Origin of the sequence: Pantoea sp. UBA5035 (genome assembly GCF_002415245.1) — a bacterium.
GTDB lineage: Bacteria > Pseudomonadota > Gammaproteobacteria > Enterobacterales > Enterobacteriaceae > Pantoea > Pantoea septica.
Window position 1 is genome coordinate 1 of record NZ_DICD01000002.1, and the last position, 55,948, is coordinate 55,948.

At 56.2% G+C, this 55,948-nt stretch carries 52 protein-coding genes, 6 tRNA genes and 1 other RNA gene (1 of these 59 cut by a window edge); 29 read left to right on the forward strand and 30 right to left on the reverse strand.

All coding sequences use genetic code 11. The features are described from left to right. Window positions 1–43 precede the first annotated feature (43 nt). Window positions 44–454 carry a tRNA-binding protein gene (locus B3229_RS00500; protein WP_286867701.1) on the forward strand — a complete coding sequence of 137 codons (411 nt, stop codon included), beginning with the start codon at window positions 44–46 and terminating at the stop codon, window positions 452–454. 73 nt (window positions 455–527) lie between these two features. Further along, on the forward strand, window positions 528–1,211 hold the full coding sequence (gene ypfH, locus B3229_RS00505) for an esterase (RefSeq protein ID WP_033753793.1): 684 nt from the start codon (window positions 528–530) through the stop codon (window positions 1,209–1,211). A gap of 57 nt (window positions 1,212–1,268) precedes the next feature. Here ypfH and B3229_RS00510 read toward each other — a convergent pair whose 3' ends face one another. The 3 genes from B3229_RS00510 to B3229_RS00520 are packed head-to-tail and all read right to left on the reverse strand — an operon-like array spanning window position 1,269 to window position 2,978. Continuing rightward, complete coding sequence (locus tag B3229_RS00510) at window positions 1,269–1,457, reverse strand: YpfN family protein (protein ID WP_033753791.1); 189 nt, start codon at window positions 1,455–1,457, stop codon at window positions 1,269–1,271. 23 nt (window positions 1,458–1,480) lie between these two features. After that, window positions 1,481–2,608, reverse strand: a complete 1,128-nt coding sequence (dapE, locus tag B3229_RS00515; protein WP_286867707.1) for a succinyl-diaminopimelate desuccinylase — start codon at window positions 2,606–2,608, stop codon at window positions 1,481–1,483. A 1-nt stretch (window position 2,609) separates the two neighbouring features. Beyond that, window positions 2,610–2,978 carry an ArsC family reductase gene (locus B3229_RS00520; protein ID WP_048783899.1) on the reverse strand — a complete coding sequence of 123 codons (369 nt, stop codon included), beginning with the start codon at window positions 2,976–2,978 and terminating at the stop codon, window positions 2,610–2,612. A 381-nt stretch (window positions 2,979–3,359) separates the two neighbouring features. Between B3229_RS00520 and ypfM the strand changes: the two genes are divergently transcribed. After that, window positions 3,360–3,422 carry a protein YpfM gene (gene ypfM / locus B3229_RS21250; RefSeq protein ID WP_143806259.1) on the forward strand — a complete coding sequence of 21 codons (63 nt, stop codon included), beginning with the start codon at window positions 3,360–3,362 and terminating at the stop codon, window positions 3,420–3,422. Window positions 3,423–3,519: 97 nt separating this feature from the next. Here ypfM and acrD read toward each other — a convergent pair whose 3' ends face one another. From acrD to narQ, 3 genes are all read right to left on the reverse strand, one after another. Next, complete coding sequence (gene acrD / locus B3229_RS00525) at window positions 3,520–6,636, reverse strand: multidrug efflux RND transporter permease AcrD (protein ID WP_286867711.1); 3,117 nt, start codon at window positions 6,634–6,636, stop codon at window positions 3,520–3,522. A 170-nt stretch (window positions 6,637–6,806) separates the two neighbouring features. Continuing rightward, window positions 6,807–7,439, reverse strand: a complete 633-nt coding sequence (locus B3229_RS00530) for a response regulator (protein ID WP_286867714.1) — start codon at window positions 7,437–7,439, stop codon at window positions 6,807–6,809. Window positions 7,440–7,515: 76 nt separating this feature from the next. Further along, window positions 7,516–9,204, reverse strand: coding sequence for a nitrate/nitrite two-component system sensor histidine kinase NarQ (narQ, locus tag B3229_RS00535; RefSeq protein WP_286867717.1), 1,689 nt, complete (start codon window positions 9,202–9,204; stop codon window positions 7,516–7,518). Between the two features lie 255 nt (window positions 9,205–9,459). Between narQ and B3229_RS00540 the strand changes: the two genes are divergently transcribed. The 4 genes from B3229_RS00540 (at window position 9,460) to B3229_RS00555 (ending at window position 13,510) form a co-directional block, all read left to right on the forward strand. Continuing rightward, window positions 9,460–9,732: a YdgH/BhsA/McbA-like domain containing protein gene (locus tag B3229_RS00540; protein ID WP_033753779.1), complete on the forward strand. Its 273-nt coding sequence runs from the start codon at window positions 9,460–9,462 to the stop codon at window positions 9,730–9,732. 274 nt (window positions 9,733–10,006) lie between these two features. Beyond that, window positions 10,007–11,500, forward strand: a complete 1,494-nt coding sequence (gene ansP / locus B3229_RS00545) for an L-asparagine permease (protein ID WP_048783886.1) — start codon at window positions 10,007–10,009, stop codon at window positions 11,498–11,500. A gap of 126 nt (window positions 11,501–11,626) precedes the next feature. After that, a complete protein-coding gene (nudK, locus tag B3229_RS00550; RefSeq protein WP_048783884.1) occupies window positions 11,627–12,205 on the forward strand; it encodes a GDP-mannose pyrophosphatase NudK in 579 nt (192 codons plus the stop codon). A gap of 243 nt (window positions 12,206–12,448) precedes the next feature. After that, window positions 12,449–13,510: a DUF1176 domain-containing protein gene (locus tag B3229_RS00555; RefSeq protein ID WP_048783882.1), complete on the forward strand. Its 1,062-nt coding sequence runs from the start codon at window positions 12,449–12,451 to the stop codon at window positions 13,508–13,510. On the opposite strand, the gene ampH is transcribed toward B3229_RS00555, so the two are convergent. The 3 genes from ampH to tal form a co-directional block, all read right to left on the reverse strand. Beyond that, window positions 13,507–14,676, reverse strand: a complete 1,170-nt coding sequence (gene ampH, locus B3229_RS00560; protein WP_096073599.1) for a D-alanyl-D-alanine-carboxypeptidase/endopeptidase AmpH — start codon at window positions 14,674–14,676, stop codon at window positions 13,507–13,509. The genes B3229_RS00555 and ampH overlap by 4 nt on opposite strands. Window positions 14,677–14,822: 146 nt before the next feature. After that, the gene (tkt, locus tag B3229_RS00565; RefSeq protein WP_286867724.1) at window positions 14,823–16,823 is read right to left on the reverse strand and encodes a transketolase; all 2,001 of its coding nucleotides are present in this window, start codon (window positions 16,821–16,823) and stop codon (window positions 14,823–14,825) included. A 67-nt stretch (window positions 16,824–16,890) separates the two neighbouring features. Beyond that, window positions 16,891–17,841: a transaldolase gene (gene tal, locus B3229_RS00570; RefSeq protein ID WP_033753764.1), complete on the reverse strand. Its 951-nt coding sequence runs from the start codon at window positions 17,839–17,841 to the stop codon at window positions 16,891–16,893. A 372-nt stretch (window positions 17,842–18,213) separates the two neighbouring features. On the opposite strand from tal, the gene maeB reads away from it, so the two are divergent. After that, window positions 18,214–20,493 carry an NADP-dependent oxaloacetate-decarboxylating malate dehydrogenase gene (maeB, locus tag B3229_RS00575; protein ID WP_048783875.1) on the forward strand — a complete coding sequence of 760 codons (2,280 nt, stop codon included), beginning with the start codon at window positions 18,214–18,216 and terminating at the stop codon, window positions 20,491–20,493. On the opposite strand, the gene hemF is transcribed toward maeB, so the two are convergent. Beyond that, window positions 20,488–21,390: an oxygen-dependent coproporphyrinogen oxidase gene (gene hemF / locus B3229_RS00580; protein ID WP_286867727.1), complete on the reverse strand. Its 903-nt coding sequence runs from the start codon at window positions 21,388–21,390 to the stop codon at window positions 20,488–20,490. The genes maeB and hemF overlap by 6 nt on opposite strands. Window positions 21,391–21,422: 32 nt before the next feature. After that, a complete protein-coding gene (amiA, locus tag B3229_RS00585) occupies window positions 21,423–22,289 on the reverse strand; it encodes an N-acetylmuramoyl-L-alanine amidase AmiA (protein WP_277269185.1) in 867 nt (288 codons plus the stop codon). Window positions 22,290–22,499: 210 nt separating this feature from the next. On the opposite strand from amiA, the gene B3229_RS00590 reads away from it, so the two are divergent. From B3229_RS00590 to B3229_RS00635, 10 genes are all read left to right on the forward strand, one after another. Next, window positions 22,500–22,925 (forward strand): GNAT family acetyltransferase, encoded by a 426-nt coding sequence (locus B3229_RS00590; protein WP_033753728.1) that lies wholly within the window; start codon window positions 22,500–22,502, stop codon window positions 22,923–22,925. Next, a complete protein-coding gene (locus B3229_RS00595) occupies window positions 22,921–23,382 on the forward strand; it encodes a DUF2919 domain-containing protein (RefSeq protein ID WP_286867808.1) in 462 nt (153 codons plus the stop codon). Before B3229_RS00590 ends, B3229_RS00595 begins: the two co-directional genes overlap by 5 nt. 64 nt (window positions 23,383–23,446) lie before the next feature. Beyond that, window positions 23,447–24,064: an RpoE-regulated lipoprotein gene (locus tag B3229_RS00600; protein WP_286867731.1), complete on the forward strand. Its 618-nt coding sequence runs from the start codon at window positions 23,447–23,449 to the stop codon at window positions 24,062–24,064. Window positions 24,065–24,242: 178 nt separating this feature from the next. Next, the gene (locus B3229_RS00605; protein WP_286867733.1) at window positions 24,243–25,259 is read left to right on the forward strand and encodes a sulfate ABC transporter substrate-binding protein; all 1,017 of its coding nucleotides are present in this window, start codon (window positions 24,243–24,245) and stop codon (window positions 25,257–25,259) included. Continuing rightward, entirely contained in the window at window positions 25,259–26,095 is an 837-nt protein-coding gene (cysT, locus tag B3229_RS00610; protein WP_048786134.1) for a sulfate/thiosulfate ABC transporter permease CysT, read from the forward strand. Before B3229_RS00605 ends, cysT begins: the two co-directional genes overlap by 1 nt. After that, a complete protein-coding gene (gene cysW / locus B3229_RS00615; protein ID WP_286867735.1) occupies window positions 26,095–26,970 on the forward strand; it encodes a sulfate/thiosulfate ABC transporter permease CysW in 876 nt (291 codons plus the stop codon). Before cysT ends, cysW begins: the two co-directional genes overlap by 1 nt. Then, a complete protein-coding gene (gene cysA / locus B3229_RS00620) occupies window positions 26,960–28,048 on the forward strand; it encodes a sulfate/thiosulfate ABC transporter ATP-binding protein CysA (RefSeq protein ID WP_286867736.1) in 1,089 nt (362 codons plus the stop codon). Before cysW ends, cysA begins: the two co-directional genes overlap by 11 nt. A 75-nt stretch (window positions 28,049–28,123) precedes the next feature. Then, the gene (gene cysM / locus B3229_RS00625; RefSeq protein ID WP_048786140.1) at window positions 28,124–29,005 is read left to right on the forward strand and encodes a cysteine synthase CysM; all 882 of its coding nucleotides are present in this window, start codon (window positions 28,124–28,126) and stop codon (window positions 29,003–29,005) included. Between the two features lie 167 nt (window positions 29,006–29,172). Beyond that, entirely contained in the window at window positions 29,173–29,853 is a 681-nt protein-coding gene (locus B3229_RS00630; protein WP_048786142.1) for a response regulator transcription factor, read from the forward strand. Then, entirely contained in the window at window positions 29,850–31,217 is a 1,368-nt protein-coding gene (locus tag B3229_RS00635) for an ATP-binding protein (protein ID WP_286867738.1), read from the forward strand. Before B3229_RS00630 ends, B3229_RS00635 begins: the two co-directional genes overlap by 4 nt. Window positions 31,218–31,302: 85 nt before the next feature. Here B3229_RS00635 and crr read toward each other — a convergent pair whose 3' ends face one another. From crr to cysZ, 5 genes are all read right to left on the reverse strand, one after another. Further along, window positions 31,303–31,806, reverse strand: a complete 504-nt coding sequence (gene crr, locus B3229_RS00640; protein ID WP_033753703.1) for a PTS glucose transporter subunit IIA — start codon at window positions 31,804–31,806, stop codon at window positions 31,303–31,305. Between the two features lie 42 nt (window positions 31,807–31,848). Continuing rightward, window positions 31,849–33,576, reverse strand: a complete 1,728-nt coding sequence (gene ptsI, locus B3229_RS00645; protein WP_286867743.1) for a phosphoenolpyruvate-protein phosphotransferase PtsI — start codon at window positions 33,574–33,576, stop codon at window positions 31,849–31,851. 159 nt (window positions 33,577–33,735) lie between these two features. Next, a complete protein-coding gene (ptsH, locus tag B3229_RS00650) occupies window positions 33,736–33,993 on the reverse strand; it encodes a phosphocarrier protein Hpr (protein WP_007889063.1) in 258 nt (85 codons plus the stop codon). A 387-nt stretch (window positions 33,994–34,380) separates the two neighbouring features. Beyond that, on the reverse strand, window positions 34,381–35,352 hold the full coding sequence (cysK, locus tag B3229_RS00655) for a cysteine synthase A (RefSeq protein WP_033791739.1): 972 nt from the start codon (window positions 35,350–35,352) through the stop codon (window positions 34,381–34,383). Between the two features lie 142 nt (window positions 35,353–35,494). After that, window positions 35,495–36,262 (reverse strand): sulfate transporter CysZ, encoded by a 768-nt coding sequence (gene cysZ, locus B3229_RS00660; protein ID WP_286867755.1) that lies wholly within the window; start codon window positions 36,260–36,262, stop codon window positions 35,495–35,497. A gap of 218 nt (window positions 36,263–36,480) precedes the next feature. Between cysZ and zipA the strand changes: the two genes are divergently transcribed. The 3 genes from zipA (at window position 36,481) to B3229_RS00675 (ending at window position 39,823) form a co-directional block, all read left to right on the forward strand. Then, complete coding sequence (gene zipA / locus B3229_RS00665; RefSeq protein WP_286867757.1) at window positions 36,481–37,518, forward strand: cell division protein ZipA; 1,038 nt, start codon at window positions 36,481–36,483, stop codon at window positions 37,516–37,518. Window positions 37,519–37,584: 66 nt separating this feature from the next. Beyond that, entirely contained in the window at window positions 37,585–39,603 is a 2,019-nt protein-coding gene (gene ligA / locus B3229_RS00670; RefSeq protein ID WP_286867758.1) for an NAD-dependent DNA ligase LigA, read from the forward strand. A gap of 1 nt (window position 39,604) precedes the next feature. Beyond that, window positions 39,605–39,823, forward strand: coding sequence for a DUF3820 family protein (locus B3229_RS00675; protein WP_048786154.1), 219 nt, complete (start codon window positions 39,605–39,607; stop codon window positions 39,821–39,823). A 26-nt stretch (window positions 39,824–39,849) separates the two neighbouring features. On the opposite strand, the gene B3229_RS00680 is transcribed toward B3229_RS00675, so the two are convergent. Continuing rightward, a complete protein-coding gene (locus tag B3229_RS00680; protein ID WP_286867759.1) occupies window positions 39,850–40,860 on the reverse strand; it encodes a bile acid:sodium symporter family protein in 1,011 nt (336 codons plus the stop codon). Between the two features lie 95 nt (window positions 40,861–40,955). On the opposite strand from B3229_RS00680, the gene B3229_RS00685 reads away from it, so the two are divergent. Beyond that, the gene (locus B3229_RS00685) at window positions 40,956–41,876 is read left to right on the forward strand and encodes a LysR family transcriptional regulator (RefSeq protein WP_286867760.1); all 921 of its coding nucleotides are present in this window, start codon (window positions 40,956–40,958) and stop codon (window positions 41,874–41,876) included. Here the strand turns inward: B3229_RS00685 and B3229_RS00690 are convergent. From B3229_RS00690 to B3229_RS00730, 9 genes are all read right to left on the reverse strand, one after another. Beyond that, entirely contained in the window at window positions 41,873–42,217 is a 345-nt protein-coding gene (locus tag B3229_RS00690) for a FlxA-like family protein (RefSeq protein ID WP_286867762.1), read from the reverse strand. The two genes, B3229_RS00685 and B3229_RS00690, sit on opposite strands and share 4 nt — an antisense overlap. 199 nt (window positions 42,218–42,416) lie before the next feature. After that, complete coding sequence (locus B3229_RS00695) at window positions 42,417–42,998, reverse strand: hypothetical protein (RefSeq protein ID WP_286867763.1); 582 nt, start codon at window positions 42,996–42,998, stop codon at window positions 42,417–42,419. Beyond that, window positions 42,995–43,357: a tlde1 domain-containing protein gene (locus B3229_RS00700; RefSeq protein WP_286867764.1), complete on the reverse strand. Its 363-nt coding sequence runs from the start codon at window positions 43,355–43,357 to the stop codon at window positions 42,995–42,997. Before B3229_RS00700 ends, B3229_RS00695 begins: the two co-directional genes overlap by 4 nt. Next, window positions 43,357–43,845, reverse strand: a complete 489-nt coding sequence (gene tssD, locus B3229_RS00705; protein ID WP_286867765.1) for a type VI secretion system tube protein TssD — start codon at window positions 43,843–43,845, stop codon at window positions 43,357–43,359. The genes B3229_RS00700 and tssD overlap by 1 nt, the downstream gene beginning before the upstream one ends. Window positions 43,846–44,003: 158 nt before the next feature. After that, window positions 44,004–44,138: non-coding RNA, RtT sRNA (locus B3229_RS00710), on the reverse strand. Window positions 44,139–44,181: 43 nt separating this feature from the next. Next, window positions 44,182–44,257, reverse strand: a tRNA-Lys gene (locus B3229_RS00715). Between the two features lie 4 nt (window positions 44,258–44,261). Next, window positions 44,262–44,337 (reverse strand) — tRNA-Val (locus tag B3229_RS00720). A gap of 42 nt (window positions 44,338–44,379) precedes the next feature. After that, window positions 44,380–44,455: transfer RNA gene (locus B3229_RS00725), tRNA-Val, on the reverse strand. 38 nt (window positions 44,456–44,493) lie between these two features. Next, window positions 44,494–44,569: transfer RNA gene (locus tag B3229_RS00730), tRNA-Val, on the reverse strand. A 271-nt stretch (window positions 44,570–44,840) separates the two neighbouring features. Here B3229_RS00730 and gltX point away from each other — a divergent pair. Further along, entirely contained in the window at window positions 44,841–46,256 is a 1,416-nt protein-coding gene (gene gltX / locus B3229_RS00735) for a glutamate--tRNA ligase (RefSeq protein ID WP_286867766.1), read from the forward strand. A gap of 37 nt (window positions 46,257–46,293) precedes the next feature. Here gltX and B3229_RS00740 read toward each other — a convergent pair whose 3' ends face one another. Then, window positions 46,294–46,647, reverse strand: a complete 354-nt coding sequence (locus B3229_RS00740; RefSeq protein ID WP_033791729.1) for a YfeC-like transcriptional regulator — start codon at window positions 46,645–46,647, stop codon at window positions 46,294–46,296. A gap of 109 nt (window positions 46,648–46,756) precedes the next feature. Continuing rightward, window positions 46,757–47,545, reverse strand: a complete 789-nt coding sequence (locus B3229_RS00745) for a formate/nitrite transporter family protein (RefSeq protein ID WP_286867767.1) — start codon at window positions 47,543–47,545, stop codon at window positions 46,757–46,759. Between the two features lie 352 nt (window positions 47,546–47,897). Here B3229_RS00745 and B3229_RS00750 point away from each other — a divergent pair. Together B3229_RS00750 and B3229_RS00755 are read left to right on the forward strand one after the other, a co-directional pair. Further along, window positions 47,898–47,973 (forward strand) — tRNA-Ala (locus B3229_RS00750). Window positions 47,974–48,018: 45 nt separating this feature from the next. Then, window positions 48,019–48,094: transfer RNA gene (locus B3229_RS00755), tRNA-Ala, on the forward strand. A 470-nt stretch (window positions 48,095–48,564) separates the two neighbouring features. On the opposite strand, the gene B3229_RS00760 is transcribed toward B3229_RS00755, so the two are convergent. Beyond that, window positions 48,565–49,398, reverse strand: a complete 834-nt coding sequence (locus tag B3229_RS00760; protein WP_286867768.1) for an HNH endonuclease signature motif containing protein — start codon at window positions 49,396–49,398, stop codon at window positions 48,565–48,567. A gap of 1,002 nt (window positions 49,399–50,400) precedes the next feature. Between B3229_RS00760 and B3229_RS00765 the strand changes: the two genes are divergently transcribed. Further along, entirely contained in the window at window positions 50,401–51,036 is a 636-nt protein-coding gene (locus B3229_RS00765; protein ID WP_286867769.1) for a hypothetical protein, read from the forward strand. A 65-nt stretch (window positions 51,037–51,101) separates the two neighbouring features. Then, window positions 51,102–51,428: a GrlR family regulatory protein gene (locus B3229_RS00770; protein ID WP_286867770.1), complete on the forward strand. Its 327-nt coding sequence runs from the start codon at window positions 51,102–51,104 to the stop codon at window positions 51,426–51,428. A gap of 26 nt (window positions 51,429–51,454) precedes the next feature. On the opposite strand, the gene B3229_RS00775 is transcribed toward B3229_RS00770, so the two are convergent. Beyond that, window positions 51,455–52,156, reverse strand: a complete 702-nt coding sequence (locus B3229_RS00775) for a hypothetical protein (RefSeq protein ID WP_286867772.1) — start codon at window positions 52,154–52,156, stop codon at window positions 51,455–51,457. A gap of 2,974 nt (window positions 52,157–55,130) precedes the next feature. Between B3229_RS00775 and B3229_RS00780 the strand changes: the two genes are divergently transcribed. Further along, window positions 55,131–55,286 (forward strand): hypothetical protein, encoded by a 156-nt coding sequence (locus B3229_RS00780; RefSeq protein WP_286867774.1) that lies wholly within the window; start codon window positions 55,131–55,133, stop codon window positions 55,284–55,286. Beyond that, window positions 55,264–55,948 carry the 5' portion of a hypothetical protein gene (locus tag B3229_RS00785; protein WP_286867776.1) on the forward strand. The gene runs 47 nt beyond the window's last position, so only the first 685 of its 732 coding nucleotides appear in the window; it begins with the start codon at window positions 55,264–55,266; its stop codon lies off the right edge, out of view. Before B3229_RS00780 ends, B3229_RS00785 begins: the two co-directional genes overlap by 23 nt.

Below are 55,948 nucleotides of genomic sequence, written 5' to 3' on the forward strand. Positions count from 1 at the left end.
TTGGGGCACCCGGCGCGAAGGGGGCGGCGGCTGCTAGGCGGCGATGGCGATTCTGGCGCTGACGCCCGCAGGAAGGGCGTTACAGCAGCGCGCCGCGACGCGGCTGGCGCGCGACTGGCCGCAGCTGCGCCTGCAGGTTGCCGAGTCGATCGCGCTGCCGGAGGCGCCGCTGACGTTTACTGATGAAGATGCCTGGCTGGCGGCGGGGTTCGCCTGGGCGCAGCGGCCGCTGGAGGCGAGCCTGCCGGTTTTATCTCGCCTCGCCGCCTGCGCCGCCGTGCCGCCGCTGCTGCAGGCCGCGCTGCAGCCCGAGGCGGAGCCCGGCGCGCTGGCGCGGCAGGCCGGATTGACCGGGCGCAAAGCGCTGATCGCCCGACTGCGCCTTGAGACCGGCGCAGTCCTGATAGCGCTGGATGCGTCGCGGGCCGAACAGCTGCGTCGGCAAGTAGAATAAATCCACAAACTTGTTCAAATTTTCCCAATAGCGCTCTGCGCAGGGCAGCGTATAGTGATTAAAGGAGGTCACTATGACACTGCAATACGTTATTGTTCAGCAGCCGAGCGCGGAAGCGCAACAGCTGTTCCTGCTCTATCACGGCGTCGGCGACAATCCCCACTCTATGGCGCAGCTGGGCGGCTGGTTCGCGCGCGAGTTCCCGCAGGCGCAGGTAGTGGCGGTAGGCGCGCCGTCGCCGGGCCACTACTGGTTCAGCGAAACCGCGCAGCACGATCAGAGCGAGCAGCAGCGAGTTAACGCCGTGCTGCCGCAGTTCGTCGACTCGGTGCGGCACTGGCAAGAGCAAAGCGGCGTGCGTGCCGACGCGACCGCGCTGGTGGGCTTTTCGCAGGGCAGCACCATGGTGCTGGAGGGCGTGAAGGCGCAGCCGGATCTGGCGGGCCGGGTCGTGGCGTTCAGCGGCCGCTATGCGACGCTGCCGGAGCACGCCTCGACGCGCACTACCATCCATCTGATCCACGGCGAGTATGACGAACAGATACCGATGCAGCACGCCGAACAGGCGGCGCAGCGGCTGACCGCATTGGGCGGGGACGTGACGCTCGATATCGTTGAAGATCTGCCGCACGCGGTCGATGACCGCAGCATGGCGCTGGCGCTGAAGCATCTGCACTATACCGTGCCGAAGCGCTATTTCGATGAGGCGCTGAGCGGTGCGAAACCCGGCGACGACGACGTGATTATGATGATGTAAAAACGCCCTCGCGCAGGCGAGGGCGTTGCAGGACGGTGACGCGACGAAAAGAGCCGGTTACTTCTTCTTCGGCCAGTTGTCGTCATCGTCCCATTTATCGTTAAAGTCGCGATGCGGCGGCAGGTCGGGCTTGTTCGCCATATATTTTTTATGATCGATGCGCTTCAGATCCTTGTAAACGTTCATCAACACGCCGACCAGCAACAGGATCACAAGGATCCACCAGTAATCTTTAATAAATTCCATTTGCCTGCTCCTCTCGATCGCGATCAGGCGACCAGCTGTTCCATAATGCGCTGATACATGCGGCTCAGCGTCTGCAGATCGGCTGCCTTCACGCACTCATTGATTTTGTGAATGGTGGCATTCACCGGGCCAAGCTCCACCACCTGCGCGCCCATCCGCGCGATAAAGCGCCCGTCTGAGGTGCCGCCGGTGGTCAATAGCTGCGGCTTAATTTCATTATAGTGCGATACCGCCCTGATAACGGCGTCGACCAGCTTGCCGCGCGAGGTCAGGAAGGGCTGGCCGGACACGTTCCACTCCAGCGTATAGCGCAGCTGATAGCTGTCGAGCAGCGCCGCCACGCGATCTTTAATCATTTGATCGGTGAGTTCGGTGCTGAAGCGGAAATTAAACTGCACGAAGCATTCACCCGGGATGACGTTATTGCTGCCGGTGCCCGCCTGCACGTTAGCGATCTGCATGCTGGTCGGCGGGAAAAAGGCATTGCCGCTGTCCCACTCGGTGGCGACCAGCGCATTGAGCGCCGGCATCGCGCGATGCACCGGATTATCCGCCAGATGCGGATAGGCGACATGACCCTGCACGCCGTGGATGGTCAGGTTCGCGGTCATCGAGCCGCGACGCCCGTTTTTCACCACGTCGCCCACCACTTCGGTGCTGGACGGCTCGCCCACCAGGCAGTAATCCACGCGCTCATGGCGCGCCATCAGACGCTCTACCACTTTTACCGTGCCGTTTTTAGCGCTCGCCTCTTCGTCAGAGGTGATCAAAAACGCCAGGCGGCCTCTATGGCTGGGGTGGGCGGCGACGAAGCGCTCTGCCGCCACCACCATCGCCGCCAGCGAACCTTTCATGTCCGCCGCGCCGCGGCCAAACAGCATGCCGTCGCGAATCGTGGGCTCGAAAGGGGGATTGATCCAGCGGCTGGCGTCGCCCGGCGGCACCACGTCGGTATGGCCCGCGAACGCCAGGGTTTCGCCCTGACCGCGCGTCGCCCAGAAGTTGAGCGTATCGTCGATAAGCATCGGCTCGACCTGAAAGCCAATCGCCTCCAGACGCGCAATCAGCAGCGCCTGGCAGCCCGCATCATCCGGGCTGAGCGAAGGGCGGCGGATAAGCTGCTGCGCCAGTTCGATTACAGGACAGAACATATTATGACTTCTCCTGGATAAACGCCTGGTAAGCGGCTTCGCTGAAGCCGACAAGCTGCGCGCCGTCTGGCGCGCGCAGTACGGGCCGCTTGATGACGGCGGGGTGCGCCAGCATTAGCGCTTTAGCGCTCTCAGCATCGATAACGGCGTCGCGTTCGGCATCCGTCAGCTTGCGCCAGGTGGTACCGCGGGTGTTAAGCAGCGTCTGATAGCCGGACCGATCGATAAGCTGCGACAGCAGCGTATCGCTCAGCCCGCTGGCGCGGTAGTCATGGAATTCAACGTTGATGTCGGCGGCTTCTAAATAGCGGCGCGCTTTTTTTATGGTGTCGCAATTTTTTATGCCGTACATCACCCACTGCGCTGTCATCAGGATTCCTCGTCTGAAAATGAGGCGGTCAGTTTAACACAGAGAGCCGGGGCGCTAAGCGGTGTGAAAAGAAAAGCGGAGAAATAACTGGAATAAAATCATTAGGATTTGTCTTAGTAACCGCTTTCATTTAAGGGGTTATTGTCACGCGGTTTATCATGAGTCTGTTAAGAATTATCTTAGTGTGCATCCAGACTGGCTGGTCCGAATATTTTTCCTGTTTCTTTCACGTTTATAGCAGGTTGCTGAAATGTGCGTCAGCTAGCAGAACGAAAAACTACAGTAATTAATCGACTCTGCCGATAGTGAAAAGTGGTGTAACCGTATTCACATGGCGAAAATTTATGCGTAAAATCGTCAGCACAATAAGAGAGGGTTTATATGATTGACGCTGAAATGGGGAACTGGAAAGAATTCATCGCGGCGATGTTACGCAACAAGTAACGCGCGGCGGAAAAGGCAGGAAACGTCCCCCTTGCTCTGATTCCGACCACACATAGCAATAAGGCAGCCACTTCGGTGGCTGCCTTTACTTTTTCACTCAGTCGTGCGGCTTCGCCTTTAGCGGGAAGCGTCGGCGCACCAGCACGAAGAACAGCGGCACAAAAAAGATCGCCAGCAGCGTGGCGGAGATCATGCCGCCCATCACGCCGGTGCCGACCGCGTGCTGGCTGCCGGAACCGGCGCCCGCGCTGATGGCCATCGGCAGCACGCCGAAGATAAAGGCCAGCGAGGTCATCAGGATTGGGCGCAGACGCTGACGCGACGCGGAGAGCGTCGCCCCGACCAGTTCGCCGCCTTTGCTGTTGATCTCGTTGGCGAACTCCACAATCAGTATGGCGTTCTTCGCCGACAGGCCCACCACCGTCAGCAGCCCCACCTGGAAGTAGACATCGTTCTCCAGCCCGCGCAGCCAGGTAGCGATCAGCGCGCCAACTACGCCGAGCGGCACCACCAGCATCACCGAGAAGGGAATCGACCAGCTCTCATAGAGCGCCGCCAGGCAGAGAAATACCACCAGCAGCGAAATCGCGTAGAGCGCCGGCGCCTGCGAGCCAGACAGCCGCTCCTGATAAGAGGCGCCGGTCCACTGGAAGCCGACGCCGAGCGGCAGCTGCGCGACCAGGCGCTCCATGGCGTCCATCGCCGCGCCGCTGCTGACGCCCTGCGCCGCCTCGCCCACGATCTCGATCGACGAGTAGCCGTTATAGCGTTCCAGGCGCGGCGAGCCGGTCTCCCAGCGGCTGGTGGCGAAGGCGGAGAAGGGCACCATGCCGCCGCTGCTGTTGCGCACGTACCACTTATTGATGTCGTCCGGCAGCATGCGGAAGGCCGGCGCGGCCTGCACGTAGACTTTTTTCACGCGTCCGCGGTCAAGGAAGTCGTTAACGTAGGTCGATCCCCACGCGGTGGTGAGGGTGTCGTTGATCGTGTCGATCGAGACGCCCAGCGCCTGCGCTTTGCGCTGATCGACATCGATCTGCAGCTGCGGGCTGTCGTCCAGGCCATTGTGGCGCACGCGCGACAGCGCCGGATCCGCTGCCGCCATCTCCAGCAGTTTATCGCGCATCGCCATCAGCGAGGCGTGGCCGACACCGGCGTGATCCTGCAGCTCCAGATCAAAACCAGAGGAGCTGCCCATGCCGGTAATCGCTGGCGGGCTGCTGGCGATAACGCGGCCCTCTTTGATGTCGCGGAAGGCTTTGGTGGCGCGTTCGATAATGGCGAAAGAGGTGCGATCCGCGCCGGGGCGCGCCTCCCAGTCTTTCAGACGCACGAACAGGCGCGCCACGTTCTGACCGTTGCCGCCCGGCCCCGAGCCGATAGTGGAGAACACCGACAGCACATTCTCTTTCTCCTGGGTCATATAGTAGCGCTCGACCTTCGCCACCACGGCGGAGGTTTGCTGCAGCGTCGCGCCCGGCGGCAGCTGCACCTGGGTCAGAAAGACGCCGCGATCCTCAAGCGGCAGAAACGAGGTGGGCAGACGGATAAACAGAAACGCCATCAGGCCGATAATCGCGAGGTAGAGCAGCAACCAGCGTCCGCCTGTGCGCAGAATGCGCGCGACGCCGCGCTCGTAGCGGTCGGCGTTGCGGTTGAAGTGGCGGTTAAACCAGCCGAAAAAGCCGCGGCGGCCGTGATGTTCTCCCTGCGCCAGCGGCTTCAGCAGCGTGGCGCACAGGGCGGGCGTCAGGATCATCGCCACCAGCACCGACAGCACCATCGCCGAGACGATGGTAATGGAGAACTGACGGTAGATCGCGCCGACCGTGCCGCCGAAAAAAGCCATCGGCACGAAAACCGCCGACAGCACCAGCGCGATCCCCACCAGCGCGCCCTGAATTTGCCCCATCGACTTACGCGTCGCCGCGCGCGGCGAGAGGCCTTCTTCGCTCATAATTCGCTCGACGTTCTCCACCACCACGATGGCGTCGTCTACCAGCAGGCCGATAGCAAGCACCATGGCGAACATGGTGAGGGTATTGATGCTGAAGCCGCAGGCGTAGAGCACGGAAAAGGTGCCCAGCAGCACCACCGGCACGGCGATAGTGGGGATTAGCGTGGCGCGAAAATTCTGCATAAACAGATACATCACGCCAAACACCAGCACAATCGCTTCCAGCAGGGTTTTCACTACGTCGGTAATCGAGGCTTTGACGAAGGGTGTGGTTTCATAGGCGATTTTGGCTTCCAGCCCGTGCGGAAAAAAGTGCGACAGCTCTTCCACGCGCTGACGCACCAGCTTATCGGTGTTCATCTCGTTAGCGCCGGAGGCGAGCTTGATGCCCAGGCCCGACGCCGGCTGGCCGTTATAGCGGCTCAGATAATCATATTTCTCCGCGCCCAGCGCCACCTGCGCCACGTCGCTCAGCGTCACTACCGAGCCGTCGGGATTGGTCTTCAGGGTAATGGCCTTGAACTGTTCCGGCGTCTGCAGCAGCGACTGCGCGTTGACCGTGGCGTTGAGCGCCTGCTTGTCCACCGAAGGCAGGCCGCCGACCTGACCGACGGCAACCTGCGCGTTTTGCGCCTCGATGGCGCTTACCACGTCGTCGGTGGTCAGCGAGTAGGCGATAAGCCTGGCGGGATCGAGCCAGATACGCATCGCATACTGCGAGCCGTAGGCGTCAACCTGGCCGACGCCGTCGATGCGGCTCAGCGGATCCTGAATATTGCTGGCGACATAGTCTGCAATATCCTGTTTATCCATGCTGCCGTCGGTGGAGACGAAAGCGATCATCAGGATATTGCTGTCGCCGGTTTTGTTGACCGTCACGCCCTGCGACTGCACCGCCTGCGGCAGCTTGCGCAGCGCCGACTGCAGCTGGTTTTGCACCTGCTGGCGCGCTTCGTCGGGATTGGTGCCGGCCGAGAAGGTGAGGGTGATCTGCGCCTGACCGGTATTGCTACTGTTGGACGACATATACATCAGATTGTCGATACCGGTCATATTCTGCTCGATAACCTGAGTGACGGTGTTTTCCAGCGTTTCGGCCGAGGCGCCCGGATAGTTGGCGGTGATGCGCACGTTCGGCGGCGCCAGGTCGGGATATTGCTCAATGGGCAGGGAAATAATCGCCAGCGTGCCGCACAGGCTGATTAAAATCGCCAGCACCCAGGCAAAAACGGGACGGTCGATGAAAAAATTCGACATCGAATCGACACTCCTCAGCAGCGTTTCGCTTTTATTATCTGAATGCGGCCCGCGCGTTGCGCGGGTCGTGCGGGCAGGGAAAAGTCACTCTTTCGCCGAAACTTACTCTACGTGCTGCAAATTAGGAAATCGTGGAGAAATTGTGGAGAAAGTGTAAAACCCCCGTCAGGTCAGCTATGGCGGTTTTCCAGCCACATGACGGTTGCGGCGACGCGCGAGCGCACGTCGAGTTTTTTCAGCAGATTACGGATATGCACTTTTACCGTCTCTTCCGAGATATGCAGCGCGGCGGCGATCTCTTTATTCGACAGGCCGCGCGCCACCTCCTGCAGCACGTCCCGTTCGCGCTCGGTGAGCTGGCGAAACGGACTGGCGCTGTGCTGGCGCGTAGCAAGATAATCGCGCACCGCCTCGCTGAATATTTTTTCGCCGCTTGCCGCCTGCAGGATCTGGCCGGGCAGCAGTTCCGGATCGCTGTCTTTGAGCAGATAGCCGTCCGCGCCGGCGTCGACCATCGCGTCGATATCGCTGCGTGCATCCGACACGGTAAAGATTAAAATGCGCGAACTGATCCCTTCATGGCGCAGCGCCTTCAGCGTATCGAGGCCCGACATGCCTTTCATATTGAGATCGAGCAGAATGATATCCGGCGCGAGGCGGCGCGCCTCGGCCAGCGCTTCGGTGCCGTTGTTCGCTTCGGCAATAACGTCCAGCCGAGGCTCCAGCGCCAGCAGCTGGCGAATACCGCGGCGCATTAGCGGATGGTCGTCCACAATCATGACCGTCAGCGTAGGTTGTTGCATATTGACTCCCGGCGAAAACGCGAAAAAGCGCGTCTGAAAAGGTTAAAAAGGGACGTTGTGCGTCAACGCGATACTATTACGTCAGCGGCGTGGCGGGCCGCGGCGGAAAACGCAGCGCGACCTGCGTGCCGCGCGCCTGCGCCTGAATCTCCAGCTCGCCCGCTAGTCGTGCGGCGCGCTCCGACATAGTGGTCAGGCCGTAGTGGCCCTGCGGCTCCTCGGTGCTGGCGATGCCGATGCCATCGTCCGTCACCGTAAGTAAATGCTCACCTTTCGCATTGCGCTCATAGCGTACGCTGATGGTTGCGGCGTCGGCGTGGCGAATGGCGTTCAACACCGCCTCGCGGGCGATCTGCAGCAGATGAACCTGCTGCTGCGCATCCAGCGTTTCCAGCCCGGGCTGAAAGCTAAAGCTAATTTTAGCCGTAACCTGCTCCTGCAACGAAGCAATCATCGCCTGCATCGCCGCCACCAGATCGGCCTGCTCTATAGTCAGGCGGAAGGTCGCCAGCAGTTCGCGCAGCTGGCGATAAGCGTCGGAAAGCGTGCGGTCGACGTCGGCGATAATGCTCTGCGCCTCCGCGCTGGAGGGGCCGAGCGTACGGCGCAGTAGCGTAAACTGAATGCGCATAAAAGAGAGCGCCTGCGCCAGCGAATCGTGCAGCTCGCGGGCGATAGTGGCGCGCTCTTCGATCAACAGCATCTGCTGAACCTGCTTTTGCGTCTGCCAGATCCAGACGGCGCGCGACAGCATATTGCCCAGGCTCTGCATTAGCGCCTGACGCGGCCGCGGCTGATCGCTTTGCCAGCGCAGCGCGCCGGCCTGTTCGTCGTCCTGCTGCAGCGTGACGCCATGCCAGCTTAGCGCCGCGTCGCTTTCCCCGACGCTGAAGCGGACATGCTCGCTCTCCAGCACCAGCGCGCGCAGGTTTTCGCGCTCGCGCACCTGCGTCATCACGCTTTCAAACAGCGCTGCATTGAGCGGTCGGGCGGTCAGCATCTGCGAGCTTTCATACAGCAGCGACAGCGTGCGGTTCGCTTCCTGTAAATCGCGCGTCTTCTCTTCTACCGCGCTGGCCAGCGCCTGATGGTGTGAATGCAGGCGCGCCGCCATGGCGCTAAAGGTCTGCGCCAGCACCCGCAGTTCATTATTCTGCTCCACCACCAGCGGCGGAAAGGCGAAGTTGCCGCTTTCAACGTAGCGGCTGGCGGTGACCAGCGCATTGAGCGGACGCACCACCTGGCGACGGCTAAAGCGAATCGTGCCCAGCGCCAGCGCCACAATCAATACCACGCCCAGCAGGCTACTGGCCGCCACCAGCTCCATTTTTCTTTCGCTGTAGCGCTGTAGTCCCATGACAAAGCGATCGATCTCGCCGACGTAATTCGCCACCTGCTGTTGATAGAGCGCTGCCTCGCCGCGCTGCAGCTGCTGTTGCAGCGCGGGCCAGGCGGTACGCAGATGGCGATAGCGGTTGACGACCTCCTGCGGCACCCAGGGACGATCAAGGTCGCGCAACGCAGGTTTATTGAGCGTCTCTTCATATTCCAGCAGATGCTGCCGAAGCTGCTGCGGCGCGCTGGCGCTGTCCCATGCCAGCCGGTAACTCTGCATGCGCAGCGAACCCGCAAGGTTGATCGCCTCGGCGTCGCGCAGGCTGCTGGAGAGGGTCATCAGCGCCAGCCCGGTCGTCAGCAGCGCCAGCAGCACGATGGCGCTCAGCGCCTGGGCGATACTGCGGGTTACGGAACGTTTAACAATCACGGCAATATCCCTGTTTTTGGTGCGGGCATTATAAAGGAGAGGGCAGCAAGCTGCCAGGGCCATACAAAGTATCGACACGTCGGGTTACAGTCTGCACAAAAAATAAACTCTGCTGACATAACCCAGGAGAGCGTACGGCGCGGCGTTTAAAAAGCAGACAGGTTTACATCGGCCAGATGTAGGTTTTCATTACGGCGCTAATAATTCTAAGCACAATTAAACACGTCACCTGCAACCCCCTTGAAGGAGCATGCTATGAAAAAAGGTATTGTGATTCTGGCCGGCGCCCTGTTGGCAACCGCTTCGTTTACGACGCTGGCGGCCACGCCGGTCGATCAGGACCAGGCGCAGGGTCTGCAAAGCATCGGCAGCGTTTCCGTTTCAAACGCGCGCGGCTCGCTGGATGATGCGACGCGTCAGCTGTCGCAAAAAGCAGAAGAGATGGGCGCGAGCCACTACCGTGTTATCGGCGTCGAGAACCCGGGCGACTCCAGCCTGTGGCGCGGCACCGCAGAGATTTATCGCTAACCCTCCGCCATACCCTTCCATCCCTGTAGCACTTACCGGCCTGCCAATGGCCGGTTTTTTTGTGCAACAAACCCGATTATTACAAAACACTTTGTGCACCTTGCCGGTATCTTTTGCTTCGTTCACGCAGAACGGGTAGGATTCATCGCCGTAATTTCCCCTGCCTTTTTACTAATAACTCACAGGCAGATAACAGGGTGATTACCCCATTTCGCATGGCGTACGCAATCGTTTGTGATCGCTGTGATTGATGGTCAGGACAAACAGGAAGGCTATGAAATCTACTAAAAAAACCGCAGCCGAAATGCGTGCTGCGAAAAGACGCTGGCTGAACTCACATGACACCGGCTACCACAAGGCGATGGGCAATCGTCACGTTCAGATGATTGCCATCGGCGGCGCCATCGGCACCGGCCTGTTCCTCGGCGCAGGCGGACGGCTGCAGGCGGCGGGACCGGCGCTGGCGTTAATCTATCTGGTGTGCGGCATCTTCTCGTTCTTTATTCTGCGGGCGCTGGGGGAACTGGTGCTGCACCGTCCCTCCAGCGGCAGCTTCGTTTCTTACGCGCGCGAATTCCTCGGGGAGAAAGCCGCCTACGTCGCGGGCTGGATGTACTTCGTTAACTGGGCGATGACCGGCATCGTCGACATCACCGCCGTCGCGCTCTATATGCACTACTGGGGCGCGTTCGGCGATGTGCCGCAGTGGGTCTTCGCGCTCGGCGCGCTGGCCATTGTCGGCACCATGAATATGATCGGCGTGAAGTGGTTCGCTGAGATGGAGTTCTGGTTCGCGCTGGTAAAAGTGCTGGCGATCGCCATCTTCCTGGTCGTGGGCGTGGTGTTTCTCGGTACCGGCAAACCGCTGGACGGCAACGCCACCGGCTTCCACTTAGTGACCGACAATGGCGGCCTGTTCCCGCACGGTCTGCTGCCGGCGCTGGTGCTGGTGCAGGGCGTGGTGTTCGCCTTCGCGTCTATCGAACTGGTGGGCACCGCCGCAGGCGAATGTAAAGATCCCGCCACCATGCTGCCGAAAGCGATCAATAGCGTGATCTGGCGCATCGGCCTGTTTTACGTCGGTTCGGTGGTGCTGCTGGTGCTGCTGCTGCCATGGAACGCCTATCAGGCAGGCCAGAGCCCGTTCGTGACCTTCTTCTCGAAGCTGGGCGTGCCTTACGTCGGCAGCATCATGAACATCGTGGTGCTGAGCGCGGCGCTCTCCAGTCTGAACTCCGGCCTCTACTCTACCGGCCGTATTCTGCGTTCCATGGCGATGGGCGGTTCGGCGCCGAAGTTCATGGCGAAAATGAACGGCCAGCAGGTGCCTTACGCCGGTATTCTGGTCACCATCGCGGTCTATGTCATCGGCGTGGTGCTCAACTACTACGTGCCTTCGCAGGTCTTCGAGATCGTGCTGAACGTCGCGTCGCTGGGCATTATCGCCTCATGGGGCTTTATCGTGATCTGCCAGATGCGTCTGCGCAAAGCGATCAAGGAAGGCAAAGCGGACGACGTCAGCTTTAAGCTGCCGGGCGCGCCGGTCACCTCCTGGCTGACGCTGCTGTTCCTGCTGAGCGTGCTGGTGCTGATGGCGTTCGATTACCCGAACGGCACCTACACCATCGCCGCTATCCCGATTCTTGCGGTGATTCTGGTGCTGGGCTGGTTCGGCGTGCGCAAGCGCGTGGCCGCGGTCGCGCAGACCGAGCACGATCACCTGCACGACGAAAAGCCGCACGCGCTGGCGGATGACGCCGCGCGCTAAGCGCAAGCGTCCATGCTGAAAAGCCTGCCCGCTAACGGCAGGCTTTTTTTATTGCCGCCGCTTATAGTTTTCCCGCGCGCTTCCCCCTATGATGGCAGGCTCCCCTAAATCGGCAGTGGAGCCATCATGTCGTTCAAGATCAATATCATCAAAGACAAACTTCTCTCCGAAAACTACTTTATCCTGCGCAACTTTACCTACGAACTCGCCACCAAAAGCGGTGAGGTGGTGCGCCACAAGCGCGAAGTGTATGACCGCGGCAACGGCGCCACCATCCTGCTCTATAACCGCGAGAAAAACAGCGTCGTGCTGACCCGCCAGTTTCGAATCGCCACGTACGTCAACGGCAACGCCAGCGGCATGCTGATCGAGGCCTGCGCCGGGCTGCTGGATAATGACACCCCGGAAGTCTGCATTCGCAAAGAGGCGATCGAAGAGACGGGCTATGCGGTGGGCGAGGTAAAGAAACTCTATGAAGCCTATATGTCGCCAGGTGGCGTCACCGAGCTGATTCACTTTTTCGCCGCCGAATATAACGAGTCGCTGCGCGATAACGCCGGCGGCGGCGTAGAGGATGAGGATATCGACGTGCTGGAGCTTCCGTTCCCGGAGGCGCTGGCGATGGTGAAAGATGGCCGTATCCGCGATGGCAAAACCATTATGCTGCTGCAGCATGCCCAGCTGGCGGGCTGGCTGAAGGCCTGACGAAGGGGATGACGCGCGGGGCAGGGCGACGCGTCGCCGCGCATTGTCCGATAAATCTGATTGAGATAAACCCGTGCGCTCCCGATGATGAAAAAGGTGATTTCTGTGGCGCCGTATCGCATTATCGTATGCTTTTTCAGCAGTTAAGTGCGCTTTCCGGACGTGGTCACAGTTTAGGTCCACCTGATGTCCGGTCGTTGCGCTATCATCTCCACTCTGAGATTTTGGGGACCGTTTTTCCTGATGCCGACCTGGACGAAGTCACTGCTGGTATTGCCATTCTTTTTCATTGCCTGCGTTAAAGCCGATCCACTGCAAAAGTCGTTTTCCGACTGGCAGGTGACCTGCAATAACGCCGCGTTCTGCGTGGCGCGCAATATACCTGGCGACAAAGGACTGGTAATGACTATCGCGCGCCATGCTGGCGTCAACGATCGCCCGCTGCTGCGTATCGACTACGGCAGCGCCTACAGTGGCGAACTGCCCGGCGCGCCGCTACAGGATAATTTACTGCTCGATCAGCGCCGTCTGCGTCCCGACTTCAAACACTGGACGGTTGAGCCGCATCACCTCGCCACCAGCAATGCTATCGCCATTGACGAATTTCTCGCGCAAATCCTCGATGCGGACGCGATCCAGCTTACCTATAACGCCCAGGCGGCTATTTCACTGCATGGTCTGAAAGCGGCGCTGCTGCTGGTGGATGACGTGCAGGGCAGGGTCAACGGCATGAGCGCGTGGATCAAACGCGGTTCGCGCGCGCTGTGGGACGTGCCGCCCCAGCCGCCGCTGCCGCAGCTGCCCGATATGGGCGCGCCGCCTGCCGCGCTGACGCGCGAGGAAACCAGCGGACTGCTCGATTACGGCACCTGGCGGCTTAACAGCGACGCCTGCTCGCTCGATCCGATGCGGCGCGAAGTCAACGTCGCGCCGCTGACCGACAGCAAGGCGCTGCTGATGGTGAGCTGCGAAATGGGGGCTTATAACGTGATCGATCTGGCGTTCGAAGTGACGCGCGCCGCGCCCTATGTCGCACGCGGCATCACCCTGACGCTGCCGTTTACGCCGCCGCGCGGCGAACGTCAGCTGGAGCTAATCAACGCCGACTATGACGCCAGCACCGGCCAGCTTTACACCTTCAGCAAAGGGCGCGGGCTGGGCGACTGCGGCTCCGCCACGCGCTGGCGCTTTAACGGCACCGACTTCACGCTCGCGGAATATGCCGAAGAGTCCACCTGCGACGCCTGGCACAGCAGCGACGACTGGCCGACCCTGTGGGTCTCCCAGCCGCCGCCCGCGCCCTAGCGAATCGCCTGCACCATCATCGGCGAGCCGTTCTGGTTGCCGACCAGCTCCGCCAGCATATCGTTAACGCCGTCGCTCATGGCGGTAAAGCGCGTCAGCGGCGAGCGGGTGATCACCACAAATACTCCAACGTTATGCTGCGGCACCATCGCCATATAGGTGATGAAGCCGCCGCCGCCGCCGGTTTTCTGGATAATGCCGGGGCGACCGTTTTTCGGCCCCATATAGACCCAGCCCATGCCAATCGCGTCGGCTCTGCCCGGCACGTCCATGCCTTCAACCTTCGCCAGCTGATCGCGGCGATAGATCAGCGTCTGCATACGGTCCACCTGCGGCGAACGCGGGCTAATGGCCGAGTCGAGGAACTGCTGCATCCAGCGGCCCATATCGTCCGGCGTCGAGTAGACGCCGCCGCTGCCGATAGCGGCCAGCGTGTTATTGCAGGGGCTGGCGCCTTTCTCCGCCACCATCAGCCGATCGCACTGCTCAGGCGAAGGCGTAAAAGTCGTGTCTTTCATGCCGAGCGGGCGGGTAATCAGCTGCTGCAGCAGCGCCGGGTAAGGCATGCCGGCGGCGCGCGCCAGCGCATCGCCCAGCAGGTCGTAGCCCAGATTCGAATAGGAAGCGTCGGTGCCTGGCGCGGCTTTCAGCTTCGCGCCGGCCAGCCACTGCCAGCGATCGCTGCGCGTCGGCCAGACAAACACCGGGCGATGCGGCTTGCCGCCGGGCTGCTCGCGCGGCAGGCCGCTGGTGTGGGTCGAGAGGTTAATCAGGCGAATCGGCTGCCCGGCGTAGCTCGGCACGCGCCCGCCCGCCGGTGCATATTTGCTCAGCGGATCGTCAAGGCGAATTTGCCCGCGCTCCGCCATCTTCACCATCACTTCGCTGGTCAGCAGCTTGCTGAGCGAGGCGATGCGGATCAGAGAATCTTTCTGCGGCCGCACGTTATTACCGGGACGCGTTTCGCCAAAGCTGGCGAAAACGCGCTGGTTGCCGTCGATAGCGACCAGCGCCATGCCGGTGGCGCCGCTGCCGTAAAAAATGTGTTCAGCGTAGCGATCGACGATCTGGGACGAGAGCAGCGGATCGGGCGCGATCTGCGCCTTGCCTGCGAATGGCATCAGCGAAACCATTAAGGCGAGTAAATAGGGCGTACGTTTTTTCAACGGAAAAGCATCCAGCGAGAGGAATAAGGGAAAGATCCTATAGTAATGGGTTTACGCAAGCGGTGAAGGGGGCGACGGGGATTTTTTTCTGTTTCAGGCTGTGAGAGAGAAAGGCCCTTCCCGCAGAAGAGGAAGGGCCTGAAGCATTACGCTGGCTTGAGTAACGATTCCGCCTGCGCCACGACGTTTTCCACCGTGAAGCCGAAGGCAGGGAAGAGTTTGCCTGCCGGGGCGGATTCGCCGAAGGTGGTCATGCCGACGATTTTGCCGTCGATGCCGACATATTTGTACCAGTAGTCGGCGATGCCCGCCTCAACCGCGACGCGCGCGCGCACCGTCGACGGCAGCACCGATTCGCGATAGGCGATATCCTGCTTGTCGAACACGTCGGTGCTCGGCAGCGACACCACGCGCACTTTGTGGCCGTCGGCGGTCAGCTTCTCCGCCGCGCCCAGCGTGATCTCCACTTCGGAACCGGTGGCAATCAGGATAATATCCGGCGTGCCGTCGCACTCTTTCAGCACGTAGCCGCCGCGCGCGATATTCTCAACCTGCGCCGCGCTACGCTCCGGCTGCAACAGGTTCTGGCGCGACAGGATCAGCGCGGTCGGGCCGTGATGGCGCTCAATCGCCGCTTTCCACGCCACCGCCGTCTCAACCTGGTCGCAGGGGCGCCAGGTGCTGAAGTTCGGCGTCAGGCGCAGGCTGGCGAGCTGTTCGACCGGCTGGTGCGTCGGGCCATCTTCGCCGAGGCCGATGGAGTCATGGGTATAGACCATAATCTGCCGCGCTTTCATCAGCGCCGCCATACGCGCGGCGTTGCGCGCATACTCCACGAACATCAGGAAGGTGGCGGTGTAGGGCACGAAACCGCCGTGATGGGCGATGCCGTTGGCGATGGCGGTCATACCGAACTCGCGCACGCCGTAGTGAATATAGTTGCCCCCCGGATCTTCTTTAATCGGCTTCGAACCTGACCAGATGGTAAGGTTGCTCGGCGCGAGGTCCGCCGATCCGCCCAGCAGCTCCGGCAGCAGCGAGCCAAGGTGCTCCAGCGTATTTTGCGACGCCTTACGGCTGGCGATCTTCTGCGGATTGGCCTGCAGGTCGGTAATAAACTTGTGGGTTTCGCTCTCCCACGTCGACGGCATTTCGCCGTTCATGCGGCGCTGGTACTCTTCAGCCAGCTCCGGATGCGCCTGCTTATAGGCGGCCAGCTTGTCGTTCCAGGCGCGCTCGCGCTCGGCGCCAGCCTCTTTGGCGTCCCACTGCTGATAGATCTCCTGCGGGATTTCAAACGGCGGCGAGGTCCAGCCCAGCTCTTTACGCGCCAGCGCCACTTCCGCGTCGCCCAGCGCCGCGCCGTGCGACTCCTCTTTACCGGCTTTGTTCGGCGAACCGAAACCGATAACGGTGCGGCAGATAATCAGCGACGGCTTGTCGGTAACGCTCTGCGCCTCTTTAATCGCGCGGCTCACCGCCTCGGCGTCGTGGCCGTCGATTTCGCCGACGACGTGCCAGTCATAGGCTTCGAAACGCTTATGGGTGTCGTCGGTAAACCAGCCTTCGGTTTCGCCATCGATAGAGATGCCGTTATGGTCATAGAAGCCGATCAGCTTGCCGAGGCCGAGCGTGCCCGCCAGCGAGCAGACTTCGTGGGAGATCCCCTCCATCAGGCAGCCGTCGCCCATAAACACGTAGGTAAAGTGGTCGACGATGTCGTGACCCGGACGGTTGAACTGCGCCGCCAGCGTGCGTTCAGCGATCGCCAGACCCACGGCGTTGGCCAGCCCCTGGCCCAGCGGCCCGGTGGTGGTTTCGACGCCCGGCGTGTAGCCGATTTCCGGGTGGCCCGGCGTTTTAGAGTGCAGCTGACGGAAGTTCTTCAGCTCTTCCATCGGCAGATCGTAGCCGGTGAGATGCAGCAGGCTATAGAGCAGCATCGAGCCGTGGCCGTTGGAAAGAATAAAACGGTCGCGGTCGGCCCATGCGGGGTTAGTCGGGTTGTGTTTCAGGTAGTCGCGCCACAGCACTTCGGCGATGTCCGCCATGCCCATCGGCATGCCCGGGTGACCTGAGTTCGCTTTTTGTACCGCATCCATACTTAACGCACGAATCGCGTTCGCCAGCTCTCTGCGTGATGACATAGGGTTCTCCCTTCGTTGAGCAGAAGTGCGGGCGGGAAACCCGCCCGACAAAAATAACAGGCAAAAACTACAGGCGCGCGGCCAGCACGTCCTCGAGTTTCTGCTGATCGACGGCAAACTGACGGATGCCGTCGGAAAGTTTTTCGACCGCCATCGGATCCTGGTTGTGCTCCCAGCGGAACTCCGCTTCAGAGAGCGACGCAGGCTGGTGGAAGCCTTCGGTCGACGGTTCCAGCTTGCGCTCAACCGGCGCGTCGCTGTTCTGCAGCTCTTCCAGCAGGTTCGGAGAGATAGTCAGGCGGTCGCAGCCCGCCAGCGCGATGATCTGCTCTACTTTACGGAAGCTCGCGCCCATGATGATGGTGCTGTAACGGTGCTTTTTGTAGTAGTCGTAGATGCGACGCACCGATTTCACGCCCGGATCTTCGTCGACCACATACGGGTCGAGCGGCTTGCGGCTGTTGTACCAGTCGTAGATACGGCCGACGAACGGCGAAATCAGGAAAACGCCCGCTTCGGCGCAGGCGCGTGCCTGGGCGAAGGAGAAGAGCAGCGTCAGGTTGCAGTGGATGCCGTTTTTCTCCAGCTCCTCGGCCGCCTTGATGCCTTCCCAGGTGGACGCCAGCTTGATCAGAATGCGCGAGCGGTCGATGCCGTGCTCTTCATACAGGCGAACCAGTTTTTCCGCTTTGGTCACGCACATGCCACGATCGAAAGAGAGGCGCGCATCTACTTCGGTCGAAACACGGCCCGGTACGCTTTTCAGGATTTCCATACCGAGGTTAATGGCGACTTTATCGCTGGCGTTGATAATCTGCGTCTCTTTGCTGCCGCCCTGCTTTTTCGCATAGTCGATAGCGTCGTCGATCAGGTGCTTGTAGCCTTCGAGGCCAGCAGCTTTCAGGATCAGAGAAGGGTTGGTGGTCGCGTCTTCAGGATGGTAGTTGCGAATGGATTCGATATCGCCGCTGTCCGCCACGACGGTAGTAAACTGTTTTAATGCCTCTAGCTGGTTCATCTTTTAACTCCTTGATGAGCAATTCTTTATTGCGAATGATTTCACCCTGCAACACAGTGCATCAGGCGTTCGATGATGAAAATACTCTTTTTCTGATTATTGCGATGGGTTGAACTCATCGGGGCCCCGCACGGCGAAAAGCGCGTGACGTCAAACAGGGAGAGCGTGCTGCAACATCCTGTCAGCGAGCCGGGGGGCGAAAATCGCGCATCACAAAGGTTAGCAGAACTGACAGGTTCTGCCGGGTTAACCGCACTTTCCGCCCTGTGCCGCCTTTACGCACCGAACTGCCTTATCGCGATCGCCCCAACGTTTTCCTTGTCATCAGCCTTTTATACTGCCAGCGCACCGAAGCTGAAAAAGGAACCGACAATGGACGACCAACTCAAGCAGAGCGCGCTGGATTTTCATCAGTTTCCCACCCCGGGCAAAATCCAGGTTTCCCCCACCAAACCTCTCGCCACCCAGCGCGATCTGGCGCTGGCCTACTCCCCCGGCGTCGCCGCGCCCTGTCTGGAAATTGCACAGGATCCCCTGGCGGCGCATAAATACACCGCGCGCGGCAATCTGGTGGCGGTGATCTCCAACGGCACTGCGGTGCTGGGGCTCGGCAATATCGGCGCGCTGGCGGGCAAGCCGGTGATGGAGGGCAAAGGGGTGCTGTTCAAGAAGTTCGCCGGCATCGACGTCTTCGATATTGAGATCGACGAGCAGGATCCCGATCGGCTCATCGACGTTATCGCCGCTCTGGAGCCTACCTTCGGCGGTATCAACCTGGAGGATATCAAAGCGCCGGAGTGCTTCTATATCGAGCAGCAGTTGCGCCAGCGCATGAAAATCCCGGTATTTCACGACGACCAGCACGGCACGGCGATTATCTGCACCGCCGCAGTGCTCAACGGGCTGCGCATTGTCGAGAAAGCGATTGGCGAAGTGCGGCTGGTGGTTTCTGGCGCGGGCGCCTCGGCTATCGCCTGCCTGAATTTGCTGGTGGCGCTCGGCATGCAGAAGCGCAACATCGTGGTGTGCGATTCGAAAGGGGTAATCTACCGCGATCGCGAAGCGGATATGACGCCCACCAAGTCCGCCTACGCCATCGAAGATAACGGTGCGCGCAGGCTGGAAGAGGTGATTGAAAACGCTGATATCTTTCTCGGCTGCTCGGGGCCGCGCGTGCTGACGCCGGAGATGGTGCAAAAGATGGCGCGCGATCCGCTGATCCTGGCGCTGGCCAACCCTGAGCCGGAAATTATGCCGCCGCTGGCGAAGGCTGTGCGCCCCGACGCCATCATCTGCACCGGCCGTTCCGACTTCCCTAATCAGGTCAACAACGTGCTCTGCTTCCCGTTTATTTTTCGCGGCGCGCTCGATGTCGGGGCGACCACTATCAACGAAGAGATGAAGCTGGCGGCGGTGCACGCCATTGCCGCGCTGGCGCAGGCGGAGCAGAGCGATGTGGTCGCCTCCGCCTATGACGACCAGGATCTCAGCTTCGGACCGGACTATCTGATACCTAAACCTTTCGACCCGCGCTTGATCGTGCAGATCGCGCCGGCGGTGGCGCGCGCCGCGATGGAATCGGGCGTGGCGACCCGGCCCGTTGAGGATTTCGACGCCTACCGCGAGAAGCTGACCGAGTTCGTCTATAAAACCAACCTGTTTATGAAGCCGATCTTCTCCCAGGCGCGCAAGGCGCCAAAGCGCGTGGTGCTGGCGGAAGGCGAGGAGGTGCGGGTGCTGCACGCCACCCAGGAGCTGGTGACGCTCGGGCTGGCGCGGCCGATCCTGATAGGGCGTCCCAATGTCATCGCGATGCGTTTGCAGAAGCAGGGGCTGAAGATCGAGGCGGGCAAAGATTTCGACGTGGTCAACAACGAGTCGGATCCGCGCTTCAAGGCGTACTGGAACGAATATTACCAGATGATGAAGCGGCGCGGCGTGACGCCCGAGCAGGCGCAGCGTGCGGTGATCGGCAATCCGACGCTGATCGGCGCCATCATGGTGCATCGCGGCGAGGCGGACGCGCTGATCTGCGGCACTATCGGCGACTACCATGAGCACTATGACGTGGTGGAGAAAGTGTTCGGCCTGCGCGACGACGTTAAGGTCGCGGGCGCGATGAACGCGCTGCTGTTGCCCAGTGGCAACACCTTTATTACCGACACCTACGTCAACGAAGATCCCACACCGGAACAGCTGGCCGACCTGACGCTGCTGGCGGCGGAAACGGTGCGTCGTTTCGGCATCGAGCCGCGCGTCGCGCTGCTGTCGCACTCCAGCTTCGGCACCTCGAACGCGCCAGGGGCGCGCAAGATGCGCGAGGCGCTGGCGATTATTCAGCGCCGCGCGCCGGATCTGGAAGTGGATGGCGAGATGCACGGCGACGCAGCGCTGGTAGAGAGCGTGCGCCGTGAGCTGATGCCTGACAGCCCGCTGAAAGGGGCGGCCAACCTGCTGATCATGCCCAATGTAGAAGCGGCGCGCATTAGTTACAACCTACTACGCGTCTCCAGTTCGGAAGGCGTCACCGTTGGCCCGGTGCTGATGGGCATCAGCAAGCCGGTGCATGTGCTGACGCGCATCGCGTCGGTCAGGCGCATTGTGAATATGGTGGCGCTGGCGGTGGTCGAGGCGCAAACCGCGCCGCTATAGCCAGTCGCGCACCGGTAAAAAGTCGCGCGTCAGCGCGGCTTCCGGCGAGTCGGGCGCGGGCTGGTAGTCATACTCCCAGCGCACCAGCGGCGGCATCGACATCAGGATGGATTCGGTGCGGCCGCCGGTCTGCAGGCCGAACAGGGTGCCGCGATCCCACACCAGATTGAACTCGACGTAGCGTCCGCGGCGATAGAGCTGAAACTGACGCTCGCGCTCGCCCCAGGGCAGTGCTTTGCGGCGCTCGACGATCGGCAGATAGCCGGCGAGGAAGCCGTTGCCCACCGCCTGCATAAAGGCGAAGCTGGTGTCGAAGTCCGGCGCGTTGAGATCGTCGAAGAAGAGGCCGCCGATGCCGCGCTGCTCGTCGCGGTGCTTCAGATAGAAGTAGTCGTCACACCATTTTTTATAGCGCGGATAGACCTCTTCGCCGAACGGCTGGCAGAGATCGAAGGCGGTCTGATGCCAGTGCACCGCATCCTCCTCGAAGCCGTAGTAGGGCGTCAGATCGAAACCGCCGCCGAACCACCACACCGGATCGGCGCCCGGCTTTTCGGCGATAAAAAAGCGCACGTTGGCGTGACTGGTCGGCACATAGGGGCTGTGCGGATGGATCACCAGCGACACGCCCATCGCCTCGAAGCTGCGGCCCGCCAGCTCGGGACGGTGCGCCGTCGCGGACGCAGGCATTTGATCGCCGTGCACGTGGGAAAAGTTAACGCCTGCCTGCTCAAACACCGCGCCGTTGCGCAGCACGCGGCTGCGTCCGCCGCCGCCGCCCGGACGCTGCCAGCTGTCTTCGATAAACTGCGCGCCGCCGTCAGCTGCCGCTAGTTGATTACAGATTGACTCCTGCAGGTTCAGCAGAAAGGCTTTAACGCGGGAAATATCGGGCATGGCTTCGGACTCATTGCAAAAAAGTGGCGCGATTATACCTGACCATTGCGGCGATCGTACTCATCAAAGTAGCGCGTAATGCCGTCGGCGATCGCCGTGGCGATTTTGCGGCGAAAAGCGTCGGTGCCGAGCAACTGCTCTTCGCGCGGATTGGTAATAAAGGAGGTTTCCACCAGCACCGACGGAATCGACGGCGATTTCAGCACGGCGAACGCCGCCTGTTCAGTGTGTTCGCTGTGCAGTCGATGCACCGGGCGGATCTGATCCAGCACATGTTTGCCCAGCGTCAGGCTGTTGCGGATGGTGTCGGTCTGCACCAGGTCGAACAGGATCTGATTCAGGTAGTGATCCTGCTCCTCGACTTTTGCGCCGCCCACTTTATCCGCCGCATTCTCTTTATCGGAGAGATAGCGCGCCATGGCGCTGCTGGCGCCGCGATTCGAGAGGGCGAACACCGAGGCGCCGCTGGCTTCCGGGCTGGTAAAGCCGTCGGCGTGAATCGACATAAACAGGTTCGCGCCGTGCTGGTGGGCGATCTCGACGCGCTGGTAGAGCGGAATAAAGTGATCGCTGTCGCGCGTCAGCCGTACTTCGATGCGCGGATGCGCCTGCAGCAGTGCGCGCACCTGGTGCGCAATCGCCAGCACGATATGTTTCTCTTCCGATCCTTCGCTGCCGACGGCACCGGAATCGATGCCGCCGTGGCCCGGATCGATCATCACGATGCGCTTGCCCTTTTTCTGCGGCGGCGCAGGCTGCGCGTGGCGCGGACTTGCGCGCAGCGGCGCATTCTCCTCTTTCGCCTGAATCGCGCGTGGAGAGAGCACGGCCAGCGCCAGGCCGGAGAGCAGCAGCTGGCGACGGTTGGTAAGACGCTTGAGCAAAGAGAGTGTGGGCATGGGCTGGTCCATTAGCGAATGATGTGCAGAGTGTTATATCGTAACATTTTGTTCGCTGCGAGGACGGAACCCTTTCAGCTCTTTACTTTGTATGTCAGGTTGCTAACAGAAAAATTGCCGGTTTTTGTTCCAGGCTGCGCTAACCGGGCTTGCACGCGGCGGCGAATGCGTGATAATCAGCGAATTGTGCTTATTTGCAAGGTAAAGAAGATGGAAATCCGCGCCTTCCGCCAGGAAGATTTTGAAGAGGTGATCACGCTCTGGGAGCGTTGCGATTTGTTACGTCCGTGGAACGATCCGGAGCTGGATATCGAACGCAAGATGAACCATGACGCTGACCTCTTTCTGGTTGCGGAAGTCGGTGGCGAAGTGGTCGGCACGCTGATGGGCGGCTATGACGGCCATCGCGGCTCCGCCTACTATCTGGCGGTGCATCCCGACTACCAGGGCCGCGGCTTCGCCAACGCGCTGATGAACCGGCTGGAGAAAAAGCTGATCGCGCGCGGCTGTCCCAAGATCAACCTGATGGTGCGCGAAGAGAACGATCAGGTGGTGGCGTTCTACGAGAAGCTGGAGTACGAACCGGTGGATTCGGTGCTGCTCGGCAAGCGGCTGATTGAAGACCGGGAGTATTGATGCGGTGAAATATTTGCCGGATGAATATGATGCGAAAGGGCAGCTGCGGCTGCCGTTTCTTTTTTGGCTGACGCTGCTGCTGCTGGCGCGCACCTGGATCCTGCTGGTGATGGCAGGCGCCTCGCGCCAGCAGGGCAGCGATCTGCTGGGGCTGTTCTATCCCGATCGCCAGGCATTCTGGCTCGGGCTGGCGCTCGGCGCGCCCGCGCTGATCGGCCTGCTGCTGACCGGCTATCGCGCGCGCTGGCCTCGGCTGTGGCAGGCGTGGCGCAGGGTGCTGGCGCTGTCGCTCGCGGTCAATCTGGCGTGGCAGGGCGCGACGTTCGCGTCTGGCGATCTGCTCGCCTCGCCCTGGCCGCTGCTGCTGACGCTGTTCGACGGGCTGGCGCTGCTGTGGCTGCTGGTCAACGTCAGGCTGCGCGACTGCTTTCTGCCGGAACATCAGCTGGCGGAATAAACTTTTTTGCCGCTGGCGACTCCAATGAGTTCTGCCGTTTGGCACAGTGTTAACAGGAGTTTTCATGAAAGCTTTACCCATTTCGCTGCTGGTTGCCGCCGCGCTGCTAAGCGGCTGCGCCAGTTCGGGTTCCGGTTCCGCCTCTGATTCCGATGTAAGCTGGTATAACCCGCTGAGCTACCACTGGTCGTCGGCGCTGCCGTGGAACTGGTTTGGTTCATCGCTGACCGCCACTGAACAGGGCGTCGGCGGCGTCGGCAGCACCACTGCAATGAGCGAAGGCGCCATCAGCGACGGCCTGAAAGGCAACTACAAGCTGCGTCAGGGCATGCGCAGCGAAAACGGCGACGTTATCGCTTTCTGGCAGGCGCTGGACGACGGCAAAGTGAAGCTGCAGATCAGCGGATCCAGCAGCGTAGAACGTATTGAGGTGATGGACAGCGACATCGCCGCGCAGGACGGCGCGAAAATCGGCGACGCCTTTAGCGACAGGTTCAGCAAGGCCTTTAATAACTGCAAGCTGGCGGGCGGCGCGGGCAGCCACGACGTCGAGTGCCGCGCGCCGGGCAGCCAGCATCTCTCCTACGTTTACAGCGGCGACTGGCACGGCCCGGACGGTTTGATGCCGTCGGATGACGTATTGAAAAGCTGGAAGCTAAGCAAAATTATCTGGCAGCGTTAACGCCTTGAGCGTCAGCGCCATTCCCGCCTGACGCATAAACTCTTGCGTCCGCTTATGCCATTTTCGACTTTGAAATCATCAAACGATATATAAAACCGCTACAGCTTTTCATGGGGTTATAAATACACTGGGCAAACGGCTGGCGTAGGCCGGATCTCTTGTTTTCTCAGGGTGCCCCATGACCAAAAGAACGATGAAAAATATCGTTGGCGGTATCGCCTTGTCGCTTAGCCTTGCGGGCGCGGCCAGTGCCACCGAGCTGCTCAACAGCTCGTACGACGTCGCGCGCGAGCTGTTTGTCGCCCTGAATGCGCCGTTCGAAAAACAGTGGGATGCCAGCCATCCCGATGACAAACTCACCATCAAAATGTCGCACGCCGGTTCGTCAAAGCAGGCGCTGGCGATCCTGCAAGGGCTGCGCGCCGACGTGGTCACCTATAACCAGGTCACCGACGTGCAGGTGCTGCACGATAAAGGCAATCTGGTCGCGGCCGACTGGCAAAGCCGACTGCCGAACAACAGCTCGCCGTTTTACTCCACCATGGCGTTTCTGGTGCGTAAGGGCAATCCAAAGCAGATTCACGACTGGGCCGATCTTGGCCGCGACGGCGTGAAGCTGGTCTTTCCTAATCCGAAAACCTCCGGCAACGGCCGCTACACCTGGCTGGCGGCCTGGGGCGCCACCAGTAAAGCTAACGGCGGAGACGAGGCGAAAACCCGCGCCTTTATGGCGCAGTTTCTCAAGAACGTCGAGGTGTTCGATACCGGCGGGCGCGGCGCGACTACCACCTTCGCCGAGCGCGGCCTGGGCGACGTGCTGATCAGCTTTGAATCGGAAGTAAACAATATCCGTAACCAGTACGGTAAAGACGAGTATGAAGTCGTAGTGCCGAAAACGGATATTCTCGCCGAGTTCCCGGTTGCCTGGGTCGATAAAAACGTCGAGCACAATCACACCGCAGACGCGGCGAAAGCCTATCTCAACTATCTCTATACGCCGCAGGCGCAGCAAATCGTGACCGATTTCTATTATCGCGTGAACAACCCGCAGCTGATGGGCGAGCATAAAGATCGCTTCCCGCAGACGCAGCTGTTTCGCGTGGAAAATCAGTTCGGCGGCTGGGATAAGGCGATGAAAACCCACTTCGCCAGCGGCGGCGAGCTGGATCAACTGTTATCAGCGGGGCGTGGATAATGTTTGCCTTAGGTCAGAAACGCGTCCTGCCTGGCTTCGGCCTGAGTCTGGGCACCAGCCTGCTGTTTACCTGTTTAATTCTGCTGCTGCCGATCAGCGCGCTGCTGATGCAGCTGTCGCAGATGACGCTGGCGCAGTACTGGCAGGTGATCAGCAACCCGCAAATGGTGGCGGCCTATAAAGTGACGCTGCTGTCCGCGGCCGTCGCCTCGCTGTTCAATGCGGTGTTCGGCATGATTATGGCGTGGATTCTGACGCGCTATCGCTTTCCCGGCCGCACGCTGCTGGACGGTCTGGTGGATCTGCCGTTCGCGCTGCCAACGGCGGTGGCGGGCCTGACGCTGGCCGGTCTCTTCTCGCTGAACGGCTGGTACGGCGAGTGGATCTACAACGCCTTCGGCGTAAAAGTTTCCTATACCTGGCTCGGCATCGCCGTCGCCATGGCCTTTACCAGCATTCCCTTCGTGGTGCGCACCGTACAGCCGGTGCTGGAGGAGCTGGGGCCGGAGTATGAAGAGGCGGCGCAGACGCTGGGCGCGACGCCCTGGCAGAGCTTTCGTCGCGTGGTGCTGCCGGAAGTCGCGCCTGCGCTGCTGGCGGGTACCGCGCTCTCCTTTACCCGCAGCATCGGCGAGTTCGGCGCGGTGATCTTTATCGCCGGCAATATCGCCTGGAAAACCGAGGTTACCTCGCTGATGATTTTCGTGCGTTTGCAGGAGTTCGACTACCCGGCCGCCAGCGCTATCGCCTCGGTGATCCTGGCCGCGTCGCTGGTGCTGCTGTTTGCGATTAACACCCTGCAGAGCCGCTTCGGCCGTCGACTGGGAGGTCACTAATGGCGGATATTTCCCACATCAACGCCGCCGAGCGCCAACCGGTCAACTGGGGCAAATGGCTGCTGATCGGCATCGGCGTGCTGGTGTCGCTGCTGCTGCTGGTGGTGCCGATGATTTCTATCTTCTACGAAGCGCTGAAGATGGGACTGGGCGTCGCCTTTCAGAATCTCGGCGACAGCGACATGCTGCACGCCATCTGGCTGACAGTGCTGGTGGCGCTGATTACCGTACCGGTTAATCTGGTGTTCGGCACGCTGCTCGCCTGGCTGGTGACGCGCTTTAATTTTCCCGGTCGCCAGCTGCTGCTGACGCTGTTCGACATTCCGTTCGCCGTGTCGCCGGTGGTGGCGGGCCTGATGTATCTGCTGTTCTGGGGCGTCAACGGCACCGCAGGCAGCTGGCTGGACGCGCATAACATTCAGGTGATGTTCGCCTGGCCCGGCATGGTGCTGGCCACCGTGTTCGTCACCTGTCCCTTTGTGGTGCGCGAGCTGGTGCCGGTGATGCTCAGCCAGGGCAGCCACGAAGATGAGGCGGCGGTGCTGCTGGGCGCCTCCGGCTGGCAGATGTTCCGTCGCGTAACGCTACCCAATATTCGCTGGGCGATGCTCTATGGCGTGGTACTGACTAACGCCCGCACCCTGGGCGAATTCGGCGCGGTCTCGGTGGTATCGGGATCGATTCGCGGCGAAACCTACACGCTGCCGCTGCAAATTGAATTACTGCATCAGGATTACAACGTGGTGGGCGCCTTTACCGCCGCCGCGCTGCTGACGCTGATGGCAATTGTGACGCTGTTTCTGAAAAGCATGTTGCAGTGGCGCTTAGAGCAACAGCAGCATCGCCTGCAACAGGAGGAAAATCATGAGCATTGAGATTAACCAGATCAACAAATCTTTCGGCCGCACTCCGGTGTTGAACGATATCTCTCTGGATATTCCTTCTGGCCAGATGGTGGCGCTGCTGGGCCCGTCCGGCTCTGGGAAAACCACGCTGTTGCGTATTATCGCCGGGCTGGAGCATCAGAACAGCGGGCAGATCCGCTTTCACAATAAAGATGTCAGCGCGCTGCACGCCCGCGACCGCCAGGTCGGCTTCGTGTTTCAGCACTATGCGCTGTTCCGTCATATGACGGTGTTCGACAATATCGCCTTCGGTCTGACGGTGCTGCCGCGCCGCGAGCGTCCTTCTTCGGCGGAAATTAAGCAGCGCGTGACGCGTCTGCTGGAGATGGTGCAACTGGCACATCTGGCGAACCGCTTCCCGGCGCAGCTGTCGGGCGGCCAGAAGCAGCGCGTGGCGCTGGCGCGCGCGCTGGCGGTCGAACCGCAGATCCTGCTGCTCGATGAACCCTTTGGCGCGCTGGACGCGCAGGTGCGTAAAGAGCTGCGTCGCTGGCTGCGTCAGCTGCATGAAGAGCTGAAATTCACCAGCGTCTTCGTCACTCACGATCAGGAAGAGGCGATGGAAGTGGCCGATCGCGTGGTGGTGATGAGTCAGGGCAATATCGAGCAGGTAGGCACGCCGGACGATGTGTGGCGCGATCCGGCCACGCGCTTCGTGCTGGAGTTCCTCGGCGAAGTGAACCGCTTCGACGGCGAGGTCCACGGCTCGCAGTTCCACGTCGGCGCGCACCACTGGCCGCTGGGCTACACCCCGGCGCATCAGGGCGCGGTCGAGCTCTTCCTGCGTCCGTGGGAGATTGACGTTTCCCGTCAGAGCAGCCTGGAGACGCCGCTGCCGGTACAGATCCTTGAGGTGAGCCCGCGCGGCCACTTCTGGCAGCTGGTGGTTCAGCCGACCGGCTGGCAGAGCGAGCCTTTTTCGCTGGTGTACGACGGCGAACGAAGCGTGCCGGTGCGCGGCGAACGCCTGTTCGTCGGCCTGCAGCAGGCGCGCCTCTACCAGGGCGCTACGCCGCTGCGCGCTGTTGCCTTTGCCGAAAGCGCCTGATATTTTCTCACGCGACAGCGGGCGGGAGCGATCCCGCCCTTTTTTTGATCGCTTAGCTTCGCCGGGAAACGCACCTTGAGCACTCTGCAAAACACCATCGGCAATACGCCGCTGATCAAACTCCAGCGCCTGACGCCTGCCAACGGCAGCGAAATCTGGCTCAAGCTGGAAGGCAACAACCCCGCCGGCTCCGTTAAGGATCGCGCCGCATGGTCGATGATCCACCAGGCAGAGCTGCGCGGTGAGATCGCGCCCGGCGACCGCCTGATTGAGGCGACCAGCGGCAATACCGGCATCGCGCTGGCGATGATCGCCGCCATGAAGGGCTACGCGCTGCGCTTGCTGATGCCTGAAAATATGAGCCAGGAGCGGCAGGACGCGATGCGCGCCTACGGCGCCGAGCTGGTGCTGGTGAGTCGCGAGCAGGGCATGGAGGGCGCGCGCGATATGGCGCTGGCGATGATGGCGCGCGGTGAAGGTCATGTGCTCGATCAGTTCAATAATCCCGATAATCCGCTCGGCCACTACCAGACCACTGGGCCGGAAATCTGGCAGCAGAGCGCCGGACGCCTGACTCATTTCGTCTCCAGCATGGGCACCACCGGCACCATTACCGGCGTCGGCCGCTACCTGAAAGAGCAAAGCGATCGCGTTGCCATTATCGGCCTGCAGCCGGAAGAGGGCAGCGCCATACCCGGCATTCGTCGCTGGCCGCAGGCTTATCTGCCGGGCATCTATCGGCCCGAGCTGGTGGACGAGTTGATGGATATGGGCCAGGCCGAGGCGGAAGAGACGATGCGGGCGCTGGCGCGCCGCGAAGGCATCTTCTGCGGCGTCAGCTCCGGCGGCGCGGTGGCGGGCGCATTGCGCATCGCTCAGGCGCGGCCCGGCAGCGTTATCGTCGCTATCGTCTGCGATCGCGGCGACCGCTATCTCTCGACTGGCGTCTACCGCTAACCTCTCTGCTAAACGGCCCGGTTGCGCCTGTCTGGTGCTGCCGGGCCGTTTTTGTCTATAGTCATCCTGAGCATCGTCTGACGTCGGATCTGTAAGGAACACGTAAAATCGGCTGCGTCCGGCGCCCGCTCAGGACAAAATAGCGGCAATTCAGGCGAGAGACCCTTATGAAAATTTTGTTAGTTGACGACGATCTGGAGCTGGGCACCATGCTCAGCCAGTACCTAATTGCGGAAGGCTTTGAAACCCAGCTGGTATTAACCGGCAGCGCCGGTATCGAAGGCGCGCTTTCCGGCCACTACACCGCGATGATCCTCGATATTATGCTGCCGGATATGAGCGGCATCGACGTGCTGCGTCAGGTACGGCAGAACAGCCGTCTGCCGGTGATCATGCTGACCGCCAAAGGCGACAATATCGATCGCGTGATCGGGCTGGAGATGGGCGCGGACGACTATATGCCGAAGCCCTGCTATCCGCGCGAACTGGTGGCGCGCCTGCGCGCCGTGCTGCGCCGCTTCGAAGAGCAGGCGCCGCTGCCGGATAAAAAAGAGCTGCTGCGCTGGGGCGAACTAACGCTCAATCCTGCTACGCGCATGACCGAGTGGCAGGGTAAAGCCTTCGATCTCACCGCTTCGGAATTCAATCTGCTGGATCTGCTGATGCGCGCGCCGGACCGCGTGGTGTCCAAAGATGAGCTGTCGGAAAAAGGGCTGGGCCGTCCGCGCGAAGCCTACGATCGCAGCGTCGACGTGCATATCAGCAATATTCGTCAGAAGCTGGCGGCGCTCACCGCCGACAGCGTCAACATCGAAACGGTGCGCAGCATCGGCTATCGCATTCGATGAAGCAGAATTATCGCGGGCGCATGTTCTGGAAGATTTTAATCGGCTTCTGGATTGTATTCGTTATTATCAGCCAGCTGCTCTGGCTCGGCTTCAGCATCGCCGGCAATCGTCACGAGCCGCCGGAGATTATCGCCACGCGCCGCATCGTCAACTTACAGATGGCGTCCGCGGTTTCAGTGCTGGAGCGCGGCGGACTCGGCTCGCTGAACGATATGATGGCGGACTGGGAGCCTAACGATCGCCAGTTCTTTTCCGTGATCCAGCATGCCCGACCCGTTCATTCCGAGCCGCTGCCGGAAACTTTCAATCCGCCGTTTCAGGGCAAGTTCCCTGACGTTATCGTGCGCTGGGTAAAAGGGGCGGACGGCAAAGAGTATGAGCTGCGCTATAACGTTAAAGGCCTGCGCGAAGACAGCTCGATGGGCCTGGACAGGCCGCGCCGCATTCTCAATATTCCTGAGCCGATGTTTTTTTTCGCCGGCACGGTCGGACTGTTGTTTAGCCTGCTGCTGGCGTGGAACCTGACGCGGCCGATGCGTCAGCTGCGCGAGGGCTTTTCACGCGTGTCGAACGGCGATCTCAGCGTGCGGCTCTATCCCATGATGCGCAAGCGCCACGATGAGCTATCTAACGTGGCGGAGGCGTTCGACGCCATGGTAGAGCGGCTCGATACGCTGGTGCACGCGCGCGAGGAGCTGCTGCATGATATTTCGCACGAGCTGCGTTCGCCGCTGGCGCGTCTGCAACTTGCCACAGGCCTGGCGCGTCAGACGCCGGCCAGCGTTAGCGCCTCTCTGGATCGCATCGACGAGGAGGCGCGGCGGCTGGACAAGATGATTGGCGAGCTGTTGACGCTGTCGCGCGCCGAGCATGAGAGCATGCCCGACGAGCAATATTTCGATTTGACCGGCCTGGTGCACGCGGTGGTCACCGATGTGCGCTATGAGGCGCAGATCCCTGGCGTGCAGGTTGACTTCCTGGTGGATGAAAACGCGGATTACACCGTGCGCGGCAACGCCGAGCTGATTCGCCGCGGTATCGAGAACGTGCTGCGTAACGCGCTGCGTTTCTCGCTGCCCGGTCAGCATATTCAGGTCAGGCTGAAGGCGGAGCAGGAGTGGCTGGCGATTCGCGTACGCGATCAGGGGCCGGGCGTGGACGATGAGAAGCTCTCCAGCATCTTCGATCCTTTTGTGCGGGTTAATTCGCCGCTGCTGGGTAAAGGTTACGGGCTGGGTCTGGCTATCGTGCGTAAGGTGGAGCTGGCGCATCACGGCGAGGTGCAGGCGGTGAATCGTCCTGAGGGCGGGCTGGAGCTGACGATTCGTCTGCCGCGCTGGAAGGCGCAGGATAAGGGGGCCTGAGTCATGTTTTTCAGGTGCATCGTCACCCCACAGAACAGAAACAAAAACGGCACCCAGTGGGTGCCGTTTTTCTTAGCTGAAGCCGTTACTTCTTGATGCGGATCACCGGCGTCTCGCCAACGGTAACCTGACCAGAGAGCTTAACCAACTCTTTGATCTCATCCATGTTGGAGATCACCACAGGCGTCAGCGTAGATTTCGCTTTCTCTTCCAGCAGCGGCAGATCAAACTCGATCACCACATCGCCTTTCTTGACCTTCTGGCCTTCTTCCGCGATGCGCTTGAAGCCTTCGCCTTTCAGCTCGACGGTGTCGATGCCGAAGTGCACAAACAACTCGATGCCGTTGTCAGACTCGATTGAAAACGCGTGGTTGGTTTCGAAAATCTTACCGATGGTGCCATCGACCGGCGCAACCATTTTGTTGCCGGTTGGTTTGATGGCGATACCGTCGCCAACGATCTTCTCGGCAAACACCACATCCGGTACGTCTTCAATGTTTACGATTTCGCCTGACAGAGGCGCAACAATATCAATCGTCCCAGATGTGCTTTCTGATTTATTGCCAAAAAGCTTGTCAAGAAAACCCATATTCTTCTCCTAAACAGTATTGTTGGGCCAGCGTCTCGTGGATCAGCAGAGTGTTTTCTCTTTGATGAACTTGTTGACCTGGTTCATCAGGTCTTCTGCTGTAGGTTGAGCCAGAGCCTGCTCCGCCAGAGCCTTCGCATCTTCGAAATTAGTATTGCGAATGATTTTCTTAATGCCTGGGATTGAAATGGCACTCATGCTGAATTCGTCCAGCCCCATACCCAGTAACAGTAGTGTAGCACGTTCATCACCGGCCAGCTCACCGCACATGCCGGTCCACTTGCCTTCGGCATGAGAAGCGTCGATCACCTGCTTGATTAAATTCAGCACCGACGGCGTCATCGGGTTATACAGGTGAGAAATCAAATCATTACCACGATCGACCGCCAGAGTATACTGCGTCAGGTCGTTTGTCCCAATACTGAAGAAGTCGACTTCTTTCGCCAGATGACGCGCAATCACCGCCGACGCCGGAGTTTCCACCATAATGCCGACTTCGATGGTTTCATCGAACGCTTTGCCTTCTTCGCGCAGCTGCGCCTTCAGGGTTTCCAGTTCGGCTTTCAGGATGCGCACTTCTTCAACAGAGATGATCATCGGGAACATAATGCGCAGCTTGCCGAAGGCAGAGGCGCGTAAAATAGCGCGCAGCTGGGCATGGAGGATCTCTTTGCGATCCATGGCGATACGAATGGCGCGCCAGCCGAGGAACGGGTTCTCTTCTTTCGGCAGGTTCATGTAAGGCAGATCTTTGTCGCCGCCGATATCCATGGTGCGCACAATCACCGCCTGCGAGCCGACAGCTTCGGCCACGGCTTTATAAGCCTGGAACTGCTCTTCTTCGGTCGGCAGCGAGTCGCGATCCATAAACAGGAACTCGGTGCGGTAGAGGCCGACGCCTTCCGCGCCGTTGCGCTCTGCGCCGGCGACGTCGCGCACGGTGCCGATGTTGGCGCACACTTCAACCTGGTGACCGTCCAGCGTGATCGCCGGCAGATCTTTCAGCTTGGCCAGCTCATGTTTTTCGCTCAGATACTGAGTCTGAACCGCTTTCAGCTCTTCCAGCTCGCTCTCTGACGGATTGACGTAAACTTTGTTATTCACGCCGTCCAGAATCAGGAAATCGCCGTTTTTCACCGTGGCGGTGACGTTGCCGGTACCGACGATTGCCGGCAGCTCCAGCGAGCGCGCCATAATCGAGGTGTGCGAAGTGCGGCCGCCGAGGTCGGTGATAAAGCCCAGCACCTTTTTCAGGTTCAGCTGCGCGGTTTCCGACGGCGTTAAATCTTTGGCTACCAGAATCGATTCGTCCTGGATAGCGCTCAGGTCGACAATATGCAGACCGAGAATGTTTTGCAGCAGACGTTTGCCGATATCGCGAACGTCAGCGGCGCGTTCTTTGAGGTATTCGTCGTCCAGCTCTTCGAGCGCTTTCGCCTGACCGTCGATCACGGAGTAGGCGGCGGCGTCGGCCGAAGCGTGATCTTTCTTGATCAGGTCGATGATTTCCTGCTCCAGCTCTTCGTCTTCCAGCAACATGATGTGGCCTTCGAAGATGGCTGCTTTCTCTTCACCAAACGTTTCACCCGCTTTCACTCTGATCGCTTCCAGCTGCTGCGCAGCCTGAGCGCGGCCGTCGAGGAAGCGTTTTACTTCCTGGTCAACCTGGTCATCAGAAATCTTCTTGCGGTTGATGACGATCTCATCCTCAATCAACAGCAGAGCTTTGCCGAAAGCGATACCTGGTGATGCTAAAATGCCTGAAATCATAACCCTACCTTTTAATCACGATGGCTCTTAGACCCAATGCGTTGCCATTGTCGCGGGAGCTGTACTCTACGGATGTGATAACGCGGACAAGTTGTCCGCGATCAAGATGTTTGCACTCAATGGGGCAAAGGAGTCGGTATAAAGCAAAAGCTGACTGGATTACTCCAGTTCAGCCATCAGTTTAACCAGATGCTCCACGGCCTGCTGCTCATCTTCGCCTTCTGCGGAGAGCGTCACAACCGTGCCTTGGGTCAGGCCCAGCGTCTGCAGTTTGAACAGGCTCTTGGCGCTGGCGGATTTGCCGTTAGAGGTAACGGTGATTTCTGACTGGAACGCTTTCGCTTCTTTAACAAACTGCGCGGCAGGGCGGGTGTGAAGACCATTAGGCGCGGTGATAGTAACTTCTTGCTGGAACATTCTGTTTCCCCAACGTTATCAGGTTTGGTGTTATGGACTTAAAGTCTAGCCTGGAGCCGTAACTTTAGCCTGTGTAGGTGCGCGGGTATAGCGTTACGCTGACCATTAAATGCGCTTGAATGAGTACGTCATTCCAGTTGAAGGGTCAAAATCCCTGTCGAGCGCTTCAGCTGCTAATTATGCCGTGATTCGCCGTTTCGCCAAATGCGTAAATCGATTCAGCTTGATCCACTTCAAAGGCTGATTAATTTCAGGCACCGAAATAATTGGCAGCTTAAATACCAGAGCTGAGTCACTGAAATCAATCTGGGCGGTGGTGAAAGTGCGATCTGCGCCACAAAAAAGCACCCATTTGGGTGCTTTTTTCGACGTTTTCGGAATCTGCCGTTACTGCTGCAGCTCTTTCTCGGTGAAAAGATCGGCAAACAGCGCGGTACTTAAATAGCGCTCACCGGAAGAGGGGAGAATGACCACGATATTCTTATTGGCGAACGCTTCGTCCTCTTGCAGCTTCAGCGCCGCTGCGACTGCTGCGCCGGAGGAGATGCCGGCGAGAATGCCTTCCTCTTCCATCAGCTGGCGCGCCGTGCTGATCGCCTCTTCGTTGGTGATCGCCACAACGCGGTCCACCAGATCGAGATCGAGGTTGCCGGGAATAAAGCCGGCGCCGATGCCCTGAATCTTATGCGGACCAGGCTTGATCTCTTCGCCAGCAATCGCCTGAGCGATAACCGGCGAGTCAGTTGGCTCCACCGCCACGGTGATAAGCTCTTTCTTGCCTTTGGTGTTCTTGATATAGCGAGAGACGCCGGTCAGGGTGCCGCCGGTGCCGACGCCCGCGATAAACACGTCTACCGCGCCGTCGGTGTCTTCCCAGATTTCAGGACCGGTGGTCTTCTCGTGAATTTCCGGGTTTGCCGGGTTGCTGAACTGCTGCAGCAGCACATATTTGTCCGGATCGCTGGCGACAATCTCTTCCGCTTTGGCGATAGCGCCTTTCATGCCTTTCGGCCCTTCGGTCAGCACCAGGTTGGCGCCCAGCGCTTTCAGCAGCTTGCGACGTTCGACGGACATGGTTTCCGGCATGGTCAGCGTCAGCTTGTAGCCGCGCGCGGCGGCGACATAGGCCAGTGCGATGCCGGTATTGCCGCTGGTCGGTTCGACCAGTTCGACGCCAGGTTTCAGAATACCGCGTTTCTCTGCGTCCCAAATCATATTGGCACCGATACGGCATTTTACGCTGAAGCTCGGGTTACGGGATTCTACCTTCGCCAGAATGCGGCCGTTACCGATGCGGTTCAGTCGAACCAGTGGCGTATGACCAATTGTCAACGAGTTATCTTCATAGATCTTACTCATAGCCTGTCCTTAACTGTATGAATTATTGGGAACCCACTGAGCATACCCTTTCTGTCTACGCGCGGAAGGAAAGAAAACGCATATCTATATGTCCCCACGCAATAAGCCTTGTTAAAAAATGCATAAGGCGCCCTGATGAGTACTAGCGTAGCTCAGCGCGGCCCAGCTGCGTGCGGTAGCGATCGACCCACATCGCCGTCGCGCCGCATACGGCGACCGGCATAATCGCCAGGTTGAGAATCGGAATCATGGTGAACAGGCTGACCAGCGCGCCGAACTGCATATTGGCGCTTTTATGGCGGCGCAAAGCGCTGCGCATCTGCTGAAAACTCACTTTATGGTTATCGAACGGATAGTCGCAATACTGCACCGAAAGCATCCAGGCGCTAAACAGGAACCATAGTACCGGCGCCACCGTCTGGCCAAAGCCGGGAATAAAGTAGAGCAGCAGCAGGCCGAGCGCGCGCGGCAAATAGTAGCCGAGCTTTTGCAGTTCGCGCTTCATAATGCGCGGCACATCCTTCAGCATCGCCATCCAGCCGCTGTCCGGCAGCGGTTTGCCCGTCAGGCGGCCCTCCAGCTGCTCCGCCAGCAGGCCGCAAAACGGCGCGGCGATCCAGTTGGCAATAGTAGAAAAGAAGTAGCTGAACACCAGCACGATCGAAATGACCGACAGCGGCCAGAGTAGATAGCTTAACCACTGCAGCCAGTCGGGAATGTGCGCCATCAGCTGCGGGATCCAGCTGCCCAACTGGTAGAAGAGCCAGACGAAGGCGCCGCCCAGCAGCAGAATATTGACCAGCAGGGGAATAATGACGAAACGCCGAATGCCTGGCAGACGAACCAGTCTCCAGCCTTCGCTAAAATAGTGCACGCCGTTGAAACTTGAGACAGTGTTCTCGTGGGCCATACAGGCAACTCTCCAGGAAATAATCAGGCGAGACCATCATAACCTGGCTTTTTCTCCTGACCATGAGGCGATTGTGTGAAAAAACAGCAAAAAACCGTGGGGTGACTATCTTATTTGTCAGAAAATACTGCACGAGCTTGCACTTGTTTAGCTGGGCAAATACAGTTAGAGGATAAAGTTTGCCGCGGTGGCAAGGTATTGGAACAACAGAGAATACAATGATGCAGGATTTGCGTCTGATATTAATCGTTGTTGGCGCGATCGCCATTATAGCGCTCCTTCTTCACGGGCTGTGGACCAGCCGTAAAGAGCGCTCGTCAGTGTTTCGCGATCGCCCGCACAAACGGCTCAAACAGCGCGACCAGCGCGACGATGAAGATAGCCTGACCGATGACGAAGAGAGCGTCGGCGAAGTTCGCGTGCGCCATGAGCGGCCGCATCAGGAGCCGCGCATTGATAATTTCCGCGACGAGCAGCAGGATGACGCGCCGGTCTTCAGCGCCGCGCCGGAGAAGCCGCGTCAGCCCGCCGCGCGCCCGCAGCCGCAGCAGGAAGCCGATCCGCTGATGACGCCGCAGCAGCCGCGTCCACAGCAGCCGCGCCCGCAGCCTCAGCCTGTTCAGACGCCGCAGGAACCTGCGCCGCGTTTCGCGCCAGCGCAGCCGATTCAGGCCGATCCGCTGCTCGATTTAGAACCGCTGGACGCTGTGCAGCCTGAACCGCTGTACGAGGCGGAGCCGGAGCCGCAGCAGCCTGTTCGCCGCCAGCCGGAACAGCATGAGCCGCAGCCGGTTGAGCCGGTTCACCAGGAGGCGCCGAAAGCGCCAGGCAAGCCGAAAGAGACGGTGCTGGTGTTGCACGTCGCCGCGCATACCGGCGGCACGCTGAACGGCGAAGCGCTGCTGCAGGGCATTCTGCAGGCGGGCTTCCAGTTCGGCGAAATGAATATTTTCCATCGCCATCTCAGCCCGGCAGGAAGCGGCCCGGTACTGTTCAGCCTGGCGAACATGGTGAAGCCTGGCTCGTTTAATCCAGATGAGATGTCTGACTTCTCCACGCCCGGCATCTCGATCTTTATGATGGTGCCTTCCTACGGCGACGCGAACCAAAACTTTAAGCTGATGCTGCAGTCTGCGCAGCGTATCGCCGATGACGTTGGCGGCGTGGTGCTGGATGACGAGCGTCGCATGATGACGCCGCAGAAGCTGGAAACCTACAAGAACCGCATACGCGAAGTCATTGAATCCAGAGAATAGGGCACACCGTTAATTCTGATTCACCAAACCCCCGCCTGTCGGGGGTTTTTTATCTGATGGGGCAATATGAAATCCGTTCAGGACCAGATCACCGAACTGCGCACCACGCTGCGCCATCACGAGTACCTCTACCATGTTATGGACGCGCCCGAGATACCGGACGCCGAATATGACCGCCTGATGCGCGAACTGCGCGCGCTGGAAGAGCAGCATCCCGAGCTCATCACGCCCGACTCGCCGACCCAGCGCGTTGGCGCCGCGCCGCTAACGGTATTTGAGCAGGTGCGCCATGAGGTGCCGATGCTGTCGCTGGACAATACCTTCGACGAAGCCGGCTTTCTCGCCTTCAACAAGCGCGTGCAGGATCGCCTGAAAAACAGCGATGATATCGCCTACTGCTGCGAACTGAAGCTGGATGGCCTGGCGGTAAGCCTGCTTTACGAGAACGGCCTGCTGACGCGCGCCGCCACGCGCGGCGACGGCACCACGGGCGAGAACATCACCGCTAACGTCCGCACCATCGGCGCGATCCCGCTACGCCTGAAGGGCGACGATTTTCCCGCTCGGCTGGAAGTGCGCGGCGAAGTCTTTATGACGCAGCGCGGCTTCGAAAAGTTGAATGCCGAAGCGCGCCGCACCGACGGCAAAATCTTCGCTAACCCGCGCAACGCCGCCGCGGGATCGCTGCGCCAGCTCGATCCGCGCATCACCGCGAAGCGTCCGCTCACCTTTTTCTGTTACGGTTTTGGGCTGCTGGAAGGCGGCGAGCTGCCGGGCAGTCACTATGCGCGGCTGCAGCAGTTTAAAGCCTGGGGCCTGCCGGTCAGCGACCGCGTTCAGCTGGTGCACAGCGCGGAAGAGGCGCTGGCGTTCTACCGTCAGGTTGAGGAGACGCGTCCAGATCTGGGATTCGATATCGACGGCGTGGTGATCAAAGTCGATTCGCAGGAACTGCAGGAGCGCCTCGGGTTTGTGGCGCGCGCGCCGCGCTGGGCGGTGGCCTTTAAGTTTCCAGCGCAGGAGCAGATGACGTTCGTGCGCGACGTTGAATTTCAGGTGGGCCGCACCGGCGCGGTAACGCCGGTGGCGCGGCTTGAGCCGGTGCTGGTAGCGGGCGCGATGGTCAGCAACGCCACGCTGCACAATGCGGATGAAATCGAGCGTCTCGGCCTGCGCATCGGCGACAGAGTGGTGATCCGCCGCGCCGGCGACGTAATCCCGCAGGTCGTCAACGTGGTGCTCTCCGAACGACCGGCGGATACGCGCGAAATCGTATTTCCTACCCATTGTCCGGTGTGCGGCTCCGACGTTGAACGCGTCGAAGGTGAAGTGGTCACGCGCTGCACCGGCGGGCTGATCTGCGGCGCGCAGCGCAAAGAGGCGCTGAAGCATTTTGTTTCGCGTCGCGCCATGGACGTCGACGGTCTGGGCGATAAAATTATCGACCAGCTGGTAGAAACCGAATATGTCAAAACGCCTGCCGATCTCTTCAGGCTGACGCCGGAGAAGCTGCTCGGTCTGGATCGCATGGGGCCGAAATCGGCGCAAAACGTGGTCAACGCGCTGGAGAAGGCGAAATCGACCACGCTGGCGCGTTTTCTTTACGCGCTTGGCATTCGCGAAGTCGGCGAGGCGACCGCCGCCAACCTGGCTAACCACTTTGGCGAGCTGCAAAAAGTGATGGACGCCGATCTGGAAGCGCTGATTGCGGTGCAGGACGTCGGCACCGTCGTCGCTACCCACGTGCGCAACTTTATGGATGAAGAGAGCAACCGCGAGATCATTCGCCAGCTGGTGGATGAGATCGGTGTCCACTGGCCGAAAATCGAGGTGGTTAAGGCGGAAGAGATCGACAGTCCGTTTGCCGGCAAAACCGTGGTGCTGACCGGCTCATTGACCCAGCTCACGCGCGACGAAGCTAAAGATCGCCTGACCGCGCTCGGTGCGAAGGTCAGCGGCAGCGTCTCGAAGAAAACCGATCTGGTTATCGCGGGCGAAGCGACGGGTTCCAAGCTGGTTAAAGCGCAGGAGCTGGGTATTGAGGTGATCGACGAAGCTGAAATGATCCGGCTGCTGGACGCCTGATATGGACAAGGCGTACCTGGTTGAAATCGCCAATACGGCGATGCCGTTCGGCAAATATAAAGGCTGTCTGCTTATCGATCTGCCGGAACCTTATCTGCTGTGGTTCGCGCGTAAAGCGGAGTTCCCCTCGGGTCATCTCGGCGAGCTGATGCAAATGACGCTCGCTATCAAGATCGAAGGCCTGGAAGGCCTGGTCAAACCGCTTAAACGCAACGCGTAAAAAAGCCCGCTTCGGCGGGCTTTTCGTTACTTTTGCGACTCGACAACGGTCGGCTTCACCTGCTGCGCCAGCTTCTTCTCGTGACTGACTTTATAACGCTGGGCGATCCAGGAGCAGACCATAAGCTGCACCTGGTGAAAGATCATCAGCGGCAGCACGATAATGCCCACTGAACTGGCCGGGAACAGAATGTTCGCCATCGGCACGCCATTCGCCAGGCTCTTTTTCGAGCCGCAAAACAGCACCACGATTTCATCGGCGCGGTTAAAGCCAAACAGCCGCGAGGCGCAGATATTGATCGCCAGCACCAGCGCCAGCAGCAGCACGCAGCCCGCCAGAATCCACAGCAGGGTATCGATACCGACGCGATGCCAGATGCCGTTAACCACCGCTTCGCTAAAGGCGGAATAGACCACCAGCAGGATCGAGGTCTGGTCGGTTTTGCCAATCAGGCTGCGATGCTTTTCTACCCAGCCGGCAATCCAGCGGCGCGACAGGTGACCGAGAACAAAAGGCACCAGCAGCTGCAGCATAATTTTGCCGACCTGCTCAAGGCCATTGGTCGGTGCGCTGCTGTGTACATCCATCACCAGATTCACCAGCAGCGGAGAGATAAAGACGCCCAGCAGGCTCGACGCTGAAGCGCTGCAGACCGCCGCCGCGACGTTGCCGCCCGCCATTGAGGTAAAAGCAATCGCGGACTGCACCGTGGCGGGCAGAATGCAGAGGTAGATAAAGCCGGTGTAGATCTCCGCGCTGACATTAACCGGATGCCACCAGACAATCAGCAGGCCGATAATCGGGAAGAGCACGAAGGTGCTGAACATAATCCACAGATGCAGCCGCCAGTGGCTGCTGCCTGCGATGATTTTTTCACGCGATAGCTTGGCACCGTGCATAAAAAAGAGCAGGGCGATAGCGGCCGTGGTCAGGTAGTCGAAGATATCGACGAAAACGCCTTTAGCGGGCAGAAAGGTGGCCAGCAGCACCGTGATGATCAGCTTAATCATCATCGGATCGAGTCGCAGAAATCTCATTGTTAAAATCCGGTTAAAAGTTACATGCAGTGATTGTGCGGGATGCAGGTTTAGAAATAAAATTGATTTATTGCATCAATCTATGAGCCATTTCGATGAATTACACGCTACGTCAGCTACGCACCTTCGTCGCCGTCGCCCATCACGGCGGTTTTAGCCAGGCCGGACAGGCGATCGGTCTGAGCCAGTCGGCCGTCAGCCACAGCATTAAAGAGCTGGAGGCGGTTATCGGCGTGCGACTGCTGGATCGCACCACGCGCGAGGTGATGCTGACGGAGGCGGGACAGCAGCTGGCGTCGCGTATGGCGAGCCTGCTGGAAGAGATGAACTCGACGCTGCTGGATATCCGCAGTTACGGCGAACAGCGAAGCGGAACGGTGCGTATCGCCGCCAGCCAGACCATCTCTGCGCATTTGATGCCGCAGTGTCTTGCCGCCAGCCAGAAAAGCTATCCCGACATCAACGTCATTCTGCATGACCGGATGCAGCAGGTGGTTTTACAGAGCGTGCGCAATGCCGAAGTCGATTTCGGCATTGTGATCGGCCCGCTTAACGATAGCGACCTCGACTGCCAGTCGATTCTGGAAGAGCCTTTTTTACTGCTGTGCCGCAGCGACGATCCGCTTGCCGCGGTCGATACGGCGCAATGGCGCATGCTGGCAGGACGCGACGTGGTGTTGCAGGATTACGCCTCCGGCAGCCGCGTGTTGATTGACGCGGCGCTGCGGCAGCAGCAGGTGGAAATTAATGTGGTGCAGGATATCGGACATCCGGCGACGCTGTTTCCTATGGTCGATGCAGGCATTGGCATCAGTATCTTGCCGGCACTGGCGCTGCCGCTGCCGGCGGGCAGGGCGCTGACGGTGCGTCGACTCTATCCTGAAATCAACCGCAGCCTGATGCTGGTCAAGCGTAAAAACCGTTCGCTGACGCCAGCGGCGCAGGCCATCTGGCAGGAAGCGCGTCAGCAGGCGACGCTGCTGACGCAACAACGCACGATCAATCCGGCGTTTTAGATATAAACGTTAAGCTGATTGGCTTCCGTTGGACGATTCACGCCGTCGCCGGGCTTCGCGCCGCTAACCTGATTCGCCGGCTCGCTATTCTGCTGCGCCTGCTCTGTTTGCTTCTGTTCTAGCTGGGCGATCTGCGCTTCGAGCATGGCGATCTGCGACTGATACATCTGCTCCATTTCCGACTTCTGCTCGTCGGTCAGCTCCTGATTATCCGACAGCTCTTTGACCTGCTTCATGATGTTCTGAATCTGCTTATTCAGTGCGGAAATCTGCGACGAGACGCTGACGTTGTTGCCGGCGCTGCTGCCTGTACTGCCAGATAAAGCGGATATTGATGACATCGGTTTTCTCCTTGCAAATAGACATGATCGTTATCGGTTGAGGAGAAAAAGGCTTGAGGCAAGAATGCGTTAAGGTTTGGAAAAGATGGCGTCAGAGAGCCGGACAACGACGGCAAGGCTGTTCTGCAGGGATGCACGAATAGCGACCAGCTTACTGATAAAAAAGAGGCTAACCTCTAATTAGCCTCTGTAAGCCTGTTTAGCTTGAGGTAATCTGGCTAATAAATATCCCTTTAACTTTTTTGTTTTTAAAAAAATAATGTAGGCAATTTAACTGTATAAATTCGCCATAGCTTTGGCTTTCTGCACAATACTGAACGCTATCGTTATTAGGTATATCTGGAAACGTCATTGACAGATCTTTTAAAGATGCATTAAGTAAGGGAACGCCATCGATTTTGATACGCACGTCATCATTATAAAATGAGCATGCTTGTTGTCGAACTCCTTGTGAAATACCAATAGATGTTAAATCTCCTTGCCCCATTTCATTGTCAGAAATAAACCAGTAGTTAACGCTTTTAGCAGTCAGACAAAGCCATGATGCCTCGTTATCCTGATGGATAGCGGCGCCACTTCTTTTGGCAATATCCGTAAGGCTACTAAACTCCATGAAAAAAATATCATTGCCAATAATGATCTCAGGCACCAGGTTTTTACTAATACTATAGCTGGGGATAAAGGGATCGTCCTGGTAATAGTTAGCTGCAAAGCCTTCCATTTTTTCAGCTAACGCAACAGGAACCGCCAGAGTAGACACTATAAGGAAAAGAAGTTTCATTTCACCTTTAACTCCCTGTCGCCGCTTGCCCAGATGCTTTTTCTTACGCTTATAGAGGCGATAATACAGCCTTCTGATGTATCGAGTGGATGCTGTTTGCTAGCGCCATGAATACGGAAAGCGGAGCGCCCACACATGAAATTGCTCAGGGCAGGCGTCAGGTCAAGCGTGTATTTACCGGTATGAGAGGAATTGTGAGGAGATCCGATGGTATAGACCCCTCTGGGCAACGGGCCTTTACCGCTAACACACTCTTGCGAACTATCATTCTTGTAGCCTGCTGCACCAGCATATTCAGCCGGATGGGTTTCCCCATTGCGGGTGAAGGTATGTGTTGCGACATCATATTCCCATGCCATTATGCGTTTCTCTCTTTCCATGAGTCAAAATGGATAACATTGCCGTCCAGATAGTGCCATGTGATTTTTTCATACGCAAAATCGACATATTCAAGATGGTCATGCCTTTCCCAGCAAGGTTTTTTAATGTCCATTATAAAAGGCTCTATTTCTGTTACCTTCACGTTATCAAGCGTAGTTCTGAAATATTCCTCTTCTTGTCCGTTATAGTTGATTCGGTAGAACTTAAATACAGCCTTTTTAAACGTTTGACCAGATGAGAGGGCTTTATAAAGATGGGGGGAGGCGTTATCAACGTTTTTCATAAACGCATATGAGCTATGCAGATGTCTGGTGGTCATTTTTCCGCTCAAAGGGTCAACAGGTTGCTCTATAGAATGCATTAGCTCGCAAACTTCTATGCTATTTTCGCGCCCGTTCACACTAACGTTACCCTTCACAGGTACTCCACCACCATCTTCAAGCCACAGGTAAACCGGAATAGCCATTTGACAAAATCCTTGTCGTGATAGAAAGAAGAAACATCTTCCTGTTTTTCTCTTATAGAAAAAAATGAAAAGGGAGTTTTTATTGACACAGATTAAGTTAATGCGCTTAAAGAAGTGTTTTACATCAAATGGTTTTGGCTATTCACTTATACCTGAACTGGTTGGTCGTGCAGGATGCGCCTCGGCCCGTCCGGGGCCTCGCCCTGCGGGTGATGCGATGCATCAGCCTGAATCGCTCCCGGCGATTCAGTCGAACCTACGCAGGTTCTCATCCTGCACGCTAACCCGCGGCGCGCAGAAACGAGAAAAGCGCCCATAAGGCGCTTTTCTCTGAATTGGTGGGTCGTGCAGGATTCGAACCTGCGACCAATTGATTAAAAGTCAACTGCTCTACCAACTGAGCTAACGACCCGAAGTGGTGGGTGATGACGGGCTCGAACCGCCGACCCCCTCCTTGTAAGGGAGATGCTCTACCAACTGAGCTAATCACCCACTTCGGTACTGCTTAACAAGAGCGTCATCTGACTGATGATATGGTGGGTGATGACGGGCTCGAACCGCCGACCCCCTCCTTGTAAGGGAGATGCTCTACCAACTGAGCTAATCACCCATATCTTATCTCTTGTTCACTGCGGGCCACCTTTAGAGTGGTGGGTGATGACGGGCTCGAACCGCCGACCCCCTCCTTGTAAGGGAGATGCTCTACCAACTGAGCTAATCACCCCCGCTGTGTGGAGTCGCATTATAGGGATCCTTCGAAGTGAGTCAACGCTTTTTAAAACTAAAATGCGCATTCGCTTCAAAATTAGACATCACGCGCTGCTTTTAGCCAATGTGCTGGTTTTATTAGCAGAAACCCACGGCTTAACCCCTTTGCGCAGGCGCGCGGTCATTGAGGATTCAACGCCAGGTGCTAGAATGTGCGCACGGTTTTTCGCGTCTAACCCGTTTTTTGTCATCCAGATAAAAAACCTGCGCATCTAAGGCACTGCTGAATGAAAATCAAAACTCGCTTCGCGCCCAGCCCGACCGGCTACCTGCATGTCGGCGGCGCACGTACCGCGCTCTACTCCTGGCTCTACGCACGTCACCACCAGGGCGAATTCGTCCTGCGCATCGAAGATACCGATCTCGAGCGCTCAACGCCGGAAGCCATCGAAGCCATTATGGACGGCATGAACTGGCTGAACCTGGACTGGGATGAAGGCCCGTACTATCAGACCAAACGCTTCGACCGCTACAACGCCGTTATCGACGAGATGCTGGAAGCGGGCACCGCCTATAAATGCTACTGCTCAAAAGAGCGACTGGAACAGCTGCGTGAAACCCAGATGGCGAACGGCGAAAAGCCGCGCTACGACGGCCGCTGCCGCGACAGCCATGACCATCACGCGGCGGATGAGCCTTGCGTGGTGCGCTTTCGCAACCCGCAGGAAGGATCGGTCATCTTTGACGACCAGATCCGTGGCCCGATCGAGTTCAGCAACCAGGAGCTGGATGACCTGATTATCCGCCGTACCGACGGTTCGCCGACCTATAACTTCTGCGTTGTCGTCGATGACTGGGATATGGGCATCACCCATGTGATTCGCGGCGAAGACCATATCAACAACACGCCGCGTCAGATCAACATCCTTAAAGCGATTGGCGCGCAGGTTCCGGTCTACGCTCACGTCTCGATGATTCTGGGCGACGACGGCAAAAAGCTCTCCAAGCGTCACGGCGCGGTAGGCGTGATGCAGTACCGCGACGACGGCTATCTGCCGGAAGCGCTGCTCAACTACCTGGTGCGTCTGGGCTGGTCCCATGGCGATCAGGAGATCTTCTCTATCCCGGAGATGAAAGAGCTGTTTACGCTCGACGCGGTGAGCAAATCCGCCAGCGCGTTCAACACCGAAAAGCTGCAGTGGCTCAACCACCACTATATCAACAGCCTGCCGCCGGAATATGTGGCGACCCATCTGCAGTGGCACATTGAACAGCAGAACATCGACACCCGCACCGGCCCGGAACTGGCGAAGCTGGTGACCCTGCTGGGCGAACGCTGCAAGACACTGAAAGAGATGGCGGCTTCCTGTCACTACTTCTATGAAGAGTTTGACGCATTCGATGCCGACGCGGCGAAAAAACATCTGCGTCCGGTGGCGCGTCAGCCGCTGGAAGTGGTGCGCGACAAACTGGCCGCCATTACCGACTGGACGGCGGAAAACGTTCACCATGCGATTCAGAGCACAGCGGATGAGCTGGAAGTAGGGATGGGCAAGGTCGGCATGCCGCTGCGCGTCGCCGTGACTGGCGCCGGTCAGTCGCCGGGCCTGGACGTCACCGTCGAAGCCATCGGACAGCGCCGTAGCGTGGCGCGGATCGAAAAAGCGCTGGCCTTTATCGCTGAACGCGAAGCGCAGGCCTGACAAACAAAAACCGGAAGCGCAATGCTTCCGGTTTTTTTTATTCTTCGCTAATGCCCAGCCGCTGCAGCACGCCTTTAATCCCTTCGCGCAAAATCATCGCGGCAAGAAGATCCTGCTCATTCTGCGTCATTTGCTGTACAGAACTTAATAGTAACGCAGGTAAAGAATTTTGTTGCGCGGCATAGGAAGCGTTCGGCTCGTTCAGGTTACGCATGGACTGGATAAAGCTTTTCACGCGCTCGTCGATATGAATCAATCGCGCCTTACCGCCCTGTACGCCGGGCTTCGGCGTGGTGGTCCAGTTTTCGCGCTTGATCCATTTATTCACCGTTTGCCGACTGTAACCTGTTTCGTTCGCAAGTTCTTCGGGGGTTAACCATTCCTTTTTCACGATGCTGTCCCTGTTTAATACATTAGTTCTACATATTACAGCAAATCGTAACGCGTGAAAGTAAGAGGAAAGGAAATTGCCTTTTGCCTTGCGACAAAAGGCAAAAAAATTACTGCGCAGTGCCTACCGCTTCAGCGGAAGGACGGAAAGCGAGGAAGTAGGCGAGGCCGACGAATACTGCGCCGCCGACGCCGTTGCCCAGGAACACGGCTACAAAGTTCGGCAGATACTCCGCCCAGCTCAGCTGGCCGGCGAAAATAGCCGCAGGCACGATAAACATGTTGGCGACGACGTGCTGGAAGCCGATGGCAACGAAGGCCATAACCGGGAACCACATGCCGAAGATTTTCCCTACCACATCTTTACTGGCGAACGCGAGCCACACCGCCAGGCACACCAGCCAGTTGCAGCCGATGCCGGAGATAAAGGCGTGCAGGAAGTCGGCGTGCACTTTCGCGCTGGCGATAGCGACGGTCTTCTTCAGATAGTCGCCTTCGGTCATGCCAAGCATATGGCCGAAGAACCAGGCGATGGCCAGGCTGCCGATAAAGTTGGCGATAGTGACCCAGAACCAGTTGCGCAGCACGGCGAAACCGCTGACGCGACGCGCAAACCAGGCGACCGGCATCGTCATCATATTGCCGGTCAGCAGTTCGCCGCCCGCCAGTACGGTCAGGATCAAGCCCACCGGGAAAACAGCTGCGCCGAGCAGGCCGCCGAACGAGCCCCAGTCAGCCGGCAGCGAGTTAATCACGTGCAGGTCAAGCAGGAAGCCGGTGGCGATAAAGGCGCCAGCCATAAAACCAAGAATTAATAACGTCGGAATGGAGGCGCGGCTTTTAGTGACGCCAGCCTGAATCGCCAGTTGAGCGATCTCTTTAGGTGAATGCAGCGACATAGTATCTCGAATATTATTGATAGTTGTGACAGGGATGGTGTTGTAATAAGGCGTGGGCAGCGATGACCACTTAATTAGCGGGCTAAGTTTTACACGGCTTTTAACGGAAAACAAGAAAAATCCTAAAGGCTGTTTAACCGTAATTTAACCTGACGCGGCAGGCTAAGCGGGGCACGACGTCACACTGGTCATCCTCTGCTTTTGCCCTGAATAAAGCGGCGGAAAACAGTGCGATCCGAGATTTGCCGCCTTTTTCAGCGATCAAACGCAGTTTTTGATTTTGCCGTTGACACCCTGAGGGCGGTTTCATATTATGCCGTCCGTCGAGAACATCCGACGGTTTTTTCGGTTCGGGGCTATAGCTCAGCTGGGAGAGCGCCTGCATGGCATGCAGGAGGTCAGCGGTTCGATCCCGCTTAGCTCCACCAAATCGCATCCCAACGATTTGGCACTGAAAAAACGATTCCAGATGTGGGGGTATAGCTCAGCTGGGAGAGCGCTTGCATGGCATGCAAGAGGTCAGCGGTTCGATCCCGCTTATCTCCACCAATCATCTTTTTCTCTTCAAAATCAAAAAGTTATAAGATTTTGAACGAGTGTCTTTACTCCGAAACTGCCACAGTGTTGTTAGTGGCGATTTGTGAGAATAACATCCCTGTGGCCTGTAGTTAAGTAGCTCGAACAGGTATCGGTACATAACTCGAAAGCTAATGACGCGTCACCGTCTCTAAACACCTCTCTTAAAACTTTCATTCGTTCCACACTTAGCGCGGTGTTCCGTAATGCCATGTCGTGAGACAGCACAGGGGATAAACAGGCGATAGATGGGAATCCTAACCAGATCGGGAAAGTGTCTGGCTCTGCCACGGTTTCAGCCACCGGACTATAACGGCTACCTGATAAGAGAATGAGTGAAAGCAGAACATAGATGACGCCTACGGCGCTGATCGGTTAATACCCCATCACGGCGCTAATGATACCTATGCGCCAAAAACAGGCTATACAAAATCTACCCATACTTATGCCCCGGCTGCGCCAGACGACACCGGACGTTTCTGGCCTAGCCACTCATCATGCCAGTCGTTGTAATTATATGAATCATCGTAACCTATAAGCGCTACCACCAGGTCCACAATCATGTGCTCAAGATCGTTAGCCACTGCAGCGCCTAGTATAGTTCGGACTATTGTGCCCCCTGTATTTGGCCCCTCAGGCTCTAGCCTTAGGCGGTGCCATTGGTAGCGAGTTGATATTACATCGCTTAAAAACTCATGTGGGCTTTGCGACTCGAAGCACTTATTTTGATAGTAGTCGAGTAGCCCGATTAGTATTCCTTGTAGGCCAATTATGTACGCCTCGTTTGCCTCAACCATAGAGGCAGTTGAACCTCTATCCCACCCCTCTGTAGAGTTTGATAGCAGTACTTTTTTAACCAGCGGTAACGAGTCAATGTAGTCGTATAATCCATCTCGGTTTGATGGCACCCGTAAGCTTTGTTCCGTGTAATGCTTGGTGGTGCGGTAAGTATGATTGTTGCCAGACATCATGCTCACTGCTAGCTCGTCTGCACTATCGCGCCGCGCTTTAACGCGAGTTAGCCAGTCATCACGGTATTGCCTTACGACTGTCTCTGTAAGTTGTTTGCTAAAGCCGCCCCGCACCTGAGTGTCGTTATGGCAGATGAGGCAAAGCACCGATAGATTGTCCGGGGCATTGTTGCTTGGGTTTTCGTCGATATGATGAATCTGAATGGGTTTGCCGGGATCTCTACAAACGCAACACGTTTTATCTGACTCGAACAGAATAGATGCTGATAAGTCGGCGGGTATAGGTATGCGTACCTTCTTTTGCATGTGGTCAATCCTTGAATCTATTGGTCTATCGAGGCTCATTTTTTACAGGGGGACGCTTCTTGCAGCGCATTAACAATTAGTATGCTTGCGTCATCAGTCCGCTTAGCGGGGTGGCTTTTAACAAAGTCGTGACCGATATCGAAGATCTGCCGATCCTAGTAGTAGTAGAAGGCGGGCAAACTGCACCTAAAGCGTTTGTATAGTGAGCGGTAGCACAAACATAACCTGTATAAAAGCTGTACCATAAATTGTTGGTTTTGCCAGCTTCGTAATGTTTCGCCCAGTCGTATAGGTCATTTCCGTCATACGACCATGCGGAGAAAGACGAGAGTACCAGAGATAGAGCAACAGCAATCCTTTCCATAAAGCAGCCCAGTTATGCGTTAGGAATAGTCTTGGTAAGATACTATGACTGCGAAGGGATTTTCTACGTCTCATACTTGATCATTTTGTGGCTGTGTCAACGCATAGGGCTGTTATGCAATTTTCTACAAGCTCAATGTCAATCAGGTAAATTGCATTACTGACGCCTTGGTAACTACCAGCCACGCTCACAAAAGGGTACACGGTTATCCTGATAAGGTTGTGATCATTCTGGACAGTCGAAGTCGCTACGCTCCGTTTGTTGGTAGTACCACCAACGGGGCTTTATGGATGCTATTGTCCTGAAACAGGTGGCGTACTAAACTAGAATGAAGTTTGAACATTGGTACTGTATACGGAAGAAAAAGACATTGAAGGTAGTTGAAGGGCGGTTGTTGGCATAACAGCCCAAGTAAAACATGCTTGCTATTAAAGTGAGCAGAAAGAAACAACAGGACATGCTCCAACAGAAGCGGGATGATTGCATGTGAGATGCCGTATAGCTTAAGCATTTAAAATAATTGTATTTTGCGAAAAATAAGCTATAACCCTACTGAAAATTCGTAAGTCAGAACTGATGTGCACATTGATGATTTTTTGTTTTGAATTAATTATCAACTATTTATATAGAAGGATTTCATGAATAATGAAATGTTGTCAGGATTAATCGGCGCCATAGTGGGAGGTTTATTTACGTTATGGGGAACCCTCATTGATGGTAAAAGGCAAGAGCGTACCAACGAAGCAGAATCTAAAGAAAAAAAGAAAAACGTCCTGATCGGAGTAAAGACTGAAATTACTACTCTACTGGAGGTATATCAAAGTAGGATGATGGATAATATGGAAGCGTATAATGGGGAAGGGCCTTTTGATCTTATATTCCCAATTACCCAAAATAACTTCTCTTTCTATGAAAGTAATGCATTTTATCTTTCTTCTACCAAAGAAGTTACTTTAAAGGCCACGGTGGCATTCTATAGTAGCGCTCGAAGTTTAGTTGATTCTTTCAAATATAACAATGTAATAATTGAAGAATTAATTAGAAAGAATATTTTGTATCATGAAACCCAGCTTGAAATACATTTGCAAGATTTACAGAACACAATAGCAATGGCCACTGATTATGGGAAGGGATTAAAGTCAATACATTCCGAAACGATGAAAAAGTTGGATATTTGTCTATGTAAGATTAATGAGGAGATTTCAGAGTTGGAGAGGAGGCCCTCACGAACTTTAGGGCATAAAATCAGCCGTATCTTAGCATTTAGACGTTGAATGATCTTTAGCCACGTTAAGAGTATGCTATGCATGATAACCCATATAAACTCAAGGTGAAAAAAATGAAGGATGGACTTTACGTTGTCAGCTTTCAGACCAATAACAAAGACTTTGGATCAGGGACTGTTTCGGTTAGCAATGATGCTATCAATGGTGGAGATTATGCATATTATTATCAAGGCCGGGCCCTAGGCGCTGAGTTGCGATTGAAAGTGAAGCAGTTCAATCGGAATGCACAGTCTGTTTTCGGCCCGTTAAACAATTTTCATCTTATACTTTCAATTAATGAGCATGAGAGTAATGATTATTTTCTTGAAGGCTATGTCGAAGAGTACCCAACTTTCCACCTTCAAGTTATAGCTAAAAAAGTTTCAGAGCTAATTGTATGAAATTAGTTGGGGGATTACTATCCTAACTAATTCGTTTTTTTGCTCTTTTTCTTCTCATACTCTTCTTTTGCAAAATTATATTGCTCTTCTCGTATTTTATCTTCGAGTTCACGATCTTGTGAGTTATATGTGTCGGCCTTTAACTTTTTTTGACCTTGAGTTACTGGTCTCCAATCCTCACGAATCTTCTTAATCTGATCAGCAATCTGTGTTACTGGGCTTCTTGCACCTAAATAAGAAATCCCATCGAATGATGCCATATCATAAATGTATTCATTTTTATCTCTAATTCGAGAATTAGGTCTCTTAGACCAGCTTATTTTAATATTATACTTGATGTGTTTAATTTTTTCATACTCACAAATATTACTTGTGAGGGATTGGCCATTTTTTAATACACTAACATTATTGAATGGTATGCTATGTTTGTTTCTTTCTCTGTGGTCCGCATTGATTAATGGTGGGTCGAAATCCACATGTATATTATAAGCTGGAGAGTTGCCGGTATTAGTAATGCATATGTCAAAATGAAATGCAGCCCACATATTTGGTTCAAGAGTAACCACAACATGGGGTTGCTCAGCAGCATCAACCATGCGTTTAGTTTCTTTTGCCAATAGTTTAGTGACTCGCCACAGAAAGAAAGTGGCTATTGCTGTAAAAATTGCTGCTAAAGAAGTAATGAAAGCATTGATGTTTGTAAAATTTTCAGCGATAAATTTCAACATTCTATTTCCTTTTTGATTTTATTGCTTTTAATATTTTTTAGTGGGAATATGGTTTATTGTATGTACGGGTGCGAGCAGGTTCTAACCTTAACAGATTGTTATGATATGAACTTGACGATTTAACAAGCTCGCTAGATGCACTGTGCAGCGCGTCCTGTGTCTACACGCTGAACATCCGTCAATGCTTCCTGCACGGTTTCAGCCTTAGCAGCCAGACACAATAGCAGGGTGCTTGTTAGTCTCTTCATCTTCATTCCTCATTAGTAATCAATTCCGGTATGAACATCTTCAACGCCTTTATCCATAATCCCACAGTAAGCTGGAGTGACGGCCTGTGAGCTATGACCGTAAAACTCTGTTAGCTTTTATAGGATGACGCCGCGTCATCATTTACGAGCATTTTTTATATAATAAAGTCGATTAAAACCCTATTAAATCCGATTAAAACCTCCCCCGCCGTGGGCAGATCTGCAAATGGCGTGCCCTTCATGCATTTATTTCACAATAAATATCAATAAACTCATAAGGTTAAACAGTGGCCCTATAAAGGGTTCACTGTGGACGTTTGAAGATCAACCTTACCAAATCCGCCCTATAAAAAAATTCTAAGGTAGCTTACCTATAGTAGGCCACAGTGTGACTTTAGCCATACGACTAAACAGTTGGCACAATTGCACGCGGCGTTCGCCTGGCACAGGCTGCACCTTACTTTTACCTTGCTTAATATCAGGGCTATTTAGCACTGCGCCACAGTTGATAATAATTCTCGTTCAATATTATAAAATATCAGTGCTGATCGTGCGCCTATTAAATCCCCAAATTATTCAATACTGCTAATTTCAATTGGGAAAAGTGGTCGAAAAACAGTCTTTTTAACATAATGACCATTTCGTGTACTTGACTATTTTAGTCAGGTATTGCTTTTCACTAACTTCAAGCGCCAGCGAAGATAGCAGGGCTGTTTGATCGCACAATCAAAGCATTTGAGTGGAAAGCAGGCCAACTTTTCTTGTTCAGAAAATTTGTAGGTAATCCGGCACGAACTGCCTGTTTTTAAGTTTTGAGGCTTTCACCTAAAATTGGCCGCAAACCATATGAGGACAGATCCGTTCATCTGAAAACTAATTTCATACTGAAACAGTATCATCTGCAATCATCTGCAATCATCGATATTTCGATTTTCTCAAATTAGAAAAAAATTATGAGTTATGGCCGACATTGTACGGTTTCGTCGTATGAAAGATGAAGAGGGAGAAGTTTGCTTAGCAAAGACCGACAAGGCAGCTTGCATAATGTCAGAGTTGATATGTAACAGAGGGCAGGGCACAGCCTCGCAAGCCTTCTCCTGCCTGCTTTAGGCACATTTGCAAAGTGAGCATTAAAGTTAGCAAAGTAAACTCATAGTTACTTTCATAGTAAGATTGTCATTGTTGGTTAGTCTATCAAGAGCCCTGCCAAGCTCATTTAACTAGGAATTACCCGGCTTTTATCTCTGAATAAGCATTGAATATTGAAGTAGTAGGCAAATTTTCATGTTCAGCTAAGATTAGCTGGGCAAACTTAAGTAAGGTGACCGACTACCCCGGTAGATTTTACCGGACTTAGTGTTGGAATCCGTCATTACTATATGAAGCACCCCGGTAGATCTTACATACCCCCCGGTAATTATTACCGGCCTACCCCGGTAGAATTTACCGACAATAATATTAGAGATAAGATTAATAGATAAGATTAGTTATAAGATCAGTAGTTATAATCCTTTCTTCTTTTATTCTGCTGTTGTTAATACAAATTGTGGGCTACTACATACGTAGTTTACCAGGTTAGCCCACTGTAATCGATGGACGTCCGTCCAACGCTCTCGCTACGCTCACCGCTTAACCTTGTGCAAGCTGTCCTACGGACTAACCGCAATGCACATGTGTAACAGTTCTGACCTGTACCGATAAACCCGATGCATGCCAGACCTTAACACTCCTAACAAACTAACCAAGAGAAGATAAACAATTTCTCTTACTTAGTTTTACTCGTGCTATCTCTGTAAGCAGCTATCAGCGTTGCGTTATCACTACGCTTGATACATGCAAACATTCGTTAGACCAATCGAGATAAATCTCTCTTAGACTCATGCCAAGATGTTTAAATGCCTGCCATCGGCTGAGCCTCGACATACATAAACACTCGTTAGCTAAATCCCTTTTACTTTGTGCACGAATTTTAGACTCGTGTAGAGTCAATCATCACATAGGCAGCAATTGCACCTTTTAAAGTACATCGATCATCAGAACAGGCTTCACAGAATCCATTTTCAGCCACTAACTCACATCAGGTAATCTCATTCTATAGGTTAGATACAAAACCGCTTAGAATCGCTTACAGAGCCTTTTAGAGGTATTTACAGTTTTCTAGAGTTAATACTATATGCTAGATCTGCTGATTGCTGCTTCTTTGTTCAAATAGTGCTTGCTTTCTACCTTGTGCTATGAAAATATTGTCATATAAGCGGAAATGTGTCCTTGACATATCTAAAAATAGCTGATACTATAAGGATAGGTAACAGAAACAATTCTAAATTAGGAGGCAGTAATTAAGAGATCAGACCTAACTGATCTTGATTATGATTTTCTAGCAGGCTTGGTCTCAGGTAAATACAGCAGGAAGCAATATCAAACGTTCCTCTCTTCTTATCCTCAGCACCTTAATGCATCTCGCATAACTCAAGCACTGAGAATTCACAAGATCATCCAAGCTATCTCCGAATATACGGAGAATAGTAATGAGTAAATTATCTAACATCCAAATATTCTTTGGTTATCTAATCCGGCGTGAATACGCGCTTGAAGAGCTACAGCAAAGACTTGATAACCCTAACTTGGATAGTCCAGAGATAAAAAAGAGTCTCACACTGGCGATACAGGCTTACAAACGGCTTTATAAGTTGCATAGCCGATCCTGATGAAAGGAGATTAACTAAATGAAATTGAATTTCAAAGCAGAAACTTATCAGCGGCTGATCGCAGAAGCCAATAAACGTGACCTGCCTGTAGCTTTAATGGTATCAAAGATCCTGGATGAATATACAAATAACCTTAACAAAGAGGGAAGTAATGGGAAAGAAAGACAAAATTGATTTTACAATGCTCAAGCGTGAGTTTTCAGAGTATGATGGTTTTTATAGAAGGGATGGAGAGTATTTAAAGAATAAGTTAATCTACCAATTTCTATATCAATATATACAAGGTTTTGAGAATAAGAAACTTCAAGCATATTTCAGCATTGCTCATCTAAGCAAGTTAACAAAAGAATGTGACAGGACAATTAGAACCAAGCTAAATCAGATGAAATATTTTGGTTTGATCAGTTGGAAAGAACGTGAAGGCGACACGAAGATTTATAATACGCTTCCGATCACAGAATCAATGCTCAGCGGCAATTTTGATGACGAACAAGAGCCTTCCAGTAAGAGTAAGCAAGCGGTAATGAATGCACCTGTTTCAGAACCTGTTGAGGTAGCGCCAGAACCAGCCCAACACTCTGTTACTCGCAATATTCCTAGCTATGATAATTTGTTTGATGATGATGAACCTGATTTTGACGTTCACCAACCTAAGCAGACTATATCTCACGCTACGCCTCAAGAGATTTTAGCGTACCACTTTGTTCAATGGTATAAGGAAGGAAACTTTAATCAATGCAAAACTTTTGAAGAAGCGGTGATATGTTGTAAGAATCTTATGCTAAGCGAGAAAGGCAGAAGTATAAATGTACCGACAGGCTTTAAAAATCATATTA

What these genes read in the sequence shown, in the direction of transcription:
- ansP (WP_048783886.1), top strand. Translation starts at nt 10,007, where the DNA reads ATGAAATCTACTAAAAAAACCGCAGCCGAAATGCGTGCTGCGAAAAGA.
- B3229_RS00605 (WP_286867733.1), top strand. Translation starts at nt 24,243, where the DNA reads ATGACCAAAAGAACGATGAAAAATATCGTTGGCGGTATCGCCTTGTCG.
- B3229_RS00765 (WP_286867769.1), top strand. Translation starts at nt 50,401, where the DNA reads ATGAATAATGAAATGTTGTCAGGATTAATCGGCGCCATAGTGGGAGGT.
- B3229_RS00770 (WP_286867770.1), top strand. Translation starts at nt 51,102, where the DNA reads ATGAAGGATGGACTTTACGTTGTCAGCTTTCAGACCAATAACAAAGAC.
- cysZ (WP_286867755.1), bottom strand. Translation starts at nt 36,262, where the DNA reads ATGGCCCACGAGAACACTGTCTCAAGTTTCAACGGCGTGCACTATTTT.
- gltX (WP_286867766.1), top strand. Translation starts at nt 44,841, where the DNA reads ATGAAAATCAAAACTCGCTTCGCGCCCAGCCCGACCGGCTACCTGCAT.
- B3229_RS00520 (WP_048783899.1), bottom strand. Translation starts at nt 2,978, where the DNA reads ATGACAGCGCAGTGGGTGATGTACGGCATAAAAAATTGCGACACCATA.
- B3229_RS00530 (WP_286867714.1), bottom strand. Translation starts at nt 7,439, where the DNA reads ATGCAACAACCTACGCTGACGGTCATGATTGTGGACGACCATCCGCTA.
- cysW (WP_286867735.1), top strand. Translation starts at nt 26,095, where the DNA reads ATGGCGGATATTTCCCACATCAACGCCGCCGAGCGCCAACCGGTCAAC.
- B3229_RS00690 (WP_286867762.1), bottom strand. Translation starts at nt 42,217, where the DNA reads ATGTCATCAATATCCGCTTTATCTGGCAGTACAGGCAGCAGCGCCGGC.
- B3229_RS00635 (WP_286867738.1), top strand. Translation starts at nt 29,850, where the DNA reads ATGAAGCAGAATTATCGCGGGCGCATGTTCTGGAAGATTTTAATCGGC.
- B3229_RS00630 (WP_048786142.1), top strand. Translation starts at nt 29,173, where the DNA reads ATGAAAATTTTGTTAGTTGACGACGATCTGGAGCTGGGCACCATGCTC.
- B3229_RS00695 (WP_286867763.1), bottom strand. Translation starts at nt 42,998, where the DNA reads ATGAAACTTCTTTTCCTTATAGTGTCTACTCTGGCGGTTCCTGTTGCG.
- cysT (WP_048786134.1), top strand. Translation starts at nt 25,259, where the DNA reads ATGTTTGCCTTAGGTCAGAAACGCGTCCTGCCTGGCTTCGGCCTGAGT.
- crr (WP_033753703.1), bottom strand. Translation starts at nt 31,806, where the DNA reads ATGGGTTTTCTTGACAAGCTTTTTGGCAATAAATCAGAAAGCACATCT.
- B3229_RS00745 (WP_286867767.1), bottom strand. Translation starts at nt 47,545, where the DNA reads ATGTCGCTGCATTCACCTAAAGAGATCGCTCAACTGGCGATTCAGGCT.
- tssD (WP_286867765.1), bottom strand. Translation starts at nt 43,845, where the DNA reads ATGGCTATTCCGGTTTACCTGTGGCTTGAAGATGGTGGTGGAGTACCT.
- cysK (WP_033791739.1), bottom strand. Translation starts at nt 35,352, where the DNA reads ATGAGTAAGATCTATGAAGATAACTCGTTGACAATTGGTCATACGCCA.
- B3229_RS00510 (WP_033753791.1), bottom strand. Translation starts at nt 1,457, where the DNA reads ATGGAATTTATTAAAGATTACTGGTGGATCCTTGTGATCCTGTTGCTG.
- B3229_RS00600 (WP_286867731.1), top strand. Translation starts at nt 23,447, where the DNA reads ATGAAAGCTTTACCCATTTCGCTGCTGGTTGCCGCCGCGCTGCTAAGC.
- hemF (WP_286867727.1), bottom strand. Translation starts at nt 21,390, where the DNA reads ATGCCCGATATTTCCCGCGTTAAAGCCTTTCTGCTGAACCTGCAGGAG.
- B3229_RS00700 (WP_286867764.1), bottom strand. Translation starts at nt 43,357, where the DNA reads ATGGCATGGGAATATGATGTCGCAACACATACCTTCACCCGCAATGGG.
- B3229_RS00500 (WP_286867701.1), top strand. Translation starts at nt 44, where the DNA reads ATGGCGATTCTGGCGCTGACGCCCGCAGGAAGGGCGTTACAGCAGCGC.
- B3229_RS00780 (WP_286867774.1), top strand. Translation starts at nt 55,131, where the DNA reads ATGAAATTGAATTTCAAAGCAGAAACTTATCAGCGGCTGATCGCAGAA.
- B3229_RS00680 (WP_286867759.1), bottom strand. Translation starts at nt 40,860, where the DNA reads ATGAGATTTCTGCGACTCGATCCGATGATGATTAAGCTGATCATCACG.
- B3229_RS00540 (WP_033753779.1), top strand. Translation starts at nt 9,460, where the DNA reads ATGAAAAAAGGTATTGTGATTCTGGCCGGCGCCCTGTTGGCAACCGCT.
- B3229_RS00590 (WP_033753728.1), top strand. Translation starts at nt 22,500, where the DNA reads ATGGAAATCCGCGCCTTCCGCCAGGAAGATTTTGAAGAGGTGATCACG.
- B3229_RS00555 (WP_048783882.1), top strand. Translation starts at nt 12,449, where the DNA reads ATGCCGACCTGGACGAAGTCACTGCTGGTATTGCCATTCTTTTTCATT.
- ptsI (WP_286867743.1), bottom strand. Translation starts at nt 33,576, where the DNA reads ATGATTTCAGGCATTTTAGCATCACCAGGTATCGCTTTCGGCAAAGCT.
- B3229_RS00675 (WP_048786154.1), top strand. Translation starts at nt 39,605, where the DNA reads ATGGACAAGGCGTACCTGGTTGAAATCGCCAATACGGCGATGCCGTTC.
- ptsH (WP_007889063.1), bottom strand. Translation starts at nt 33,993, where the DNA reads ATGTTCCAGCAAGAAGTTACTATCACCGCGCCTAATGGTCTTCACACC.
- amiA (WP_277269185.1), bottom strand. Translation starts at nt 22,289, where the DNA reads ATGCCCACACTCTCTTTGCTCAAGCGTCTTACCAACCGTCGCCAGCTG.
- maeB (WP_048783875.1), top strand. Translation starts at nt 18,214, where the DNA reads ATGGACGACCAACTCAAGCAGAGCGCGCTGGATTTTCATCAGTTTCCC.
- B3229_RS00760 (WP_286867768.1), bottom strand. Translation starts at nt 49,398, where the DNA reads ATGCAAAAGAAGGTACGCATACCTATACCCGCCGACTTATCAGCATCT.
- acrD (WP_286867711.1), bottom strand. Translation starts at nt 6,636, where the DNA reads ATGTCGAATTTTTTCATCGACCGTCCCGTTTTTGCCTGGGTGCTGGCG.
- B3229_RS00775 (WP_286867772.1), bottom strand. Translation starts at nt 52,156, where the DNA reads ATGTTGAAATTTATCGCTGAAAATTTTACAAACATCAATGCTTTCATT.
- B3229_RS00685 (WP_286867760.1), top strand. Translation starts at nt 40,956, where the DNA reads ATGAATTACACGCTACGTCAGCTACGCACCTTCGTCGCCGTCGCCCAT.
- ypfH (WP_033753793.1), top strand. Translation starts at nt 528, where the DNA reads ATGACACTGCAATACGTTATTGTTCAGCAGCCGAGCGCGGAAGCGCAA.
- dapE (WP_286867707.1), bottom strand. Translation starts at nt 2,608, where the DNA reads ATGTTCTGTCCTGTAATCGAACTGGCGCAGCAGCTTATCCGCCGCCCT.
- zipA (WP_286867757.1), top strand. Translation starts at nt 36,481, where the DNA reads ATGATGCAGGATTTGCGTCTGATATTAATCGTTGTTGGCGCGATCGCC.
- tkt (WP_286867724.1), bottom strand. Translation starts at nt 16,823, where the DNA reads ATGTCATCACGCAGAGAGCTGGCGAACGCGATTCGTGCGTTAAGTATG.
- cysA (WP_286867736.1), top strand. Translation starts at nt 26,960, where the DNA reads ATGAGCATTGAGATTAACCAGATCAACAAATCTTTCGGCCGCACTCCG.
- nudK (WP_048783884.1), top strand. Translation starts at nt 11,627, where the DNA reads ATGTCGTTCAAGATCAATATCATCAAAGACAAACTTCTCTCCGAAAAC.
- ligA (WP_286867758.1), top strand. Translation starts at nt 37,585, where the DNA reads ATGAAATCCGTTCAGGACCAGATCACCGAACTGCGCACCACGCTGCGC.
- tal (WP_033753764.1), bottom strand. Translation starts at nt 17,841, where the DNA reads ATGAACCAGCTAGAGGCATTAAAACAGTTTACTACCGTCGTGGCGGAC.